The organism is Janibacter sp. CX7, from assembly GCF_024362365.1.
GTDB lineage: Bacteria > Actinomycetota > Actinomycetes > Actinomycetales > Dermatophilaceae > Janibacter.
Genome location: NZ_CP101464.1, coordinates 1015626 through 1070812, shown reverse-complemented (window position 1 = coordinate 1070812; position 55187 = coordinate 1015626). Strand labels below are relative to the sequence as shown.

Sequence of the window (55187 nt, the reverse complement as noted above, 5' to 3'; positions counted from 1 at the left end):
CGCACCGCGGTGCTGGACGGGCGTGACCACCCCAGCCCCAACGCGGGGCCGGTGGAAGCGGGCTTCGCCGCCGCCCTTGGCCTGCGCCTCGGCGGGCGCACCGTCTACGCGAGCGGCGCCGAGGATCGGGTCGTCATGGGCTCGGGCCCGGCGCCGGTCGTCGCCGACCTGCCGCGAGCCGTGCACTTGGCCCGCCGGGTGGGTGCCGTCACGCTGGTCGCGGCCGTCGGGGCCCGCCTGCTCGCCCGTCGCTGAGGCGGGTCAGTCGCCGACCTGGTCCTCGACCCACGCCGCTGCGGCCACCGCGTCGCTCGCCTCGGCGACGCCCTCGGCGCGCGCCGGACGCGACACGACGACGACCGGCACCCCGAGATGGCGGGCCGCGTCGAGCTTGGCCTCGGTGAACCGTCCTCCGGAGTCCTTGGTGAGCAGCACCCTCACGTCATGCTCGCGCATGATCGCCTCCTCGTCGGCGACGGCGAAGGGCCCCCGCGAGCGCAGCACCGTCCACGCGTCCGGCAGCGGCGCCTCCGGCGGCTCGACGAGCCGCACGAGCACCGGCCGCTCGGCCCAGGCCTCGACGTGGTGGTGCAGGGTCTGCCGGCCCGTCGTGACGAAGGGGGTTCCCCCCACCGCGTCGGCAGCCTCACGGGCAGCCACGTGGTCGCCCACCCAGGTCCACGACGCGGCATCCGGGTGCTGCGCCCAGCCGGGCCGGGCGAGCCGCAGCAGCGGCACCCCCAGCGACGAGCAGGCCTGTGCCGCATGGGCGCCCATCGTCGCGGCGAAGGGGTGCGTCGCGTCGACGACCGCACTCACCTCGTGCTCGCGCAGCCACCGGGAGAGCCCCTCGACCCCGCCGAAGCCCCCGATCCGCACCGGCCCGACCGGCAGCCGCGGCTGGGAGACCCGGCCCGCGAGCGAGGAGGTGAGGGGCACTCCCTTCGCCTCGAGGAGGGCAGCCAGATCCCGTGCCTCGGCGGTCCCACCGAGGATCAGCACGTGCGTCATGGGGCCACCCTCCCACGCACAGGTTGCGCCCCTAGCGTCTGACCCGTGCAGCACCCCTTCAACCGCCTCTCCCCCGCGACGGGCACACCCGACCTCGGCGGCTGGACCCTCGTCGTGGTCCTGGCCCTCGCGCTGCTCGCCGCCACGTGGTGGCCGGCGTGGCGGGTGCTGCGCCTGGGCGTGACCCTCGTCCACGAGCTCGGCCACGCGGTCGTCGGGATGGCGTGCGGGCGGCGGTTCACGGGCTTCGTCCTGCGCTCGGACATGTCCGGCCACGCGGTGACCGTCGGCCCGGCCCGAGGTGCGGGCGTGGTCGCGACGACCTGGGCCGGCTACCCCGCTCCCGGCCTCGTCGGCGCGGCGGTCGTGTGGCTCGCGACGGCCGGCTGGGCAGCCCCGACGCTCACCCTCCTGCTCGTCGGGCTGCTCGCCGCCCTGACCCGGGTGCGCTCCGCCCTCACCGGCCTCGTCGTCGTCGCGGTGCTCGCGGCGGGCGCTGCCCTGTGGTGGTGGCGCGACGACGCCCTGCAGCAGCAGGTGCTCGTCGGCCTGGGCGTGCTGCTCCTCGTCGGCGCCTGGCGTCACCTGGCGACGATGCTCGGTGGCATCGAGGCCCGCAGCGACCCGGGCTCGCTCGCCCGTGCCACGGGCGTGCCGGCGGTGCTGTGGGTCGGGAGCTTCGCACTCGTCCTCGCCGGCGCCACCTGGCTCGCCGCCAGCCGCCTCCTCGGCGTCGTGGGAGGCTGAGACATGACCTCACCCGTTCGCGCCGTCGGGCAGGTGCTGCTCGGCTCCGTCCTCGTCCTCGCGGGCGTGGCTCACCTGACCTATGCCCGCACGGAGTTCCAGGCACAGGTCCCGCCGTGGTTCCCCGCTGACGCCGACCTCGTCGTGCTCGTCTCGGGTGTCGTCGAGGTCCTCGTGGGCGCGGCTCTGCTCGTGACCTGGCGGCATCCCGCCCGAGCGGGGGTCGGGCTGGCGACGGCGGCGCTCTTCGTCGCGGTCTTCCCCGGCAACATCGCGCAGCTCACCGAGCACCGAGACGCCTTCGGGCTGACGAGCGACACGGCGCGGGCGATCCGGCTGCTCTTCCAGCCGGTCCTCGTCGTGTGGGCGGTGTGGAGCACCGGCGCCTGGCGCTGGTGGCGACAGCGTCGGGTGACTGCCGAGCGCCGTTCCTAGGCCGCGAGCCACCCGTCGACGATGGTGAGCACGTCGAGCAGCTCGTGCGCCACACCGTCGGGCTCGACGTCGACCGTCACCTGCTGGTCGGTGGGGATGTCGCTGTGCGGCACCCAGATCGCGCGCATGCCGACCTCCTGCGCACCGAGCACGTCCTCGAAGAGCCGGTCGCCCACGTAGACCGCGTGGGTCACCGGCACGCCGACGGCCGCTGCCGCCGCCTCGAAGGCCTCGCGGTGCGGCTTGACCACCTTGATCTCCGACGAGTAGACGTCGCCGTCGACGAGGTCGAGCACGCCGTCACGCTCGAAGATCTCGCGGTGGTAGTCCCCGCTCCAGATCGTGTTGGACAGCACGCCGACCTTGAGCCCACGCTCACGCAGCCCCTCCCACAGCGGCCGCACCTGCGGGTCGGTGTGGGTGTGGGGTTCCCAGAAGCGGCGATAGGCCGCGAGGGCCACGTGGTGCCGGTCGTGCTGGGGGTCGGCCCCGGCCTCGCGCAGGATGTCGTCGAGGTGGGCCCCGCGCTGGTCGTCGCGCACCTGCCGCCACGCATCGGCCTCGACGGCGTGGATCCGCTCGGCGAGCTCGTGCGCCCGGTCGAGGTCCTCCTGCGGCACCTCGTCGGACTCGATCGGGATGCCGTGCACCTCGCGGGCGAAGACCCGCCACTGCTGGCCCAGGTCGATCGTGTGCCACGGGGTGAGGGTGCCGCCCCAGTCGAAGATCACTGCCTCGACGGGCCCGGCCTCGGGCCGCTCACGCACGGTCAGCGGGTGGCGCATCTCGTCGACGCTCACGCCCCGTCACGCACCTCGGCGAGCAGGGCCTCGACGGCCTCGCCCACCGGCACCTCGCGGCGGTCACCGCTGCGGCGGTCCTTGATCTCGACGACCCCGTCGGCCAGGCCCTTGCCGACGACGAGGATCGTCGGCACGCCGATGAGCTCGGCGTCCTTGAACTTCACGCCCGGGCTCACCTTGCCGGCGCGGTCGTCGTAGAGGACGGAGACCCCCTTCGCCTCGAGCTGCGCGGAGAGGTCACCGGCGGCGGTGAAGATCTCGTCGGTCTTGCCCGCCGCGACGACGTGCACGTCGAAGGGGGCGAGCTCACGTGGCCACACCAGGCCGAGGTCGTCGTGGTTGTCCTCCGCGACGACACCGACCGCGCGGGTGACGCCGACGCCGTAGGAGCCCATGGTCACGGTGACGAGCTTGCCGTTCTCGTCGAGGACCTTCAGGCCCAGCGCCTCGGCGTACTTGGTGCCGAGCTGGAAGATGTGGCCCATCTCGACACCGCGGGCGAGGGTCAGCGTGCCGGAGCCGGTCGGGCTCGGGTCGCCCTCGCGGATCTCCGCCGCCTGGATCGTGCCGTCGGCGGTGAAGTCGCGACCGTGGACGAGGTCGATGACGTGCTTGCCGTGCTCGTCGGCACCGGTGACCCAGGCGGAGCCCTCGGCGATGCTCGGGTCGAGCAGGTAACGAATGCCGGAGGAGCGCTCGGAGCCGAGGACGCCGGGACCGATGTAGCCCTTGGCGAGCATCGGGTGGGCGGCGAAGTCGGCCTCGCCGAACTCCTCGACCTCGGCCGGCGCCACCTGGGCCTCGAGGCGCTTCGCGTCGACCTCGCGGTCGCCGGGCACGCCGATGGCCAGCGGCTCGCGCCACGGCTCGTCGTGCTCCTCGTCGGCAGGGTGGACGAGGGTGACGAGGACGTTCTTGAGCGTGTCGGCACCGGTCCACTCGCGGCCGTCGGTGCGCGGGTGGCTGGCGTTGAGGGCGGCGACGAGGGTGTCGATCGTCGGGGTGTCGGGGGTGTCCTCGACGTGGGCGGGGCCGGCGGTCACCTCGACCGGCGGGGCCTGCGGCACGACGACGGCCTCGACATTGGCCGCGTAGCCGGAGGCGTCGCGCACGAAGGTGTCCTCGCCGTTGGGGCTGACCGCGAGGAACTCCTCGCTCGCGCTGCCACCCATGGCACCGGAGTCGGCGTGGACGATGACGTACTCGAAGCCGAGCCGGTCGAAGATCTTGATGTAGGCGTCGCGGTGCGCGTCGTAGGCCTTCTGCAGGCCGGCGGAGTCGATGTCGAAGGAGTAGGAGTCCTTCATGATGAACTCGCGGCCGCGCAGCACGCCGGCGCGCGGGCGGGCCTCGTCGCGGTACTTCGTCTGGATCTGGAAGAGCGCGAGCGGCAGGTCCTTGTAGGAGGTGTACATGTCCTTGACCGCGAGGCAGAACATCTCCTCGTGCGTCGGCCCGAGGAGCATGTCGGCGTCCTTGCGGTCGACGAGCCGGAAGAGGTTGTCGCCGTACTCGGTCCACCGGTTGGTCGCCTCGTAGGGCTCCTTGGGCAGCAGCGCGGGGAAGGACAGCTCCTGGGAGCCGATCGCCTCCATCTCCTCGCGCACGATCGCCTCGACCTTGCGCAGGACCTTCAGCCCCAGCGGCAGCCAGGTGTAGATGCCCGGCGCGGCGCGGCGGATGTAGCCGGCCCGCACGAGGAGCTTGTGGCCCGGCTGCTCCGCGTCAGCGGGGTCCTCCCGGAGGGTGCGGAGGAAGAGGGAGGACATGCGGGTGACCACGGACGGGACTCCAAGCGTGACGAAGGGGGTGGACCGCGTCAGGATATCCGCTCACCCATGAGCGCCGCCCCCGCAATACCGAGCTGTCGGGTCACCAGGCGCACCGCGGCCCGCTCCGCGCGGTCGGGCCGCGAGAGGGCGACGATCCACCGGGCGGAGGGCACGCCGACGAGCGGCACGAGGGCGAACTCGTCGGCCGTGCGGGTCGTGTAGCGCGGCAGCAGGGCCAGGCCCTCGCCGGCCGCGACGAGCGCGGCGACGAGGTGGTTGTCCCGCAGCCGCAGCCGCCGGTGCAGGCCCCGGCCGCAGGCAGCCTCGACCCGCTGCAGCACGGTGTCGAAGGGGTAGTGCTCGGGCACCGCGAGCCAGGTCTCGTCGACGACGTCCTGGGGTCGCAGCGTCGCCCGGCGGGCGAGCCGGTGGTCGGGCGGGACCGCGACGTCGAGCGGCTCTCGGGTGAGCACGGTGGCGACGAGGCCCTCGCTCCCCACCGGCACCTCGCTCGTCAGCGAGTGCGCGACGACGATGTCCGCGTCGGCCGCGGCCCGCGCGTAGTCGTGCTCGGCCAGGTCGAGGTCGTCGATGCTCAGCTCGACGTCGCTGTCGGCGAGCAGGACGAGCGCGCCGGGCAGCAGGGCGGTCAGCCCGCTCGGCAGGCCGGCGACGCTCACCCGACCGGTCGGGCGGCCCCGGTGCTCCGACAGCCGCGAGTCCACCCGCGCGATCGCGGCGGCCACCTCGTCCGCACCGTCGGCGAGCAGCTCGCCCGCCTCGGTGAGCCGCAGCCCCCGCCCGTGGGGTTCGACGAGCGGGGTGCCGGCGGCCCGCTGGGCCGTGCGCAGCTGCTGCGACAGGGCCGAGGGGGTGCGGTGGGTCGCCGCGGCGACCGCGGCGAGACTCCCCCGCTCCCGCAGGTCGCGCAGCAGCTCGAGGTGCCTGATGTCCATGCAGGAATCCTAAAGGGATCGGTCATGAAGATTCGCTTGTCCTGCACAGTCGGGTGAACGACGATCGACGGGTGCCGATCCGCCACCGCCTGCTCGCCGTCGTCGTCGCCGTCCTCTGGGGCGCCAACTTCATCGCCATCCACGCCTCGCTCGAGGTCTTCCCGCCCTTCCTGTGCTCGGCGCTGCGCTTCACCCTCATGGCGATCCCGACGATCTTCTTCGTCCCGCGCCCGCAGGTGCCCACGCGCTGGCTCGTCGGCTACGGCATCGGCTTCGGCATCCTCCAGTTCGCCTTCCTCTACCTCGCGATGGACGCCGGCATGCCGACCGGCCTGGCCTCGCTCGTCCTGCAGAGCTCGGCCCCCTTCACCGTCGTCCTCGGCGCGGTCCTGCTCGGCGAGCGACTGAGTGGTCGCGCCGCGACCGGCGTCGCGGTCGCCGCCCTCGGCATGGCCGTCGTCGGCTCCCAGCGACTCGACGCCGAGGCGGGGCTCCTCCCCTTCGTCCTGACGCTCATGGCCGGCCTCGGGTGGGCCTTCGGCAACCTCGCCTCCCGCCTGGCCGCGGCGCCCAGGCCGCTCCACCTGACGATGTGGATGACGGTGGTCCCGCCGGTCCCGATGCTCGTCCTGTCGCTGCTCGTCGAGGGGCCCGAGCGCATCGGCACGGCCCTCGCCGACTCCCTGACCACCGCGGCGGTCCCCGCCTGGCTGGGCCTCGCCTACACGACCCTCCTGGCCACCGTCGTCGGCTCGGGCATCTGGACCTGGCTCATGGCCCGGCACCCGTCGGGGACGGTCGCTCCCTTTTCCATGCTCGTGCCGGTGACCGGTCTGGCCCTGGCCTGGCTGCTCCTCGACGAGGTGCCCGCCCCGCTCGAGCTCGTCGGTGGCGCCCTCGTCGTCGGTGGGGTGCTGTGGGCCTCGCGCCCCCGCCGGCCCGAGGCCCTGCCCGAGCCCACACCGGAGCCGGCGGTCAGCGCAGGGCGCTGACCATCGTCGGCAGGATCTCGGCCGCTTTGCCGCGCACGAGGTGGTGGCACATGTCGGAGATCTCGGTGTCGACGGGGTTGACCTCGACGACCGTCGCCCCCTCGGCGCGGGCCATCGCCGGGTAGCCGGCGGCCGGGTAGACGACACCCGAGGTGCCGATGACGAGGACGACGTCGCCCGGTTCGAGGGCCTCGATGGCCGCCTCGGTCGCCGCGACGTCCGCTTCCGGGAGGACCTCGCCGAACCACACGACACCGGGGCGCACGTCCCCTTCGCACTCGGGGCAGGTGGGCGGGTCGATCCGCTCCGTCGGCTCCGCCGGCAGCTCGACCTCGCCCTCCCACGGCGTCTCGCAGTCGCTGCACCGCAGCGCGAAGATCGACCCGTGCAGGTGCGCGGCGACGGCCGAGCCGGCCCGCTCGTGCAGGTCGTCGACGTTCTGCGTCGAGATCGTCACCTCGCGCAGCCCGGCGAGCTCGGCGAGCGCCCGGTGCCCGGGGTTGGGCTCGACGTCGCGGACCAGCCGCATCCGCCAGGCGTACCAGGCCCAGACGAAGGGAGGATCCAGCCGGAAGGCCTCGGCCGTCGCCAGCTGGCTCGGGTCGAACTCCTCCCACAGCCCGGTCTGCGCATCGCGGAAGGTCGGCACGCCGGACTCCGCGCTCATCCCGGCGCCGGAGAGGACGAGGACCCGGCGGGCGGCGCGCACGGCGTCCACCACCTCGTCGGGCACGACGACGTCGGTCTCGGTGGTCTCGGTCACGGATGCTCCTGCGGGGGTGCGGGGTGGGCGTGCCGCCACATCATCGCAAGGGGCGGCGCGGACTGCGGCACGAGGAAGTGCACCTGCCCGCCGCGGAGGGTCTCGCTGACGAGCACGTGGCCGGGTCGGGTCGGGACGTCCGCCGGCACGACGAGCCGGCCCCCGGGGTCGCCGAGCAGGGCGGCGGCCCGAGAGTGCACGACGACTCCTTCGGCGGAGGTCACCGGGGCGGCCGGCTGCAGCGGGCCGAGGACGGTCGTGCCGACGGCACCGGTGGGCGACCGCAGGATCACCTGCGAGGCTTCCGGGTTGGTCGGCAGCACCATCGGCACCGGCGTCCCCGGCGGTCCCGGCGTCCGGTGCGCACGGGCATCCCGGGGGCCGTCCCGGATCTCGGTGCGCAACCAGAGCGCCCACAACACGCCGCCGACGCAGAGGCCAAGACCCACGAGGCCAGCCCCGAGGTCGACGTCGCCGCCGACGGCGAGTCCCAGCACCGCGACGGTGAGCAGCGCGAGCCCGCCGAGGACGGCTCCGGCGGCCCCCAGCACATAGGTCCCGAGGAGGAGCAGCCGCACCCCCGGACCGGGGCGCAGCATGTGGAAGAAGATCGAGCACCAGTAGAGGCCGAGGGCGGCGGCGAAGCCGAGGGTCCCGAGACGGTCCCATGCCGACCCGACCGGCAGGGCCGCGATCACGAGCAGGAGGGGCACCCCGATGGGCGCGACGAAGAAGACGCCGAGACGGTTCCACCCCATGGGCCAGTCGCCCCACATCTCGCTGAGGTCGTAGCGCATCCGGCGCCCGAAGGAGACCTGGCTGCGCCAGGGGGCCTCGTGGGTCTCGAGCATCGTGGTCAGTCCCGCGTCGTGGGGGCCGGCTGCTCGTAGAGGGCTCGGGTGCCGTGGCCCCGGAAGCCGAGGCGCTCGTAGAGCGACCGGGCGGGGTTGTCGCACCCCACGGCCAGCCAGACCTCGTCGGCGCCGGCCCGCTGGAGGGCCGTCAGGGAGCGGGCGACGAGGTGGGCACCGAGCCGGTGGCCGCGCCACTCCGGGACGACGCCGACCTCCTCGATCCAGCCGTCGGAGAGGGTGACGAAGCCGGCGACGTGGCCGCTGCGGTCCATGGCGACCCGGGAGTCCTCCGGCTGGAAGCCACGCTGCTCGCGCAGCCACCGACCCCAGGCCCGGGAGCTGCCGGCGCTGTATCCGGGCTGATCACCGAAGGACGCTGCGTAGGCGTGGCGGAAGGCCTCGGAGGTGTCGTCGGTGAAGGGCAGCGTCACGATGTCGTCGGGCCGACCGACGAAGGGGATGGAGCGCAGGCTGTGCCGCATGATCGACTCCGCGAAGCCGCGGTGCAGACCGAGCTCGGCGAAGAGGGTCTCCCCCTCGGGGCTCACCGAGTCCAGGACGAAGCGCACCGGCCCGACGCTGTGGCCGATGACCCACTCGGCGACCTCCTGCCCGATCCCCTGCCCCATCGCGGCGGGGTCGATCAGGCCGGTCGCCGTGCGGGTGCCGTCGGAGCTGACTCCGATGGCGGCCGCCGCCACGATGTCGCCGAGCTCGTCCCGACCGCAGATCGACAGGTCGGTCAGATAGCTGTCACGCAGGTGCTGCGGGTCGGCGAGGTCGGGCAGCCCGCCGTCGCGCTCGAGACAGGCCCTCCCGAGGCGGACGAGCGAGTCGATGTCGTCCGCGGTCGTGGGCGACCACTCCAGCACGCTCACGGGTCAGCCGCCGCGGGCCGCGCGCAGGGCGGTGCGCACGAGCGGCCACTGGAGCGGCAGCCGGGCGAGGGTCCCCGCGAAGAAGGCCGTGGCCTGCGGCGTGCCCTTGCGCTGGGCCCGTCGGCCGTGGTCGACGCTCATCTGCACGTTGGCCGGCAGCACACCGAGGAGCAGTGCGGCGCTCGCCCAGCCCGCGGCCGGGCGCGTGGCCGGCACGAGCAGCCCTGCGCCGCAGGCGATCTCGGCGACGCCCGAGACGAGCACGAGCTCGCGGGCGCGTCCCCTCAGGGGCGCGGGGATGATCGGCTCGTAGACCTCGGGGCGCACGAGGTGCAGCACCCCGCCGCCGACGAGAAGGGCAGCCAGGCCGGCCGTGGGCAGGTCGGGTCGGGTCATCGGGTCTCCTCCTAGAAGATCTGGCGCAGGTTGACCCGCGACAGGTCGAGCAGCTCGTCGCCGCGGCCGGACATCACGGTGCGCAGGGCATAGAGCGTGAAGCCCTTGACCTGCTCGGCGGAGATCGCCGGCGGGATCGTCAGCTCCTGCCGCTCGGTGACGACGTCGACGAGGGCCGGTCCGTCGTGGGCGAAGGCCTCCCGCAGGCTGCCCTCGAGGTCCTCGGCCTCCGTGACCCGCCAGCCCTTGATGCCGCAGGCCTCGGCGACCTGCGAGAAGTCGGGGTTGTCGAGGTCGGTGCCGAAGCCCGGCAGACCGGCGGCCTTCATCTCCAGCTCGACGAAGTTGAGCGACGAGTTGTTGAGCACGACGATCTTGATCGGCAGGTCGTGCTGGCGCACCGTGAGCAGCTCGCCCATGAGCATCGCCAGGCCGCCGTCGCCGCTCAGCGTGACGACCTGGCGCTCCGGCTGGGCGAGCTGGGCGCCGACGGCCTGCGGCACGGCATTGGCCATCGACCCGTGGATGAAGGAACCGATGAGCCGGCGGTCTCCCCGGCACTCGAGGTAGCGGGCGGCGTAGACGACCGGCGAGCCGACGTCGGGGATGAAGACCGCGTCGTCGGAGGCGATCTCGTCGACGAGCCGGGCGAGGTACTGCGGGTGGATCGCCTGGTGCTTGCGGCCCCCGAGCAGCCCCTTCTTCGGCGGCTCGGCCAGCTCGTCGAGCTTGTCGCGCGTCTTGCGGTAGTGCTTGACCGAGTCCTCGAGGTGCTTGCGGTCGCTCGCCGGCTGCAGCAGCGGCAGCAGCGCCCGCACCGTGTCGCCGACGTCGCCGACGAGCCCGAGGTCGAGCGGCACGCGCCGCCCGAGGTGCTCGCCGCGCAGGTCGACCTGGATGTAGGTCGCGTCCTGCGGGTAGAACTGCCGGTACGGGAAGTCGGTGCCGAGCATGAGCACGGTGTCGGCCTCGTCCATCGCGCGGTAGCCCGAGGCGAAGCCGAGCAGCCCGGTGAGCCCGACGTCGAAGGGGTTGTCCCCCTCGATCTCCTGCTTGGAGCGAAGGGTGTGCACCACCGGTGCCGCGAGCACGTCCGCGAGGGCGAGGACGTCGGCCTTCGCACCGGCGGCGCCGGCGCCGACGAGCAGGGTGGTCCGGCGCGAGGCGCCGAGCAGCTGCGCGGCCCGCTCGAGCTGGTCGGCGGCGGGCACGACCCGGGCGCGGGCCCGCTCGACGACGGTGACCCGCTCGTCGGTGGCCTCGGTCTGGGCGACGTCCCCGGGCACGACGAGCACGGCGACACCGCGCTCCTGGATCGCCGCGCGCATGGCCGTCTCGAGCATCCGCGGCATCTGCGAGGCGTCGGTGACCATCTCGGCCCACACGCTGCACTCGCGGAAGATCTCCTGCGGGTGCGTCTCCTGGAAGTAGCCGCTGCCGATCTCGGCACTGGGGATCTGCGCGGCGATCGCCAGGACCGGCACCCGGCTGCGCTGGGCGTCGAAGAGACCGTTGATGAGGTGCAGGTTGCCGGGGCCGCACGAGCCGAGGACGACCGCGAGCTCACCGGTCAGCTCGGCGTCGGCGGCCGCGGCGAAGGCGGCCGACTCCTCGTGCCGCACGAGCCGCCAGGTGATGCCGCCGTCACGCCGCATGGCCTCGGTGAATCCGTTGAGCGAGTCCCCCGGCACGCCGTAGGCACGGGTGACCCCGTTGGCCTTCAGGGTCGCGATGACGTTGTCGGCGATGGTGCCCATGCGCAGCTCCTTGCTCGGGAACAGTCGGTGATGCCCACGCTAGTGCCCGGTGGCAGAGTGGGGCGCATCGTCCCCGATCGAAGGGAGCGCACCGATGCGCGCCGTGTACGCCGAGAGCATCAACAGCAAGGACCCGCTCGCCGGGCTCGTCGTCGGCGAGCGACCCGAGCCACAGGCGCCGGAGGGGTGGGCGCGGGTCACCGTCAAGGCCGCCGCCCTCAACCACCACGACGTGTGGTCGCTGCGGGGTCAGGGGCTCTCGGCCGACGCCCTGCCGATGATCCTCGGCTGCGACGCCGCGGGCATCGACGAGGAGGGCAACGAGGTCGTCGTCCACGCGGTCATCAACGACCCGGGGTTCACGGGCGCCGACGAGACGACCGACCCGCGCCGCTCGCTGCTGTCCGAGCGCTACCAGGGCACCTTCGCCGACACCGTCGTCGTGCCGCGCCGCAACCTCGTGCCCAAGCCCGACGGGCTGAGCCTGGTCGAGGCGGCGTGCCTGCCGACGGCGTGGCTCACCGCCTATCGCATGCTCTTCGTCCGCGGCGGCCTGCGGCCCGGCGAGTCCGTCCTCGTCCAGGGCGTCGGGGGCGGGGTCTCGACGGCCCTGATCATCCTCGCCCGGGCGGCCGGCCTGCGGGTCTACGCGACCTCGCGCAGCGCCGACAAGCGGGCCCGGGCCCTGGAGATGGGGGCGCACGAGGTCGTCGAGTCCGGCGAGCGCCTGCCGGTCAAGGTCGACGCCGTCATGGAGACCGTCGGCCGCGCGACCTGGCAGCACTCGATCCGCTCCCTTCGCCCCGGTGGTCGGATCGTCATCGCCGGCACGACGAGCGGACCGCAGGTCGACGACGCGATGCTCACCCACACCTTCTTCCTCCAGCTGAGCGTCATCGGCTCGACGATGGGCACCCGCGACGAGCTCGGCCAGCTCGTCCAGATGCTCCGGTCGACCGGCACCCGACCGCTCGTGCACGCGACGATGCCGATCGAGCAGGCCCGCGACGGCTTCGCGCAGATGATCGACGGCGAGCAGGTCGGCAAGATCGTCTTCACCCTCTGACCGCGGGCGGAGGTCTCAGAAGAGGATCGTCGAGAAGGTGCCGAGACGCTCCATGCCGATGCGGCGATAGGTCGCCAGCGCCGGCGCGTTGAAGTCGTTGACGTAGAGCGTGGCGAAGGGGGCGTGGTCGCTCATCGCCTGCTCGAGGGCCGCGGCCATGAGGCCGGCCGCGAGGCCCTGCCCGCGCAGCTCCGGGGTGACCCAGACGCCCTGGATCTGCATGGTGCCCAGACCGATCGACCCGACATCGGCCTTGAAGATCACCCGGCCGTTCTCGACGACGACATAGGTGCGCCCGCCGCGGATGAGCCGCCAGATCGAGTCGCGGTAGAAGGCCGGGTTGCCGGTGTAGGGCCGGTAGCCGATCTCCTGGGTGAACATGTGCTCGGCGGCCGGCAGCACGATGTCGACCTCGTCGACGGTCGCCGGCCGCACCCTCGGGTCGAGCGTGATGCCCAGCTGCGAGGGGGGCGTGCGCGTGCCCATGAGCGGCTGCGCCGCGCGCACCGCCCGCGGCTGCGGGAAGTCGAGCCGCGTGTGTCCCCACAGGCCGGCCACCTGGTCGCGGGGACCGAGGAAGGACGCGCACCGTCGACGGACCTTGCGCACCTGGGCCGCGAGCGGCCCCCAGCTCGCCGCGGAGGTGCCGACCGGCACGACATTGGCCACCGTCCACACGAAGGACTCGAGTCGCCCGTCGTCGAACCACCCGTAGGCGGCCGTCGACCCGGCGCCCAGCCCCCCGTCAAGGATCCGGCTGGCGACGAAGACATTGGCCGCGGGGTCCTGCGCACACAGGTCCAGCGCGGCGTCGACGTCGTCGACCCCGAGCAGACGGGTGGGGTTGCGGGTCCGCAGCACCCCGTCAGCCTAGACGCCGAGCACCCCTCTCCGGTCCCTGAGGAGGCCGCCCGCGGCCGTCTCGAAGGATCAGCCCACCGTGACGGTGGCGCCGGACTCCTCGCCGTCGATCGACTCGCCCATCTCCTCGGCGATGCGCATGGCCTCCTCGATGAGCGTCTCGACGATCTGGCTCTCGGGGACGGTCTTGATGACCTCGCCCTTGACGAAGATCTGACCCTTGCCGTTGCCCGAGGCGACGCCCAAGTCGGCCTCGCGGGCCTCACCGGGGCCGTTGACGACGCAGCCCATGACGGCGACGCGAAGGGGGACGGTCATGCCCTCGAGCCCGGCCGTCACCTCGTCGGCGAGCTTGTAGACGTCAACCTGCGCACGGCCGCAGCTCGGGCAGGAGACGATCTCGAGCTTGCGCGGGCGCAGCCCGAGCGACTGCAGGATCTGCTGGCCGACCTTGATCTCCTCGACCGGCGGGGCCGAGAGGGAGACGCGGATGGTGTCGCCGATCCCCTTCGACAGCAGGGCGCCGAAGGCCGTCGCCGACTTGATCGTGCCCTGGAAGGCGGGGCCGGCCTCGGTGACACCGAGGTGCAGCGGCCAGTCGCCGGCCTCGGCGAGCAGCTCGTAGGCCCGGACCATGGTCACGGGGTCGTTGTGCTTGACCGAGATCTTGAAGTCGTGGAAGTCGTGCTCCTCGAAGAGGCTGGCCTCCCACACGGCCGACTCGACGAGGGCCTCGGGGGTGGCCTTGCCGTACTTCTCGAGCAGTCGCTTGTCGAGGCTGCCGGCGTTGACGCCGATGCGGATCGAGGTGCCGTGGTCCTTGGCCGCCTTGGCGATCTCCTTGACCTGGTCGTCGAACTTGCGGATGTTGCCGGGGTTGACGCGCACCGCGGCGCAGCCGGCCTCGATCGCCTGGAAGACGTACTTCGGCTGGAAGTGGATGTCGGCGATGACCGGGATCTGGCTGTGCTGGGCGATCTCGGCGAGAGCGTCGGCGTCGTCCTGGCTCGGGCAGGCCACGCGCACGATGTCGCAGCCGGCGGCGGTGAGCTCGGCGATCTGCTGCAGCGTGGTGTTGACGTCGGAGGTCAGCGTCGTCGTCATCGACTGCACCGAGATCGGCGACTCGCTGCCGACGCCGACCGATCCCACCTTGATCTGCCGGGTCTGGCGACGGGGCGCGAGCACGGGGGCCGGGGCCTTGGGCATACCGAGGGAGACGCTCATGCCTCCATTATGCGACCTCGACGCTGGATGTCCGCTGTGGCCTCGGCTTCGAGGCTCCTCGCTGCGCTCGTCGCACCTCAGCCACCGGTGGCGGTGCGAAGTCTGTCCACGGCTGACGCCTCGACACCACGCACTGGGCCGGAGAACTCGGACGATGCGCGCAGGGCTCGGCAGCGTCGCTGTCACCTGTCAGCATTGGCGCCACCCGGTTGCCCGGAGAAGGGCGACCAGGTGGCATCAACGCCGCCAGGCTGACCGAGGACCCCTCCGGGTCCCGCCACTGGCGCGTCAGGTCAGCTTCACCGGCTTGACGATGTCGGCGTAGACGAGCAGCAGGGTCATGCCGAGGAAGGCGATGGCGACGACATAGGCCAGCGGCAGCGCCTTGGCGACGTCGACGGGTCCGGGGTCGGGCAGGCCGCGCAGCCTGGCCCAGCCCTTCTTGACCGCCTCCCACAGCGCGCCGGCGACGTGGCCGCCGTCGAGCGGCAGCAGCGGCACGGTGTTGAAGGCGAAGAGCACGAGGTTGAGCCCGCCGAGGAGGCTGAGCAGGAGGATCGCCTTGTCCTTGGTGTCGCCGAAGACGTCGGAGCTGGCGACCTCACCGGCGACCCGTCCGACCCCGACGACCGACATCGGGCCGTTGGGGTCGCGCTCGCTGCTGCCGAAGGCCGCCTGCGCGACGCCGACGAGCTTCTGCGGGATGCGCACGAGCAGCCCGTAGGTGTCGCCGAGCTGGTCCCCGAAGAGCCCGGGCACGGCGGTGATCGACTGCTTCTGCATCTCCTGGGTCGGGCTCGCGCCGAGGAAGCCGGCGCGCTCGGTGCGCACCGTGCCCGAGGCATCGGTCTGCGGTGCGCCGTTGTCGTCGTAGACGGGCATGTCGAGGACGATCGGGTCGGCCTCGAGCTCCTTGGCCGCCCCGTCACGCTCGACCGTCATCGTCAGCGGCTTGTCCAGGTTGGCCCGGATCGCGCCGCGGACGTCGGCCCACGTCGAGACGGGCCGGCCGTTGATCTCGGTGATCCGGTCACCCGGCTTGAGCCCGGCCTCGTTGGCCGGCGCGACGGGCATGTCGGAGGTGCACTCGTCGGCCGCCTGCTGCCCCATCTGCTTGATGTCGACGCACTCGTTGACCGACGCCACGGTCGTCGTCGTCACGGCGATGCCGCTCATCGTCCAGATGCCGCCGAGGACGACGAGCGCGATGAGCAGGTTCATCACCGGACCGCCCATCATGATGACGACCCGCTTCCAGATCGGCAGCTGGTAGAACATCCGGCCCTCGTCCTCGGGGCGGACCTCCTCGAAGCTCTGCTGCCGAGCCTCGTCGACGAGCTGGCTCATCCGCCCGGTGCTCGTGGTGCGCACCCGCCCGTCCTGGGCCGGCGGGAACATGCCGATCATCCGGATGTAGCCGCCCAGCGGGATCGCCTTGACGCCGTACTCCGTCTCGCCGCGGCGACGCGACCAGACCGTCGGGCCGAAGCCGACCATGTACTGCGGCACCCGCAGGCCGAACTTCTTCGCCGGGACGAGGTGGCCGATCTCGTGCAGGGCGATCGACAGGGCGATGCCCACGACGGCAAGCAGGACCCCCAGCACGTAGAGCAGCATGGTCTGATCGTCTCACGCGGTCCTGAGGACCGACCGGGCCTCGTCCCGCGCCCAGGCGTCCGCCGCGAGCACGCCCTCGACGGTGTGCGCGTCGAAGCGCGCGTCGTCGTGCCGCTGCAGCACCCGCTCGATCGTGTCGACGATGTCGGTGAAGCGGCACTCGCCGTCGTGGAAGGCGTCGACCCCGACCTCGTTGGCCGCGTTGTAGACGGCCGGGTGGGTGCCACCGGCGGCACCGACCTGCTGGGCGAGCCGCACGGCGGGGAAGGCCTCGTCGTCGAGCGGCTCGAAGCGCCAGTCCTGCGCCTGCGTCCAGTCGACAGGGGTCTCGACGTCGGTGAGCCGCTCCGGCCACGACAGGCCGAGCGCGATCGGCGCGAGCATCGTCGGCAGCCCGAGCTGGGCGATGACCGCACCGTCGTGGAACTCGACCATCGAGTGGATGATCTGCTGCGGGTGGACGACGGCCTCGATGCGGTCCATCGGCACGTCGAAGAGCAGGTGCGCCTCGATGAGCTCGAGCCCCTTGTTGACGAGCGTCGCGCTGTTGGTCGTGATGACCCGCCCCATCGCGAAGTTCGGGTGCTTGAGCGCCGCCTCCGGCGTCACCTCGCGCAGCGCGTCGCGGTCCATGCCGCGGAAGGGCCCGCCGCTCGCGGTGACGACGAGCTTGCGCACCTCCTCGGCGCGGCCGGAGCGCAGCGCTTGGGCGATCGCGGAGTGCTCGGAGTCGACCGGCACGATCTGCTCGGGCGCGGCGACGTCCTTGACGATCGGGCCGCCGATGATCAGCGACTCCTTGTTGGCCAGGGCCAGCCGGGCCCCGGAGCGCAGTGCCGCGAGCGTGGGCCGCAGCCCGATGGCGCCGGTGATGCCATTGAGCACGACGTCGGTCGGCGCGCCGGCCGCGATCGTCGCGGCCTCCTCCCCCACGACGACCTCGGGCGCGTAGCCGGGGACCCCGGCGTCGTCCGCGGCCGCTGCGATCGCCGCGGTCAGCTCCTCGCGGGTGCCGCCGGCCGCCGCCACGAGCGAAGGGCGAAAACGTGCGGCCTGGGCGGCGATCAGCCGCGTGTTGGCACCACCGGCGAGCACCTCCACCTCGAAGCGCTCGGGGTGGGCAGCGATGACCTGCAGGCCCTGCGTGCCGATGGACCCGGTGGAGCCGAGCAGGGTGACGCGCGTGCTCACGCGCTCTCCTCCCGACGGCTGGACTCGATGGCCTCGCGGCGGGCGAGCCGGTTGGCCCGGCGGATCTCCGCCTCGCGGAACCGCCGCTGCTCCTCGGGCGTCTCGATGCTCAGCTCGGGGACGTGACGGGTCCCCCCTTCGGCATCGACGGCGACGAAGACGAGGTAGGCGCTCGCGACGTGGACGCGGTCGGTGACGGCGTCCCAGCGGTCGACCTCGGCCCGCACGCCGACCTCCATCGACGAGGTGCCGGCCCAGTTGACCTGTGCGCTCACGTGAAGCACGTCGCCGACGCGCACGGGGTTGAGGAAGGCCATCTCGTCCATCGCCGCCGTGACGGCCGGCCCCTGCGCGAAGCGGTTGGCCGAGACGCCGGCGGTGTCGTCGACCATCTTCATGATGTTGCCGCCGTGCACATTGCCCAGGAGGTTGGCTTCGGCCTGGGACATGACGCGGGAGAGGGTGATGCGGGTGTCGGTGGGAGTCGTCACCGCGCCATCATGACAGTGACCCGCGCCGCCACCACGACCGAAGGGAGGGCGCCGTGACCGCCGCACTGCTGTGGGGAGCGCTCGCAGGCTCGTCGCTGCTCGTCGGCGCCCTGCTCGGCGTCGCCCGCACCTGGCCGCGACGCCTCGTCGGTCTCGTCCTGGCCTTCGGTGCCGGCGCCCTCATCGCGTCCGTGGCCTTCGAGCTCGCCGAGGAAGGCGTGCGCACAGGCGGCCCTGTCCCGGTGGCGGTGGGGATCGCCCTGGGCGCTCTCGCCTTCACCGGCGGCAACCATGCGATCCAGGCCATGGGCGCCCGCCGGCACCGCGGCCATCCCGATCGGGAGGTCGACGACGCGGACGGATCGGGGGCGGGGCTCGCCCTCGGCGCCTTCCTCGACGGCATCCCGGAGCAGGCCGTCCTCGGCATCGGCCTGGCCTCCGGTGGCGGAGTGAGCGTCGCGCTCCTCGTCGCGGTATGGGTCTCCAACCTGCCCGAGGGCATCGGCTCGGCCGCCGACATGCGCCGCACGGTCCCGCGCCGCTCCATCCTGCTGCTGTGGCTCGGCGTGACTGTCGTGTGCGCCCTCGCCACGCTCGGCGGCTATGCGCTGGCCGACATCTCTGGCGAGGGCGGCGCCGCCCTCATCAGCGGCTTCGCCGCCGGCGCGCTTCTCGTCATGCTCGTCGACGAGATGATCCCCGAGGCCCGGTCGGCTGCGGGTCCGATGGCGGGCCTGGTGACGGTCGTCGGCTTCGCGCTCGCGGCCGGCCTGTCCACGCTGTCCTGACCCGCCCCTCAGCGATCCGCCACCACGATGCTCAGGTCCGGGTACTCGTCGTCGAGGTCACCGAGCACGTCGAGCACGCCCGGGTCGGCGCCGCCGTGGCCCGGGCGCCACACGAGCGTCCACGGCCCCTCGTGCCGGTCGGCGACGTCGCGCAGGCAGTCCATGAGGGCGTCGAGGTTGCGCCCGAAGTGCTCGGGCAGCACGAGCGCCTCGGCGAAGCGGTCGTAGGTCTCCTCCCGCCCGGACCCGCCGTCGACGAGGTGGACGTGGTCGGTGCTGGTGACCGCGCGGGCGAGCAGCCCGTCGACCCCGGCGGCCTCGATGTGGATCACTGCCCCTCCTCGATCTGGGCGAAGCTCGCGTAGTGGTCGTCCGTGTAGTAGCGGTCGCCGTCCTGCCCGCCGACGATCCGGCGCGCGCCGCGGTCGTCCTCGCCGGGCGTCGGCACGGTGTACTCGCGGTAGTAGCCCTGCGACTGGTCGGGCAGGATCCCCTCGCGGTTGCCGAAGGTGATGCCGTCGCGGTCGTAGGGGAAGGGTCCGTCGGAGCGGATCAGCTCGAGCGTCTCGCGGCCCTCCGGCGGCAGCTGCGACTCGGCGATCGTGTCCAGCCCGGAGTCGGGAGTGGAGCCGGACTCCCCTGTGCCCGAAGGGGGTCCCCCCGCCTCGGTCTGCGAGGTCGCCGAGGTCGCGGCGGAGGTGGTCGACCCGCCGGGCGAGGAGTCGCCCCCGGTGCCGCCGGTGCCGCCGGTGATGACGATCCAGGCGGCGAGCAGGATCAGCAGGACTCCCCCGGCCAGCTGCAGCCGGGTGCGCCAGGTCTTCGACACGGTCAGAGCGCCAGGCCGACGTACTTGGTCTCGAGGTACTCCTCGATGCCCTCGAATCCCCCTTCGCGGCCGAAGCCGGAGTGCTTGACCCCGCCGAAGGGGGCCGAGGGGTTGGAGACGATGCCCTGGTTGATCCCGACCATGCCGAACTCGAGCGCCTCGGCGACGCGGATGGTCCGGGAGGTGTTCTCGGTGAAGACGTAGGCGACGAGGCCGTACTCGGTGGAGTTGGCCAGGCGCACGGCCTCCTCCTCGGTGCTGAAGGTCGTGATCGGCGCGACCGGGCCGAAGATCTCCTCGGTGAGCACGCGGGCGCTCGCCGGGACGTCGGTGAGGACGGTCGGCGGGTAGAACCAGCCCTTGCCCGAGGGCACCTCGCCACCGACGAGGGCGCGGGCGCCCTGCGAGAGCGCGTCGTCGACGAGCTCGGCGACGCCGGTGCGCGCCTTCTCGGTGATGAGCGGGCCGACGTCGACCCCCTTCGTCGTGCCCTTGCCCATGGTCAGGGCGCCCATGCGGTCGGCCAGGGCCGCGGCGAAGTCGTCGGCGACCGACTCGTGGACGATGAAGCGGTTGGCGGCGGTGCAGGCCTCGCCGATGTTGCGCATCTTGGCGAGCATCGCGCCCTCGACGGCGCGCTCGAGGTCGGCGTCCTCGAAGACGACGAAGGGGGCATTGCCCCCGAGCTCCATCGAGGTGCGCAGCAGCTGCTCGGAGGACTGCTCGACGAGCTTCTTGCCGACCGGCGTGGAGCCGGTGAAGGTCAGCTTGCGCAGGCGCGGGTCGCGGATGATCGGCTCGCTCACCTCGCCGGAGGAGGTCGTCGGCACGACGTTGAGCACGCCGGCGGGCAGGCCGACCTCCTCGAGCAGGCGGGCCAGGGCGAGCATCGTCAGCGGTGTCTCGTGGGCCGGCTTGACGACGGTGGTGCAGCCGGCGGCGATCGCGGGGCCGATCTTGCGGGTGCCCATGGCGAGCGGGAAGTTCCACGGAGTGATGGCGAAGACCGGCCCGACGGGCTGCTTCATCGTCATCAGGCGGGTCCCACCGCTGGGGGCGACGGCGTAGCGGCCGTGGATGCGCACGGCCTCCTCGGCGAACCAGCGGAAGAACTCACCGCCGTAGGTCACCTCGCCGCGCGCCTCGGCCAGGGGCTTGCCCATCTCGAGGGTCATGAGCATGGCGAAGGTGTCGGCCCGCTCGGTGATGAGCTCGAAGGCCGAGCGCAGGATCTCCGAGCGCACCCGCGGGTCGGTCGCGGCCCACTCGGCCTGCGCGGCGACGGCCGCGTCGAGCGCCGCCTTGCCGTCGGCGACGGTTGCGTCGGCGACCTCGACGAGGGTCTTGCCGGTGGCCGGGTCGCTCACGGCGAAGGTGGCGCCGTCACCGGCATCGCGCCACTGCCCTCCGATGTAGAGCTGAGTGGGGGCGTACTCGAGGGCTGACTTCTGCGTCACGGCTGCCATGGGGGCAACGTTACGGCCTGCCCTGAGCATGCAGTGCCCTCCGTGAAGCGGGTCAGTGACTGTAGGGCAACTCCAGGTGGACCTCACGCATCATCTCTTCGTAGGCGGCGAGCCACGACTTCGCCGTCTGCAACGCGTACGAGTCGGGCGCCTCCTCCTCAAGATCCTCGATCAAGCCGGCCAACGTGTCGCCCTGGATCAGCAGCCCCGGGAACCGCCGCTCATCATCATGAGCGAGTTGGACGTTCCCTCTTCGTCCCAAAGAGCGCAGTCCCATGTCAGCCGCCCCTCGGGAAGAAGGCGACCACCACAACCACAGCCACCAACCAACGCCGCACCACCACACGCCTCCCCAGCACTCGCCGTCGAACCCCAACAGGCCCACACACCGGCAACACCCGCAGTCTCACCCACCACAACCCCACCCACCCACCGACCCGCCGACCCCAACCTGAACAATCGGCACCACTCACGCACCACCCGCATGCAGGTTCACCCCACCCTGCGTCGGACTGGCGTAAATCCTCCGGTTTTGTCACGCTATGAGCGTTGAACTTCCAGATTTCGCCGCCGGAGGCCGCAATGACTGTCACGACCCCCTTCGCCCGGGTGCTCCTCGACCAGGCGCACAGCAGCGCGTGGTCCATCGACCCCGAGCTCGCCGAGCGGATGAACCCCGCCAACCCCGGCGACGCGAGCCTCGCCCGGGCCGCCGCGGTCCTGCGCGAGCGCGGCACCGAGGTCCTGGCCCACACCGACGGTGAGCTGACGCCGGAGGCGCTGGCCGGCACCGACGTCCTCGTCATAGCCCACCCCGCAGCCGCCTCCAGCGAGCGCGTCGCCGGCGACCTGCCGCCGGTCCTCTCCCCCGCCGAGATCACCGCCGTCACCGACCACGTGGCGAAGGGGGGCGGTCTCGTCGTCCTCGGCGAGTGCGACCACGACGCCCACGGCAACAACCTCAACGAGCTGCTGGCTCCCTTCGGCCTGAAGATCGTCTCCACGCTCGTCCACGAGCGCGCCGACGGCGGCCGCCGCCACCAGGGCAATGCGACCTGGGTCCTCGGCGAGACGAGCACCGGCCCCGGGCAGGGCGTCATGGCCGGCATCGACGAGCTGTGCTTCTACCGCGCCGGGACCATCGACGCCTCCGGCGCCCCGGGTGCCCGCGTCCTCGCCCGCACCTCCGCCACCGCCCACCCCGCGGCCCAGCCGCTCGCCGTCACCGTGCAGCACGGCGCCGGCCGCGTCGTCGTGCTCGCGGACTCCGACCTCGTCGGGGACGACTCGATCGGTGAGCTCGACCACGAGGAGTTCTGGGTGAACCTCGTGACGTGGGCGGGGAATGGGGATGCGTCCCTTCGAGACGCTCGCCCGCAGAGCGGACTCGCTCCTCAGGGACCGGAGGTGGGGGGCAGCGACGCGTGGGTCGCGCTCAAGGCGGCCGTGGAGGAGCTGCGGCTCATGCAGACCAAGGACGGGTCGCTCGCCGACGACGCCGACCGCGAGCGGGCGACCGCGCTCGTGGCCGTCATGGCCGAGCGGATCACCGAGCTCGCGCCGCGCTTCCCGCACGACGCCGACTACCTGGCGGCGCTGCCGGTCGACCTGCAGCGCTGGGTCGACGGCGGCTTCGGGGTGCCCGACTTCCTCGACTCGCTCATGGCCTTCCGCCCCGACCGGCACCGCGTCGACGGCACGCAGCACCTCGCCGTCTTCCCGATGTACACGCAGAACGGCAACCTCGACCGGGTCTTCGAGGCCGTGCTCTTCGACGTCATGTGGCCCCAGTGGCTCGCCGACGTCGAGGCGACCTACGACAACCCGATGTTCCTGCCGGTCCGCTTCATCGACTTCACCCCCGGCTACGACACCAACTCGGCCGTCCTCTTCCCCGAGACCGTCGCCGTGCGCGAGGTGCCGAAGTTCAGCTGGGGCGCGATCTTCTGCGACCGCGAGGCCGCCCGCTTCCGTCGCGTGACCTCCGCCTCCGCGGAGGTGCTCGGCCTCGACCTGCCGCCCGAGGGCGAGCGGCTCGTCGCCTCGCAGGAGGTCGCCCAGGCGACCTTCGCGATGTGGGACCTCATCCACGACCGCACGCACAGCCACGGGGACCTCCCCTTCGACCCCTTCATGATCAAGCAGCGCATGCCCTTTTGGATGTACGCCCTCGAGGAACTGCGCTGCGACCTCAACACCTTCCGGCAGAGCGTGACGCTGGCGGAGGCGGGCCACCCCTATGCCCGCGCCGTGCAGCTGGCGATCCTCTTCGACCGGCTCTTCCGCTTCCCCGTCACCGGCGACCGGGTGCGCAACTACGACGGCCTCGGCGGGCAGCTGCTCTTCGCGTGGCTGCACAAGCGCGGGGCGATGCGCTGGACCGACAACACGCTGACCTTCGACTGGGCGCAGGTCCCGGCCGCGGTCGTCGCCCTGTCCGACGAGGTCGAGACCCTCTACCGCGAGGGCATCGACCGCTCCCGGGTCGGGCACTGGATGGCCGCGCACCAGTTCATCGCCGGCTACGTCGCGCCGCACCCAGCGTCGGCCTGGGCGAAGGGGGCCGAGCACCTGCCGCTCGACGGCCCGCCGAAGGGTCTGACCGACCTCGTGCAGCCCGACGAGTTCCCGCTCAACGTCTTCTACGAGGCGCTGCGCAAGAAGCTCGCGCCCGTCATCGAGGCCACCCGCGGCATCACCGGCACCCTCGACCCGCGCGCTGCCGAGGCCGCCGCGGCTGAGAGGATCCCCGCGTGACCGACACGACCACCCAGGCAACCCCCTTCGCCCCGATCCACGACCCGTCGAGCCGCGGCTTCGCCAGCGACAACTACGCCGGCGTGCACCCCGAGGTGCTCGCGGCGATCGTCGCGGCCAACGGCGGCCACCAGGTCGCCTACGGCGAGGACGTCTACACCGCGCGTCTGACCGAGGTGCTCTCCGAGGTCTTCGGCACGGCGGCGCAGGTCTACCCGGTCTTCAACGGCACGGGGGCCAATGTCCTTGCGCTGCAGGCGTGCACGCCGCGCTGGGGGTCGGTGCTCACGACGAGCAGCGCCCACATCCACGTCGACGAGGCCGCCGCGCCCGAGCGGGTCGGCGGGCTCAAGGTCAACGTCATCGACACCCCCGACGGCAAGCTGACGCCCGAGCTCATCCGCGCCTACCCGGCCCGGGTCGGCGACGAGCACTTCGCCCAGGTCGGCGTCGTCTCGATCACCAACTCCACCGAGGTCGGCACCGTCTACACGCCGGCCGAGATCCGCGCGATCGCCGACCTCGTCCACGAGATGGGGTGGGTGCTGCACCTCGACGGCTCGCGCCTGTCCAATGCGGCGGCCGCCCTGGGGGTCGAGCTGCGTGAGCTGACGACTGACGCCGGCGTCGACATCCTGTCGCTCGGCGGGACCAAGATCGGCGCGATGCTCGCCGAGGCGGTCGTCGTCCTCTCCCCCGACCGGGTGACCGGCGCGACCTTCCTGCGCAAGCAGTCGATGCAGCTGGCGAGCAAGATGCGCTTCGTCTCGGCGCAGCTGCTCGCGATCTTCGAGGGCGACCTGTGGCGGCGCAATGCCGAGCACGCCAACGCAATGGCCCGGCGCCTCGCCGACGGCGTCGCCGACATCGAGGGCATCACCCTGCCCACCGAGGTCGAGGCCAATGCCGTCTTCCCGATCCTCGCCCGGGAGTCGAGCGAGCGGCTCATGGAGTCCTTCCGCTTCTACTTCTGGGACGAGACGACCGGTCAGGTGCGCTGGATGTGCGCCTGGGACACGACCGAGAGCGACGTCGATACCTTCGTCGACGCGGTGCGCGCCGAGCTGTCCTGAGGCGCACCCGACCCCGGACGCGGGTTCCGGGTGGACCTGTGCAATTGCTCACAGATGGCGTGTTCTTCAGGTTCCGTTCAGACTCGTCCACTATCCCTAGAGGGTGGCCCGCCTCCCTCGACTGACCAGCGCACCGGTCCTCGCCGGTGCGCTCGTCGTGTTCACGCTGCTGGCAGCGGGCCCACTCCAGCCCTATGACGAGCGCTTCCAGGGCTACTGGGCCAAGCGCTACACGCCCAACTGGTGGCAGTTCCTCGACTCGGTGCCCAATGCCGTCGCCGGTCAGGCGGTCTGCCTGCCGGTCCTGCTCGCGGTCGCCCTCGTGCTCGCCTGGCGCCACCGCACCTGGCACCCGCTGGCGATCGTCGCCGCGGCCGAGGTCGGCTTCTACGTCGGCATCGGCGGGATGAAGGTCCTGCTCGGTCGCTCGGCACCCATCCACGGCACCGGTGGTGGCTTCTGGGACGGCGGCCCGATTGCCCACGGCTTGTACGGCATCGCCTACCCCTCCGGCCACGCCGCCGAGGCGGTCCTCATCTACGGCGCCGCGGCCTACCTGATCCTCGCCTACGCCGGCCCCGACACCCGGCTGCGTCGGCGCCTGACCTGGCTCGTCACGCTCATCGCGCTGCAGGCGATCGTCGTCGCCTTCTACCTCGGCTTCCACTGGCCCACCGACCTCGTCGCCGGGCTGCTGGCCGGTGGACTCGTGCTGCGCCTCATCGTCAACGGCGACCGTGCACTCACCCGGCAGGGCCTCCCCTTCGGCTGGAGCTACGACCTGCCGGGCCGCCGTGGCCGCGACAGCGAGCCCGAGTCCGCCCCGGCGCCGACCCCGCGCCCCCAGCCGGTCCCGGTGCCGGCGGCGGTGTGGCTGCGCACGCACCCCTTCGACCTGGCGAAGCCCACCGTGCACAGCCTGCGCCCGCTCACCGCGCAGTGGTCGGTGCGCACCCCCGGCACGCCCACTCACCGGCGCCCCGAGCGCGAGCTCCAGCTCCACTGAATCTTCGCCGCGACCCACATGGTTGTGTGTTGAACCGGTAGGTCCGGAAGCCGACAGGTAGCTGGTGGGGGCTGCCGGCTCCCCCGGCTACCACTTCACGACACAACCATCGATGAGGTCAGTCGGGGCTGCGGTTGGGGGCGGCCGGGTCGCGCTCCTCGATCCCCCACGGCGAGCCGTATCCCTGCGGGGCGGGAGCAGCGAGCAGCTCGAGGAAGGGCCGCGCGTCGAAGGCCTCCGGCCCCCTGGCACCCGAGCCCGACCAGACGCCCGTCGCGAGCAGCTCGAGCGCGACGACGGGGTTGATCGCCGTCTGCCACACGACCGCCTGGGCGTCGTAGTCGCGCATCGAGACCTCGTTGTCGGCCACGTGGTAGAGGTAGACCGCCCGCGGAGCGCCGTCCTTGGTCCCCGTGACGAGCAGCCCGGCACAGGTCTTGCCGGTCATCCGCGGACCGATCGTCGCCGGGTCGGGCAGCACGGCCGCGACGACGTCACGCGGGCTGACCTGCACCCCCTTGACATCGACCGGGTCGGTCGAGTCCAGGCCCAGCTCGTGGAGCATCTTGAGCATGGAGATCATCTGCTCGCCCAGGCCGTACTTGAAGGTCACCCGGCCGGCGTCGACCCAGCGCGGCATGAGCAGGACCTCCTCGTGCTCGACGTGCACGCACTCGACCGGGCCGATCCCCTCGGGGAAGTCGAAGACCTCCGGCTCGGCGAAGGGGGGCAGCGTCGCGAAGCCTGCTTCCACGTCACCGCCGGCCCGCTCGCGCTCCCACACCACGGGCGGGTTGAGGCACTCCTCGATGATCGTCCACATGGAGAAGCCGGGGGCGAAGACCTCGTTGCCGTCCTCGTCGTGGACGACGAGGTTGGCCCCGTCGCGGGTGCCGAGCTCGTCGATCTCGTCGAAGAGCCCGTCGGCCGCGTAGCGGGCGAAGACATCGGACAGCCCCGGCTCGACACCGATGCCGAGCAGCGCGAGCCGGCCCGCGGACTCCCACTCCCCCGACCGGGCCAGCTGCAGGTCACCGAGCTTGACCCCGGGCAGCTCGTGCGGCCGCTCCGGGTGTGGCGTGGACAGCGACATCGCCATGTCGAGGTAGTCGGCCCCGGCGGCGAGTGCCCCGTCGAAGATCGGCATGACGAAGCGCGGGTCGACGGCGTTGAAGACGTGCGTCGCGCCGTGCTCACGGGCCAGCGCCGTCACCGCCGCCGGGTCGGAGGCGTCGACCTGCGTCGCGACGAACGCTCCCTCCTTCCCCCTTCGTGCCGTCGCCGCGGCAACCGTCGCCTCGGCCCGCTCCAGCGAGTAGTCGGCCACCACCCACAGCTCGAAGAAGTCGCGCTCGGCGGCGATCTTGGCCGCCGCGTCACCGACCCCGCCGGCACCGATCATGAGCACACGCATGAGAGCCTCCCGACTCACTTCGAGGTCCGGCTGCTCGCCACGCGCTGGCCGACCACGACGAGCAGGACCGCGATGACGAAGAGCGAGAAGCCGATGACATTGGCCTGGGCGGGGATGCCGCGCAGGTAGCTGACGTAGACGAACTTCGGGAAGGTGCTCGTGTCACCCGAGACGAAGTTGGTGATGATGAAGTCGTCGAAGCTCAGGCTGAAGGCGAGCATCGCGGCGCCGACGATGCCCGGCAGCACGAGCGGCAGCGTCACCCGCCAGAAGGTCTCTCCCGGCCCGGCGTAGAGGTCCTGGGCGGCCTCCTCCATCCGCGGGTCGAGGCTCTGCAGCCGCGCTCGCACGGTGACGACGACGAAGCTCAGGCAGAACATGATGTGGGCGATGACGATCGTCCAGAAGCCCAGCCGCAGGCCCACCTGCGAGAAGCCCTGCACGAAGATCGTCAGCAGGCTCGCGCCGAGGACGATCTCGGGCGTGGCCATCGGCACGAAGACGAGCAGGTCGCTCGCCGCCTTGCCCCGGAAGCGGTGCCGCACCATCGCGAAGGCGATCATCGTGCCGAGCACGGTGGCGACGAAGGTCGCGAGCAGCCCCACCTGCAGCGAGGTGACGAGGGAGTCGCAGATGCCGGGAGCGCCGCACGGGTTCTCCCAGTGCTTGAGCGTCGGGCCGGCGTTGGAGTTCCACGTGATGTTGGACTTGCGGTAGTCGTTGAAGCTGAAGATGAAGGTGTAGAGGACCGGCAGGAAGAGGTAGAAGAGCACGAGGATCGCGGCGATCATCGCGAAGCGGTCGCCGATCCAGCGGGTCACGGTGCGCATCTCAGACCAGCTCCTCGGTGCCGAAGCGGCGGACGTAGAAGAAGACGAGGACGAGGATCATCGCCATGAGCGTGAAGCTCAGCGCCGCGGCCGTGTCGTAACCGCCGGGCACCTTGAAGAACTGGCTCTCGATGACGTTGCCGACCATCTTGGTGCTCCGGTCGGACCCGAGCAGCTCGGCGTTGACGTAGTCGCCGGAGGCGGGGATGAAGGTGAGCAGCGTCCCGGCGAGCACCCCCGGCATCGACATCGGCAGGGTGACCCGGGCGAAGGTCGTCATGCCGTTGGCATAGAGATCACCGCCGGCCTCGATGACCCGCGGGTCGGCGCGCTCGAGCGAGGCGTAGATCGGCAGCACCATGAAGGGCAGGAAGTTGTAGGTCAGCCCCGCGACGACCGCCACCCAGGTCTCGGTGATCCGCCCACCGGGGAGCAGGTGCAGCGAGGTGAGCACGCTGGCGACGACACCGTCGTCGGCGAGGATCTGCCGCCAGGCGATGGTCCGCAGGATGAAGGAGGTGAAGAAGGGCGCGATGACGCAGATGAGCATCACCGAGCGCCACCGCCCCGCCTTGAAGGCCATCGCGTAGGCGAGCGGGTAGGCCAGGACGAAGGCGAAGAAGGTCGCGAGGGCCCCGAAGAGCAGCGAGCGCAGCATGTGCGGCCAGAACTCCACGAGCGCGTCGACGTAGTTGGAGAAGTTGACGTCGCGGTAGTAGTAGCCGGGCGCCCCCGGGTAGTCGCTCTGCAGGCTGACGGTGAAGAGCTGGACGACCGGCACGACGAAGAAGACGACGAGCCACAGCACGCCCGGCAGAAGCAGCAGGTAGGCGATCCGGCGGGAGCGCCGGCCCTCGGCGACGTCGGGATCCGTTGCAGGCGAAGGGGGTCCGCCCGCCGTCGCGGTGGTCACGATGCCTCCCCCGCGGTGGCGATGAAGGCCTTGCCCTCCGCCCCTTCGGGCACGTCGTCGGCGGCCACGATGAAGGCGTGGGCGGGGTTCCACGACAGCCAGACCTCGTCGCCCGGCCGGGTCGACTGCGGCTCGACGTCGAGATTTTGCTCGTAGACCGACCACTGGCCGCCCGAGGGCACCGTGACGAGGTACTGGGTGGCGACGCCGGTGAAGGAGACGTCGGTGACCGTCGCCCGCACGTCGCTCCCTGCCGACTCGGGCCGAAGGGGGTGCAGCCGCACCTTTTCGGGACGGACGCCGAAGAGCACCTGTCCCTCGGTCACCGCGGCCCGCGAGCGCGGCACCCGCACGGTCGTGCCCGCCGCGTCGGCGACGAGGTGGTCACCGTCGCTGCCGGTGACCGTCGCGGGCACGAGGTTGGACTGCCCGACGAAGCCGGCGACGAAGGCGGTGCCCGGCAGGTCGTAGAGCTCCTCGGGGGCACCCATCTGCTCGATGCGCCCCTTGTTCATCACCGCGACCGTGTCGGCCATCGTCATGGCCTCCTCCTGGTCGTGGGTGACGTGGATGAAGGTCAGGCCGACCTCGGTCTGGATCCGCTTGAGCTCGACCTGCATCTGGCGCCGCAGCTTCAGGTCGAGGGCACCGAGCGGCTCGTCGAGCAGCAGCACCTCCGGGCGGTTGACGATCGCCCGGGCGAGGGCCACGCGCTGCTGCTGGCCGCCGGAGAGCTGCGCGGGGCGACGCCCGGCGAGGTGGGCCATCTGGACCAGCTCGAGCGCCTCGTCGGCGAGGCGGACTGCGTCACCCTCGCCGCGGCGCTTCGGCCCGAAGGCGACGTTGTCGCGGATCGACAGGTGCGGGAAGAGCGCATAGCTCTGGAAGACGGTGTTGACCGGACGCTCGTAGGGCCGCGACCCGGTGAGGTCGGTCTCGCCGATGAGGACCCTTCCGGCAGAGGGCTGCTCGAGACCGGCCACCATGCGCAGGGTGGTCGTCTTGCCGCAGCCGGAGGGCCCGAGGAGTGCGAAGAAGGAGCCCCGCGGCACGTGCAGGTCGAGGTCGTCGACGGCGGTGAAGTCCCCGAAGGTCTTCGTCACCGACTCCAGGACGAGATCTCCCTTCGCCTCGCGGACACCGTCGGAGGTGGAACGTCGCAGGAGGCCCATCAGTTGCCCACCGTCCTCGCCCACAGGGCGCTGTAGTCCGCGTCCTCCTGCGAGGACAGTGCCCGGAAGCCGACGATGTCGTGGTCGGCGATGTAGTCCTCGCTCGGGAAGATGAAGGGCGACTCCGCGAGCTCGGGGTCGATCTTCTCCATCTCCTCGCGGGCCCCCTCGACGGGGCAGATGTAGTTGACCCAGGCGGCGACCTCCGCGGCCACCTTGGGGTCGTAGTAGTAGTCCATGACCCGCTGGGCGTTGCGCCGGTGCTGGCTGGTGATCGGGACCATGAGGTTGTCGCTCCACAGCATCCCGCCGGACTCGGGGATGACGAACTCCCAGTCGTCGTCCTCGGTCTCGGCGCGCAGGATGAAGAGGTCACCGGACCAGACGATGCCGGCCACGGCATTGCCGCTCTTGAGGTCGTTGAGATAGCTGTTGCCCTTGATCCGGCGGATGTAGCCGTCGGTGAGCCGCTTGTCGATCTCGCCGGTCGCCGCCTCGAACTGCGCCTGGGTGAAGTCGCCGGACGGGTCGACGCCCTGCGCCTGCATGATCAGGCCGAGGGTGTCGCGGAACTCGCTGAGCACCGAGATGCGGCCCTTGAGGTCGTCGGCCCACAGGTCCTCGATCGCCTTGAGCTCCCGGCCGACCTTCTTCTTGTGGTAGCCGATGCCGGCGAAGCCGGACTGCCAGGTGAGCGAGTGCTGCCGCCCCGGGTCGAAGGAGACCTCCTGCAGCGGCGCGAGCAGGTTGCTCGCATTGGGCATCTGGAGCAGCTCCAGCGGCTGGCACAGCCCCTCGCGGATGATCCGGTTGGCCATCCAGTCGGTGAAGGTGAAGATGTCGCGGTTGATGTCCTGCTTCGCCCGCAGCTGTGGCGCGATCTTGTTGAAGTAGGTGTCGTTGTCGTCGATGTCCTCGGTGTAGGTGACCTTGATCCCGCTCTCCTTCTCGAAGGCGGTGAGCGTCGGATAGGTCTTGCCCGCGTCGTCCATGTCGAGATAGGCGGTCCAGTTGGCCCACCGGACGACCTTCTCCTGGTCCGAGAGGTCCATGGGCAGCTCGACCGCCGCCGCCCCTCCCCCGGCCGGCGGCTTCGGCGGCGCGCACGCCCCGAGGACGCTGGCACCGACACCGAGGCCGGCGAGGCCGAGCACGTCACGCCGGCTCGGGGAGAGCCGGCGCCGTGAGCGGGCGGAGGCCTGCGCGGCCCGGATCAGCTCGGCGGTTCTGGGGTCGGCGGGACGCCGAAAGCGGTCCATGTCGGACCTCGCTTCCGTGGGGAGGGACGAAGGGGAGGGTGGTGCGTCAGCTCTCGATGTTGGCCATGACGTGCTTGACCCGGGTGTAGTCCTCGAAGCCGTACATCGACAGGTCCTTGCCGTAGCCGGACTTCTTGAAGCCGCCGTGCGGCATCTCGGCGACGAGCGGGATGTGGGTGTTGATCCAGACGCAGCCGAAGTCGAGGCGCTTGCTCATGCGCATCGCGCGCCCGAAGTCCTTGGTCCACACCGACGACGCGAGGCCGTACTCGACGCCGTTGGCCCAGGCGACGGCCTGGTCCTCGTCGGTGAAGCGCTGGACGGTGATGACCGGGCCGAAGATCTCGTCCTGGATCGCCTCGTCGTCCTGCTGCAGGCCGGAGACGACCGTCGGCGCGTAGAAGAAGCCGTCGCCCATCGCGGTGAGCCGCTCGCCACCCTGCGCGAGGTTGGCGTGGTCGGGCAGCCGGTCGATGAATCCGGCGACCTTGGCCAGCTGGTTGCTGTTGTTGACCGGGCCGAGGAGCGCGTCCTCGTCGTCGGGCATGCCGACCTTGGCGTTGTCACGGGCGTACTCGGCCAGGGCGGCGACGAAGTCGTCGTGGATGCCCGGCGCGGCGAGCACACGGGTGGCGGCGGTGCAGTCCTGACCGGCATTGAAGTAGCCGGCCGTGGCGATGCCCTCGACCGCGGCCTCGATGTCGGCGTCGTCGAAGACGACGACCGGCGCCTTGCCGCCGAGCTCGAGGTGGGCGCGCTTGAGGTTGCGCGCCGCGGAGGCGGCGACCTCGACTCCCGCGCGCACCGAGCCGGTGATGGCGACGAGGCCGGGGGTGTCGTGCTCGACGACCATCCGACCGGTGTCGCGGTCACCGGTGATGACGTTGAAGGTGCCGGCGGGCAGGAACTCGCTGGCGACCTCGGCCATGAGCAGGGTGGTCTCGGGCGTGGTGTCGCTCGGCTTGAGGACGATCGAGTTGCCGGCGGCCAACGCCGGGCCGATCTTCCACGCGGCCATCATCATCGGGTAGTTCCACGGGGTCACCTGGCCGACGACGCCGATGGGCTCGCGGCGGATCCAGCTCGTGTGGCCCTTCATGTACTCGGCGGAGGCGCGGCCCTCGAGCACGCGGGCGGCACCGGCGAAGAAGCGCAGCTGGTCGCACATGACCGGCACCTCCTCGGTGGCGGTGAGGGCATGCGGCTTGCCGGTGTTCTCCCCTTCGAGCCGGATGAGGTCCTCGGCGCGGGACTCGAGGGCGTCGGCGAACTTGAGCAGGGCGCTCTGCCGCTCGCCCGGCGTCGCCTCGGACCACTCGGCGAAGCCGGCCTCGGCGCTCGCATAGGCCGCGTCGACGTCGGCCTGCGTGGAGACAGGAGCGTGGGCGACGACCTGCCCGGTCGCGGGGTTGACCAGATCGATGCTCGCGTCGCCGGTGGCGTCGACGTACTCGCCACCGATGAAGTTGCGCAGGGTCCGGGGCTGGGTCACGACTGGGGTCCTTCCGATCGGGAATGTGACCCAGACGATAGTGCGCCGTCGACGAAATCGACAGGCTCCGGCGGCCCTAACTGTGAAAACATCTGCGATCACGAGTGTTTCGTACGGATTTCGTCGCGCTCGGCTTGCCATGCGACCGACCTCACGCCACGATGGGCGCCATGACCACCCCTGCTCCGCTCGACGAGATGAGCAAGCAGATCATCGAGCACCTCCAGGAGGACGGTCGTCAGTCCTACGCGACGATCGGCCGGGCCGTCGGCCTCTCCGAGGCCGCCGTGCGCCAGCGCGTCGGTCGGCTCATCGACGGCGGTCTCATGCAGATCGTCGCGGTCACCGACCCGCTCCAGGTGGGCTTCCGTCGGCAGGCCATGATCGGCCTGACCGTCGACGGCGACATGGGACCGGTCGCCGATGCGCTCGCCGAGATGCCCGAGGTCGACTACGTCGTGACGACCGCCGGCAGCTTCGACCTGCTCGTCGAGGTCGTCTGCGAGGACGACGCCCACCTGCTCGACCTCCTCACCGCGCGCATCCGCACCCTGCCGGGCGTGCGCTCCACCGAGACCTTCGTCTATCTCAAGCTCAACAAGCAGCACTACAACTGGGGGACCAGATGACCCAAGAGCCCATGACCACCGCCCGCACTGCTCGGGGCACCGACCTGCAGCAGGCCGCCCGAGACCACCTGTGGATGCACTTCACCCGCCACTCCGTCTACGAGGAGGGCGGGCACATCCCGACGATCGTGCGCGGCGAGGGCCACAAGATCTGGGACGACACCGGGCGGGAGTACATCGACGGCCTCGCCGGCCTCTTCGTCGTCCAGGTCGGGCACGGTCGCCAGGAGCTCGCCGAGACGGCGCTCAAGCAGGCCGAGAAGCTCGCCTTCTTCCCCATCTGGTCCTACGCCCACCCGGCCGCCATCGAGCTCGCCGAGCGGCTCGCGGCCGGCGCCCCCGGCGACCTCAACCGCGTCTTCTTCACCACCGGTGGCGGCGAGGCCGTCGAGTCCGCGTGGAAGCTGGCCAAGCAGTACTTCAAGCTCACCGGCAAGCCGAAGAAGCACAAGGTCATCTCGCGCTCGATCGCCTACCACGGCACCCCGCACGGCGCCCTGTCGATCACCGGCCTGCCGCCGCTGAAGGAGGACTTCGAGCCGCTCGTGCCGGGCGCGCACAAGGTGCCCAACACCAACATCTACCGGGCCGCCGAGGACCTGCGCGACGACCCCAAGGCCTTCGGCCGCTGGGCCGCCGACCGGATCGCCGAGGCGATCGAGTTCGAGGGCCCCGACACCGTCGCCGCCGTCTTCCTCGAGCCGGTGCAGAATGCCGGCGGCTGCTTCCCGCCGCCGCCCGGGTACTTCGAGCGGGTGCGCGAGATCTGCGACGAGTACGACGTGCTGCTCGTCTCCGACGAGGTCATCTGCGCCTTCGGCCGGATCGGCTCGATGTTCGCCTGCGAGGACTTCGGCTACACGCCCGACATCATCACCTGCGCGAAGGGGATGACCTCCGGTTACTCCCCGATCGGCGCGATGATCGCGAGCGACCGGCTCTTCGAGCCCTACAAGAGCGGGGCCAACACCTTCACCCACGGCTACACCTTCGGTGGCCACCCGGTGAGCGCCGCGGTCGCCCTGGCCAACCTCGACATCTTCGAGCGCGAGGGCCTCAACGACCACGTGAAGGAAAATGCCCCGGCCTTCCGCCGCACCCTCGAGCGGCTGCTCGACCTGCCGATCGTCGGCGACGTGCGCGGCGAGGGCTACTTCTACGGGATCGAGCTGGTCAAGGACAAGGCGACCCGCGAGACCTTCAACGCCGCCGAGTCGGAGTCGATGCTGCGCGGCTACCTGTCCAAGGCGCTCTTCGACGCGGGCCTGTACTGCCGCGCGGACGACCGCGGCGACCCGGTCGTGCAGCTCGCTCCCCCGCTGACCATCGGCCAGGCGGAGTTCGACGACATCGAGCAGCGGCTGCGCACGGTCCTCACCGAGGCGCCCAACCACCTCTGACCCGAGTCTGCATTGCCCAACGGCAATGCAGACTCCTGACCCCCCGACCTTGCATTGCCCAACGGCAATGCAGACTCCGGACGAGCAGCGGGCCCGCCCCCTTCGTGACGAAGGGAGCGGGCCCGTCCTTCGAGACGGCCGCGGACGGCCTCCTCAGGAACCGTGCATCAGTGGCGTCAGCCGGCGGCCACCTGGAGCAGGCCGGTCGGGGTGCCGGACGGCGCGTCGGTGATCGCGTCGACAGACGCGTCCTGCAGCCCCTGGCTCACCGCGTCGGGGGTCGCCCCCGCGTTGGCCTCGAGGTACAGGGCGGCCGCACCGGCGACGTGCGGGCTGGCCATCGAGGTGCCGCTGTAGGTGTCGGTGCCACCGCCGGGCACGGTCGACTCGATGTCCTGGCCGGGGGCATAGCCCTCGACGAGCGAGCCGTAGTTGGAGAAGTCCGCGTTGCCGTCCTGGTCGGTCGAGGCCGCGGTCGTGAAGACGCCCTCGGCGCTCGCCGGGGAGACGTTGGCGGCGTCCTGGGACTCGTTGCCGGCCGCGACCGAGGTGAAGACCCCGTTGTCGACGAGGCCGGTGGCCGCGTTGTTCAGTGCCGGGTCCTTGGACCCGCCGAGCGACATGTTGGCGACCGAGGGGCCGTCGGCGTTCTGCGCCACCCAGTCCATCGCCTCGATGATGCCGGCGGAGCTGCCGCTGCCGCTGTCGTCGAGCACCTTGACGCCAACGAGCTTGACGCCCGGCGCGACGCCGTAGTCGGCGCTGCCGATCGTGCCGGCGACGTGCGTGCCGTGGCTCTGGCGGTCGAGGCCGTCACCGCCGGTGACGTCGAAGCCCACCGAGGCGCGGCCGCCGAACTGCGGGTGGTCCGGGTCGATGCCCGTGTCGAGGATGTAGGCGGTGACGCCGGCGCCGGTCTGGGCGGGCTCGTAGGTGCCGTCGAGGGGCAGTTGCGGGTCGTCGATCCGGTCCAGGCCCCACGGGGTCTCGCCAGCGGCGCTGCCCCGGGGCGTGTCGACCTGGATGCTCAGGTTCTCGGAGACGGCGGCGACGTCGGCGTCGGCCCGCACGTCGTGCAGCTGCTCCGGGGTCAGCTTCGCGGCGAAGCCGTCGATGACCTCGGTGTAGACGTGCGTCGGCGTCACGCCGAGGGAGCGCGCGACCTGCGCTCCGGACTCCCCCTCGTCGAGGGTGACCACATAGGTGGTCTCACCCTGCATCTGGACGGCGGCGTCGCCGTGGGTCGTGAGCGGTGCCAGCTCCTCGCCCTGCGCGGAGGCGAAGGGGGCCACTGCCAGCAGCAGCGCCGCAGAGGAAACAACAACTCCGGTGCTCTTCATCGAGTACGTCATGCGTTCCTTTCGTGGACCGCCGCCGGATCTCGGCGACGGCTTGCTGCCGGACCCTAGGAGCCCCGCCGACGACTGTCCACGGCGACAAATGGGCACCTCGAAGCGTCATCGGACGGTAAGAAGATCCGCCTGATCGCGCTTCTGACGATGATCTTGCGGGCGTCCCGGACGCTGCCCGGACGCCCTAGAGCGCCGCGCGACGCCTCATTCCTTGGCGAAATCCATACGGACCCCCAACGCCCCGGACACCTTGTCGGACCGGCTGGCTAGGTTGGCGGGATGACTCGCGAGACGCGCCGCCACCCCCTGCGTGACCGGCTCGGTCGCCGGTCCGACGACCCCGCCTATCGCGAGGTCCATGACGAAGGGGGTCTGCGTCGCCTCGCCGAGTCGGGCACCTCGCTGGCCGGCTGGCGGCTGCAGGGACTCGACCTCGCCCCGCACGCGGACCACCTCTCCCGCGCCGACGTGCGTGGCCTCGTGGTCCTCGGCGGTGAGGTGCCCGACGAGCTGGCCCGCGACCTCGTCGCCCGCGGCGCGGTCATCGTGCCGCCCGACCCGACCTGCCCGGTCCAGCCCTTCCGCTCGCAGCTGTACTCCCCCTTCGACCTCTACGGCGGACTCGAGACCGCCGGCTACCCGAGCACGGTGGATGCGCGGGCCTACGCCTGGAGCCGTAAGGCACGCACCCAGCACGATGCCTGGGCGACGCTGCTGCGGGCGGTCCACGACGACGCGGTGCAGGACGCGCTCGTCGAGGCGCTGCACGGGCTCGACGTCGTCGGCGTCATGGGCGGGCACGCGCTCGAGCGCGGCAGCAGCGACTACGCCGACGCCGCTCGCCTCGGGCACGCCCTCGCCGCCGGCGGCCACGCCGTGCTCACCGGCGGCGGTCCGGGTGCGATGGAGGCGGCCAACCTCGGGTCTCTCGCCCCGACCACCGATGCGGTCGACGTCGCACTGGATCGACTGGCCGCCGTGCCGAGCTTCCGACCGTCGGTCGAGGCATGGGCCGAGCTGGCCCTGCAGGTGCGCGCCGACCTGGGTGCGGCGGAGGGCGCGGCACGCAGCTACGGGATCCCGACGTGGTTCTACGGGCACGAACCGCCCAATGTCTTCTGCGACGGCATCGCGAAGTACTTCTCCAATGCCCTGCGCGAGGACGTGCTCCTCGCGCAGAGCACCGGTGGCCTCGTCGTCCTGCCGGGCGCGGCGGGCACGGTGCAGGAGATCTTCCAGGCGTGCACCCCGCTCTACTACGCCCCCGAGGGCGAGCCTCTGCCCCCGCTCGTGCTCGTCGGGCTCGAGCACTGGACCGAGACCGTGCCGGTGTGGCCGGCCTTGCGGGCGCTCGGCACCGGCCGGCCGCTCGGCGAGGTGCTGCACCTCGTCGAGACGCCCGAGGAGGCCGCCGCGCTCCTCACGCCGTGAGGATCAGGCGCGGCCGTGCGCGGCGCGGCTGCGACGGCTCAGCGAGTCGATGACCACGGCGAGCAGGAGCACCCCACCGGTGACCATGTAGCGCACCGACGAGTCGAGGTTGAGCAGGCTCAGCCCGGAGCTGATCGACTGGATGACGATGACGCCGAGCAGGGCCGAGTAGGCCGAGCCGCGCCCGCCGAAGAGGCTCGTGCCGCCGATGACCGCTGCGGCAATGGCGTTGAGGTTGGTGTCGGCGCCACCGCTGCTCTGGTTGGCCGCGGCCAGGCGGCACGCGGCGAAGATGCCGCCGAGCGCGGCGAAGGTCGCCGTGAGCGCGAAGACCGACAGGTAGACGCGCTTGACCCGGATGCCGGCGCGGCGCGCGGCCTCGACGTTGCCGCCGACGGCCATGACGGCGCGGCCCCACGAGGTGCGTCGCAGCGCGAGGTCCATGACGACGACGAGCGCGAGGAAGGTCAGGAACATCATCGGCACGCCGCGGTCCTGGTTGAGCACGAAGGCCGGGACCCCGAGGACGAGCGCCAGCAGCACGGCCCGCACCGCCGTCGCCGTCGTCGACGGCGCGGAGAGACCGGCAGCCTTGCGCTGCATGCCCGCCCGCACGCGGGTGACGACGTAGATCGCGACGACGGCCGCGATGAGGGCATAGGTCGCCGCGGGGACGAGGAAGGTCTTCTGGGCGAACTTCACCAGCCCGGAGTCGAAGGGGAGGTTGACCGTCCCCTCGTCGCCGAGCACGAGCAGCTGCAGCCCGAGGAAGCCGAGCAGGCCCGCCAGCGTGATGACGAAGCTCGGGACGCCGAAGGTCGTGAAGATCGCCCCGTAGAGCAGGCCGACGACGAGACCGGCGAGCAGCGCGGCGATGATCGCGACCGGCGCCGACCACCCGTGGTTGACGAAGCCGACGGCCAGGACCGCCGAGGACAGGCCGCTGATCGAGCCGACCGACAGGTCGATCTGCCCCAGCAGCAGCACGAGCACGACACCGATGGAGATCGTGCCGACGGCCGCCGACTGGAGCGTGAGGTTGACGAGGTTGCGGCTGGACAGGAAGTTGTCGTTGAGCGACTGGAAGACGACCCAGATGACGACGAGACCGATGACGACCGGCAGCGAGCCGAGGTCGCCGGTGCGGATCCGGCCCCAGGTCGCGGCGAGCCAACCGGAGAGCCCCTGCTCGGAGATCAGCCGCTCGTCCTGCAGGTCGGCGGGCAGCGTGGCGGCGTCAGACGTGGCGGGCGTGACCGGGGAGGTGCTCTCGACGTCGGGGGTGCGGGCGGTGCTCATCGGGCGGCCTCCTGGGTGGCCCGGCGCGCGGCGCGCTCCGAGACGGCATTGGTCGTCGCGCCGGTGATCGCGGCGATGATCTCCTGCGACGTGGTCTGGCTGACGTGGAAGGTGCCGTTGTTGCGGCCCAGCCGCAGCACGGTGACGCGGTCGGCGACCGCCATGACGTCGGACATGTTGTGGCTGATGAGGATGACGCCGAGGCCGTTCTCCCGCAGGCGCTCGACGAGGTTGAGCACCTCCGCGGTCTGGGCGACGCCGAGGGCCGCCGTCGGCTCGTCGAGCATGACGACCTTGGGGTTGCCGAGGAGGCTGCGGGCGATGGCGACGGTCTGCCGCTGGCCACCGGAGAGGCTCGCGACGGGGATGCGCACGGAGGGGATCTTCGCGCTCAGCTGGCGCAGCAGCCGCCAGCTCTCGCTCTCCATCGCGACCTCGTCGAGCATCCCGAGACGGCGACGTTCCTGCCCGAGGAAGAGGTTGCCGACGACGTCGAGGTTGTCGCACAGCGCGAGGTCCTGGTGGACCGTCGCGATGCCGAGCCGCTGCGACTCGGCCGGGCTGGAGATGCTGGCCCGGGCTCCGTCGACGGTGATCTCCCCTTCGTCCGGGACGTAGACGCCGGCAATCGCCTTGACGAGGGTGGACTTGCCGGCGCCGTTGTCGCCGACGAGGGCCACGACCTCCCCCGGGCGGACGTCGAAGTCGATGTCCTTGAGAGCCTGCACGGCGCCGAAGCGCTTCGACAGCCCGTGGATCGAGAGCACCGGCTGCCCGGTGGAGGTCGTGGTCATGTCAGTCCTTCGTCGTCGTCGGTCGGGTCACTTCAGGCCGGCGGAGGCACACGCCGTGGCGACCGAGCCCGCGCAGATGTCCTCGACCTTGTAGAAGCCGTCCTTGACGACGGTGTCCTTGATGTTGTCCTTGGACACGACGACCGGGTCGAGGAGGGTCGCGGGCACGCCCTCCTTCTCGTCCTCGGCCTCCGGCTTCTCGCCGTTGCCCAGGGCGATGGCGGCCTTGGCGGCGTCCTCGGCCTCCGGCTTGATCGCCTTGTAGATCGTCATCCGCTGGTCGCCGGTGACGACGCGCTGGATCGCGGCGAGCTCCGCGTCCTGGCCGGTAACCGGCGGAAGGGGGTCGACGCCGCCACCCTTGAGCGCGGCGATGGCGCCGCCGGCCGTGCCGTCGTTGGCCGCGTAGACCCCGACGAGGTCGCCCTTGACCTTCGACAGCTGGCCCTCCATCCACGACTGCGCCTTGTCCGGGCTCCAGTCGGGGGTGTCGTACTCGGCGGCGACGGTGTAGTCGCTCTTGTCGATGACCGAGTGCGCGCCCTTCTTGAAGTCGGCGGCGTTGGCGTCGGTCGGGGCGCCGTTGATCATGACGATGTCGCCGGAGGTCTTGCCGTCCTCCTTCATCGCGTCGAGGAGCGCCTGGCCCTGCAGCTCCCCGACCTTCTGGTTGTCGAAGGAGACGTAGTAGTCGGAGCCGGCGACGAAGCGGTCGTAGGCGATGACCGGGATGTCCTGGCCCTTGGCGCTGCTCACGAGCGAGGCGGCGGCCTTGCCGTCGACCGCGTCGAGGACGATGACGTCCGCACCCTCCGTGACGGCGGACTCGAACTGCTGCTGCTGCTTCGTCGCGTCCTGGTCGGCGTTGTTGTAGACGACCTCGCAGTCGGCGCACTCGGCCTTGACCGCAGCCTCGAAGAGGGGCCGGTCGAAGGACTCGTAGCGGGTCGTCTTCGACTCCGGCAGCAGGAGCGCGATCTTCAGCGCTCCACCCGAGTCGGCGTCACCCCCGGAGCCCGAGCCGGAGCCCTCCCCCGAGCTGCACGCGGTGAGGGCGCCCGCGCCGAGCGCCAGCGCGAGCGGAAGGGCCAGGGCACGAGACATGCGGTGCGCGGGAGTGGTCATGTCGATCTCCTCGTTGAGATGTGCCAGCCACCCCGTGTGGCTCGCTCAGGTCGGGACGCTAGAACTGTCGCTCCTTGACGTCAAGACTTGAACTCAACGTGTCGCCGAAGTGCGACCTCAGCCGACCCGCGCCGACCGGGCCGTGGCGGCGCGCAGCAGCGCCCCGCGCACGTCGGCCTCGTCCCCGAGCGCCCCGAGCACGAGCACGACGCTCGCGGCCGCACTCGGGATCGCGCTGCGCTCGACGCCCTCACGCATCGCGTCGAGCAGCAGGTCACCGGTGCGGGCCAGCTGGCCGCCGACGGCGATGACCTCGGGGTTGAGCAGGTTGACCAGCCCCGCGACGGCGACGCCGAGGTGGCGGCCGGCGTCGACGATGACCCGACGACAGCCCGGGTCGCCCTGCTGGGCGCGAGCGACGATGTCGCGCAAGCCGATCGGTCCCTGGGACGGGGCGATGGCCGCGATGAGCGCCGGCGACCCGACATAGGTGTTGAGGCAGCCGCGGTTGCCGCACCGGCACACCGGGCCGGCCTCGTCGATCGTCACGTGGCCGATCTCCCCCGCGGTGCCGGCGCTGCCCCGGAAGACCCGCCCGCCGATGACCAGGCCAGCACCGACGCCGTGCGAGAGCTTGAGGTATGCGCCGGTGGAGACGCGGCTCAGGGCACCGGCCAGGAGCTCCCCCTCGGCCGCGAGGTTGGCGGTGTTGTCGAGGACGACGGGGGCTCGCAGGGCGGTCTCGAGCTCGGCCGCCGCCGGCACACCCCGCCAGCCGGGCATGATCAGCTCGGAGCCGACCGCCCCGGTCACCGAGTCGACGGGAGCCGGCAGCCCGAGCGCGACCTGGTCGAGGTCGGGCACCGATCGACCGTTGTCGACGAGCAGATCGTGCAGCAGCCGGGCTGCCCGGTCCAGCCCCTCGTCGGCGTGGTGGTCCTGCGGCAGCGGCATCCGCTGGCTGGCGATGACGTCGTTGGGTCCGGTGCCGATGGCCACGCGGATATCCCTGTCTCCGAAGGCCACTCCCGCGAGCAGGGGCCCTCCCTCGGCGAGCGCGACGAGCACGGCGCGGCGACCATTGCGCACGCTGTTGGACAGGGCGACCTCGCCGTCGGCGTCGAGATCGCGCACGAGGTTGGAGATCGTCGCCGGCGACAGTCCGGTCGCGCCGGAGATCTCGACCTGGGTGAGCGGGCCGTGCGCGGACAGCGTCTCGACCACCCGCTCTCGGTTGGCCCGGCGCAGCGAGGACTGCGACCCCGGAGCCGACCCGCCTGTCTTCATGATCAAAACCTAAGGGAGAGCCTGCCCTCGTGGCGAGACCCGCCCTCTCCCCTTCGCACGTATCTGAGGCGTGCGGGCCGGGTTCGCATTTCCTCAAGGAAATGCGAAGGGGGTCAGTCGAAGACGATCGTGCGCCGGCCACGCAGGACGACCCGGCGCTCGACGTGCCAGCGCAGCGCCCGGGCGAAGGCCATCGCCTCGAGCTCGGCGCCGGTAGCGGCGAGCTGTGCCGGGCTCATCCGGTGGTCGACCCGGCGGAAGTCCTGCTCGATGATCGGGCCCTCGTCGAGGTCGGAGGTCACGTAGTGGGCCGTGGCCCCGATGACCTTGACCCCGCGCTCGTGCGCCTGCGAGTAGGGGCGCGCCCCCTTGAAGGACGGCAGCAGCGAGTGGTGGATGTTGATGACCCGGCCGGGCAGGTCGGCGCACAGGTCCTCGGAGAGCACCTGCATGTAGCGCGCGAGCGCCACCGTCTCGACCTGCTCGGCCGCGATGATCTCGCGCAGCCGCGCCTCGGCCTGCGGCTTGGTCTCCCGGGTGACCGGCACGTGGTGGAAGGGGATGCCGTGCCACTCGACCTCGGCGCGGAAGTCCTCGTGGTTGGACACGACGGCCGGCACGACGACGTTGAGCTGGCCGGTGCGCACCCGGAAGAGCAGGTCGTTGAGCACGTGCCCCTGACGGCTCACCATGACGAGCAGCCGGTGCGGCTCGCTCGGGTCGTGGACGTCGACGTCGGCGCCGAGCTCGTCGGCCAGTCGGGCGCGCTGCGCCTCGAGCCGCTCGGCGTCGATCGCCCCCTCCCCCTGCAGGTGCATCCGCAGGTGGAACTCGCCGGTCGACGGGTCGCCGAACTGCTGGCTGTCGAGGATGTTGAGGTCGAGCCCGGCCATCGCCCCGGTGACGGCGTGGACGATGCCACGGCGGTCCGGTCCGCTCAGGGTGAGGACGATCTCGTGGGCCCCGGTGACGGGCGCGCTCATGCGGTCGCCGCCGCGAGCTGCCCGCAGGCGCCGTCGATGTCGCTGCCGCGCGTGTCCCGCACCGTCGTCGGGATGCCGTGGGCGCGCAGCCGCTCGACGAACTGCTGCTCGACGCCCCGCCGCGAGGCGGTCCACTTCGAGCCCGGCGTGGGGTTGAGCGGGATCGGGTTGACGTGCACCCAGCCCTTGCCGCGCTCGGTGAGCTTCTTGCCGAGCAGGTCGGCACGCCAGGCCTGGTCGTTGATGTCGCGGATCAGGGCGTACTCGATGCTCACCCGGCGCCCGGTGCGCAGGTAGTAGCGGTGCGCGGCGTCGATCGCCTCGTCGACCTTGAAGCGCGTGTTGATCGGCACGAGCTCGTCGCGCAGCTCGTCGTCGGGCGCGTGCAGCGACAGCGCGAGCGTCACCGGGATGCCCTCCTCGGTGAGCCGGTCGATGCCGGTGACCAGACCGACGGACGACATCGTGATGCCGCGGGCGCTCATGCCCAGGCCCTCCGGCGACGGGTCCACCATGCGGCGGATGGCGCCGATCGCGGCCTTGTAGTTGGCCAGCGCCTCACCCATGCCCATGAAGACGACGTTGGTGACCCGGCGGCCCGAGGACGAAGGGAGGGACTCCCCTTCGTCATCGGCCTCGGCACCGAGCGCGGCGCCGGCGTCGTCACCCAGCGGCAGGTCACCGGCCTCCGCGAGCAGACGGTTGGCCTCGACGACCTGGCCGACGATCTCGGCCGTCGACATGTTGCGCGTCAGGCCCTCCTGGCCGGTGGCGCAGAAGGGGCAGTTCATCCCGCAGCCGGCCTGGCTGGAGATGCAGATCGTCGCCCGGCGCGGGTAGCGCATGAGCACCGACTCGACGAGGGCACCGTCGTGCAGGCGCCAGACCGACTTCAGGGTCGCTCCGCGGTCGGCGGTGATCGTGCGCACCGGCGTGAGCAGGCGCGGGAGCATCGCGGCGGCAAGCTCCTCGCGGGCGGCCTTGGGCAGGTCACTCATCTGCTCGGGGTCGTCGGTGTGGTGGGTGAAGTAGTGCGTCGACAGCTGCTTCGCGCGGAAGCCGGGCAGACCCAACTCCTTGGCCCACTCGACCCGGCCGGCGAGGTCGAGGTCGGCGAGATGGCGCGGCGGCTTGCCGCGGCGGGGCGCGGTCATCGTCAGCTGGCCGGGCGCCGGGCGGGCGGTCGAGGGCGTGGGCAGGTCGGTCATCCCGCCCATCATCTCAGGTCAGGAGCGTGCCCCACCAAAGCTGCCCGCAGCCGGGTCGGCGGCGTCGCGCCCCTGCCCCTCGCCGTGGGCCGCCTCGTCGGGAGTCGATGACTGCTCCGGGCCGGAGAGCACGCCGACGAGGGCCTCGTGGACCGCCTCGGCGCTGCCGATGGTCGGCTCCTCGGTGAGGTGGTACCACTCGTCCGCCCCCTCGTAGCGCACCCGGGAGGAGACCTGCCCGTCACGCTCGCTCGTCTCGAGCTCGATGCGGCCGGTGATGGTGCCGACCTCACGGGTGGCCACGCCACCGGGTCGGGCGGTGAAGGTGCTCGTGCGGCTCATCGTCGGCCTCAGCAGCTCGCGAGCCGGTCGGACAGCGCGGTCTTCTCCGCGGACTGCAGGGCCAGCCCCCAGCGATACTTCGTCGCCACCCACATCTTGGCGTAGGTGCACCGGTAGGTCGTGCGGGTCGGCCACCACGTCGAGGGGTCCTGGTCCCCCTTCGACCGGTTGGAGGAGGCCGAGACGGCGATGAGTTGGGGGCCCTCGAGGTCGTTGGCGAAGTCCTCGCGCTCCTGGTCCGACCACGAGTCCGCGCCGGAGCGCCACGCCTCGGCGAGCGGGACGACGTGGTCGATGTCGAGGTCGCTGCCGTCGGTGAAGGAGGCGCCGTCGTACTCGCTGAACCAGTCCCCCGACGTGGGCCGGCAGTCCGAGCCGACCTCGACGTCGTCGCCGTCCCGGGCGAGGACGGTCTCGCGGGTGTCGCACCCGTCGACGGTGATCCAGTGGTTGAACTCGTCGCGGTCGTAGCCGGTCATCGACCCCTCCGTCTCGACGGGCAGGGCGTCGAGCTGGCTGATGGCGGTGGCCGTCGACGGGATGCCCGGGGGCGATGCGGTGGCCGTCGCGGCCGGCGCCAGGGCGATCGAGGTCGCCGCGGTGGCAGCGAGGACGGAGCAGGTGGCGCGCAGGCGCATGGCGGGTCCTTGACGGTCGGGTGCCGGGGCACGAGCGACGCTAGGGCCGGACCTGGGACCGCGGGTGAACACGTGGTCAGGGGCGGCCGGGGACCCCGTCAGGGATGCGTCAGGGAGGTCAGTGCGGGGCGATGATCCGCAGCGCCACCCACATGAGCGGGATGACGAGGACGAGCGAGTCGAGCCGGTCCATGAGGCCACCGTGGGCCGGCAGGATGTTGGACATGTCCTTGATCCCGAGGTTGCGCTTGAGGCTGGACTCGATGAGATCACCGATCGTCGCCACCGGGGCGGTGAGCGCCCCGAGGATCGCGCCCTGCCACCACGCCCCGTCGAGGGTGAGCGGGATGGCGATCGCGCCGACCGCGGCGCACGAGATGACCGAGCCGGCGAAGCCCTCCCAGGACTTCTTCGGGGACAGCTTCGGCGCCATCGGGTGCTTGCCGAAGAGCACACCGAAGGCATAGCCCCCGATGTCGGAGAAGATGGTGATGAGGATGAAGACGAAGATGCGCCACTGGCCCTGGGGCTCCGCGAGCATCATCGCGGCGAAGCCCGCGAGCAGGCAGGGGTAGAGCAGGATCAGCGCACCGGCACCGACATCACGCAGCGCCCCCGCGAGCCCGTCGGCGACCCGCCAGACGAGCGTGGCGACGAGGGTCAGCGCGGCCGCGAAGACGAGCGCCTCGGCCCCGCGGACGTAGGCGGCGACCGTCATGCTCACGGCGCCGATGGCGACCGGGGCGAAGGGGGCGTAGAGCCCCCCTTCGCTCAGGGCCTGGCGCATCTCCCACACCGCCACGACCATGGCGACGCAGACGACGACGAGGAAGGCGACGGGGTGCAGCGCCAGCGAACCGGCGGCCACGCCGCCCAGGGCGACGCCGGTCGCGATGGCGACGGGCAGGTTGCGCCCGGCACGACTCGTCGGAGCGGCCGGGGCGGGCGCGGCCGCCCGGACGGAGCGACGGGTCGCGGACTCGGGCTCGGTCACATCAGACCTCGGAGAGCTCGGCTTCCTTGGACTTGAGCAGGGTGTCGACGGTCTCGACGTACTTCTTCGTCAGCGCGTCGAGCTCCTTCTCGCCCCGGGTGCCGTCGTCCTCGCCGACCTCGCCGTCCTTGACGAGCTTGTCGATGGTGTCCTTGGCGGCACGTCGGACGTGGCGGATCGAGATCTTGGCGTCCTCGCCCTGCGAGTGCGCCAGCTTGATGTACTCCTTGCGCCGCTCGGCGGTCAGCTCGGGCATGGTCACGCGGATGACCGTGCCGTCGTTGCTCGGGTTGGCGCCGAGGTCGGAGTCACGCAGCGCGCTCTCGATCGCGCCCATCGACGACTTGTCGAAGGGGGTGATGAGCAGGGTGCGGGCCTCGGGCGTGGCGAAGGAGGCGAGCTGCTGCAGCGGCGTCGGCGACCCGTAGTAGTCGACGAGGACCCCGCTGAAGAGGCCCGGGTTGACGCGACCGGTGCGGATCCCGGCGAAGTTGTCCTTGGCCACCTCGACGGCCTTGTCCATCTTGTCCTGGGCCTCGAGCAGTGCGTCCTCGATCATTGGGGCTCTCCTTGTCCGGCCGTGGCGGCCGTGGCGGGCGGGCGGCGGGTGCCGCGGTGGTCTGGGGTCAGTCTCTCACTCAGGCGTGGACGAGGGTGCCGATGGACTCGCCGAGCAGGGCACGGGTCACATTGCCCTCGCCCTCCATGCCGAAGACGAGCATCGGCAGCTTGTTCTCCCGGCAGAGGCTGAAGGCCGCGGCGTCGACGACCCTGAGGTCCTGCTGGAGCGCCTCCTCGTAGGTGACGCTCTCGAGCTTGCGGGCGTCGGGGTTCTTGCGCGGGTCGGAGTCGTAGACTCCGTCGACGCCGTTCTTGGACATCAGCACCGCGTCGCACTTGATCTCCAGGGCGCGCTGGGCGCTCACCGTGTCGGTCGAGAAGAAGGGCATGCCGGCGCCGGCGCCGAAGATGACGACGCGGCCCTTCTCGAGGTGGCGGATCGCGCGGCGCGGGATGTAGGGCTCGGCGACCTGGCCCATCGTGATGGCGGTCTGGACGCGGGTGTCGACACCGGCGTCCTCGAGGAAGTCCTGCAGCGCAAGGCAGTTCATCACGGTGCCGAGCATGCCCATGTAGTCGGCTCGGGTGCGGTCCATGCCCTGCTCCTGCAGCTGGGCGCCACGGAAGAAGTTGCCGCCGCCGACGACGATCGCGACCTGGACTCCCTTCGCCACGGCCTCGGCGATCTGGTCCGCCACACCGCGCACGACGTCGGGGGCCACCCCGACCTTGCCGCCGCCGAAGACCTCGCCGGACAGCTTGAGGAGGACGCGTCGGTAGGGGGTGGTGGTCTCGTCGGACACGGGTGTGCTCCCTGTGGTCGAGGGCGAAGGGGGATCGCCCCGATCCTTCCACAGGTGCGGCCCGACAGAGGACTCCTCGGCAAGGACCGGCGACGACCCGGCGGCGAAGGGAGATCACCGGGACCCTGCTTGACATTTTGTGACCAGTTGTCAAGTTACCCGATCGTCAGTACCGTCACCGCAGCAGGACCACTCGACGACGAGGAGCTGTGGCATGGCGACGATGGTGTCGGCAGACGGACAGGTGACGTGGCGCGATCGCAAGCGCCATCTGTGGCTCATCGGGCTGGTCGTGCCCTCGCTGGCCTTCGTGGCCTACCTCGGCTACGCGACGACCGGCTGGCACTGGTGGTTGTGGCTCGGCCCGATCATCATCCTCGGTGTCATCCCGGCGATCGACCTGCTCGTGGGACGTGACGCGCACAACCCGCCCGAGGAGCTCGTCAAGGCGCTCGAGGCCGACCGCTACTACGCGTGGATCATCTACGCCTACGTCCCGATCCAGTACCTCGGCTTCGCCGCGGCGATGTACCTCATCGCCCGGGGCAACCCCACGCCCGACGTGCTCGGTGCCCTCGGTCTGGGCGACCTGGCGGCCGACCTGCCGGAGCGACTGGGCACTCCCTTCGAGCTGACGACGATCGACAAGATCGGGGCGGCGGTCTCGATCGGCTGCGTCGGGGGCATCGCCATCAACACCGCCCACGAGCTGGGCCACAAGCGGCCGCAGCACGAGCGCTGGCTGTCCAAGGTGGCGCTCGCGCAGAGCGGCTACGGGCACTTCTTCATCGAGCACAACCGCGGCCACCACGTCCGGGTCGCGACGCCCGAGGACCCGGCGAGCTCGCGGCTGGGCGAGAGCTTCTACGCCTTCTGGCCTCGCACCGTGATCGGCTCGCTGCGCAGCGCGTGGCGCCTCGAGGCCCGCCGGCTGGCCCGCCGCGGAAAGCACCCGTGGCGCCTCGACAACGACGTGCTCAATGCCTGGCTCATGACGCTCGTGCTCTGGGCCGCGCTCGTGCTGTGGCTCGGGCCGGGGCTGCTCCCCTACCTCCTGCTCCAGGGCTTCATCGGGCTCAGCCTGCTCGAGGTCGTCAACTACCTCGAGCACTACGGGATGCTGCGGACCAAGGTCCACCACGGGGACGTCGAGCGCTACGAGCGCGTCCTGCAGAGCCACTCGTGGAACTCCGACAACATCGCGACCAATGTCTTCCTCTACCACCTGCAGCGGCACAGCGACCACCACGCCAACCCGACGCGGCGCTACCAGGCCCTGCGCACCTTCGACGAGGCCCCGGTGCTGCCGACCGGCTATGCGGGCATGATCGTCCTCGCCCTCGTGCCCCCGCTGTGGCAGCGGGTCATGGACCCCCGGGTCGCGGCCCACTTCGACGGCGACCTGACCCGGGCCAACATCGACCCACGCAAGCGGGAGCGGATCCTCGCCGCGCACTCGGCCCGGCAGGACCGCGCGTCGGGCGGGGCCACGGCGATCGCCGTGCTCGAGGCGCCCGCGCTGCCCGAGGCGCCAGACGACGTCACGGCCGCGCGCTGCCCGGGCTGCGGCTACCGCTACGTCGTCGCCGCCGGTGACGAGCACGAGGGTTTCGCGGCGGGCACGGCCTGGGCCGAGGTGCCGAGCGACTGGACCTGCCCCGACTGCGGGGTGCGCGACAAGCTCGACTTCGTCGTCGAGGCCGGCGCGGCGTGACCGACTCCCCGCTGCGCGCACGGATCCTCGACGCCACCGCCGGTCTGACGATCGGCGGTGGCTGGGCCGCGGTGTCGATGGGCAAGATCGCCTCCGCGGTCGGCGTCAGCCGCCAGACCGTGCACACCGAGGTCGGGACCAAGGCCGAGCTCGCCGAGGCCCTCGTCATCCGTGAGGTCGAGGGCTTCCTCGGGGAGGTCATCGCCGGCTTCGACGGGGCGCCCGACGTGCCCACCGCCATCGAGGCGTCGATCACCCGCGTGCTGCAGCGGGCCGAGGACAGCGCCCTCGTGCGCGGCGTCGTGTCCGCCGCCCACGGCGCCGACACCGAGCTGCTCCCGCTCCTGACGACCCGACCCGAGCACCTGCTCGAGCTGGCGACCGCGACCGTCCAGGGGCTCGTCGCCCCCTTCGCCCTGCCGCTGCCGCAGGCCCGGATCGACGCGACGATCGAGGTCATCGTCCGGGTGGCGCTGTCGCAGGTGATGCACCCGACGGGCACGCCCGAGCAGGTCGGCGAGCACCTCGCCTGGATGGTGCGGGTCGTCCTCGACGCGATCCCGGACGGGTCCTGACGGCTTATCCTTGCCGGTCGTGAGCACCGCACCCGCCGACCGGTCGGCCCCCGTCACCGTCTCGATCACCCGCACCGTCCGCCCCGAGGACGAAGCCCTCATGCAGGTGTGGGCCGACGCGGGGACGACCCTCGCCCGGCGCTTCCCCGGCTTCCTCGGCTCGGGGTGGGTGCGCCCGTCGCTCGGCTCCGACCAGTGGCACATGCTCTACCGCTTCGCCGACGCCGCCGCGCTCGAGCGCTGGCAGGAGTCGCACGAGCGGGCCCGGTGGCTCGGAGCCGCCGCGCGCCTCGTCGAGGCGACCCGCATGGAGTCACGCACCGGCATCGAGGGTTGGTTCGACGAGCCGCACGAGGTGACCGGCGGAGACATCGCTCCTCCCGCTCCCCCGCGGTGGAAGCAGATGGTCGTCATCTTCTGCGCCTTCTTCCCCACGAGCCTGGTGCTCACCTATGTGCTCGCGATGGTCACCGAGGGCTGGCCGGCGTGGGGCCGCGTGCTGCTCACCTGCGCCATCGCCATCCCGTGGATGACGTACGTCTTCCTCCCCTTCGTCACGCGGCTCTTCCTGCCGTGGACCCAGCCGCGGCGCTCCCCGTGACCTGCCGCCGAGCATGACGAAGGGCGCCGCACCCCGGCTGGGGTGCGGCGCCCTTCGGCGGTGCGGGGTTCGTCAGGAACCGACGCGGAAGCGGGCGAACTGCGTCGCGCTCGCGCCGGCCTCCTCGAGGACCTTGCCAACGGACTTCTTGGAGTCCTTGGCGAAGGGCTGGTCGAGCAGGACGTTCTCCTTGAAGAAGCCGTTGACCCGGCCCTCGACGATCTTGGGGAGCGCAGCCTCGGGCTTGCCCTCCTCCTTGGCCGTCTCCTCGGCGATCCGGCGCTCGTTGGCGACGACGTCGGCGTCGATCTCGTCGCGGGTGAGCACGTTGGGGCTGAAGGCCGCGATGTGCATCGCGACGTCACGAGCCACCTGGGCGTCGCCACCCTCGGTGCCCAGCAGGACACCGATCTGGGCGGGCAGGTCGGGGCTGGTCTTGTGCAGGTAGGCCGAGACCTGGGGGGCCTCGACGCGGGCAACCCGCTTGACCTCGATCTTCTCGCCGATCGTCGCGTTGGCGTCGTCGAGGAGCTCCTTGACCGTCTTGTCGCCGGCCGGGGCCGCGAGCAGGCTCTCGGCGTCGGTGGCCTTGGACGCGACCGCAGCAGCGAGGACCTCGTCGGCGAGGGCGCCGAACTTCTCGCCCTTCGCGACGAAGTCGGTCTCGCAGAGGACCTCGACGAGCGTGCCGACGCCGGCCTCGGCCTGGGCCACGACGAGCCCGTTGGAGGTCGTGCGGCCCTCACGCTTGGTGACGCCCTTGAGGCCCTTGATGCGCAGCAGCTCCTGGGCCTTGGACTTGTCGCCCTCGGCCTCGTCGAGCGCCTTCTTCACGTCGAGCATGCCGGCGCCGGTGCGCTCGCGCAGCTCCTTGATGTCAGCGGCGGTGTAGTTCGCCATGTGTGTCCCGTTCTCCTTGCTCAGAGTGTGACGGTGGTCGGTGAGGTGGTGCTCAGGCCTCGGGGGTGGCCTCGGCGGCCGGAGCCTCCGGGGCAGCCTCGGCGGCGGGGGCCTCGGTGGCAGCAGCCTCCGGGGCGGCCTCGGCAGCGGGAGCCTCGGCGGCGGGAGCCGCAGCCTCGGTGCCCTCACCGGCGAGGAGCTCGCGCTCCCACTCGGCCATCGGCTCGGCCTCGACGGACCCAGCACCCTCGGTGGCGTTGCCGCCACCACGGGCCATCAGGCCGTCGGCAACCGCGTCGGCGACGACGCGGGTGAGCAGGGTGACGGAGCGGATCGCGTCGTCGTTGCCCGGGATCTTGTAGTCGACCTCGTCGGGGTCGCAGTTGGTGTCGAGGATGGCGATGACCGGGAGGCCGAGCTTGCGGGCCTCGTCGACGGCCAGGTGCTCCTTCTTGGTGTCGACGATCCACACGGCCGAGGGGACCTTGGCCATGTTGCGGATACCGCCGAGGGTCTTCTCCAGCTTGTCCTTCTCACGGCGAAGGATGAGGAGCTCCTTCTTCGTGTAGCCGGAGCCGGCGACGGTGTCGAAGTCGATCTCCTCGAGCTCCTTCAGGCGCGTGAGGCGCTTGGAGATCGTCTGGAAGTTCGTGAGCATGCCACCGAGCCAGCGGTGGTTGACGTAGGGCATCCCGACGCGCGTCGCCTGCTCGGCGATGGGCTCCTGGGCCTGCTTCTTCGTGCCGACGAAGAGGATCGTGCCGCCGTGGGACACGGTCTGCTTGACGAACTCGTAGGCGTCGTTGATGTAGGTCAGCGACTGCTGCAGGTCGATGATGTAGATGCCGTTGCGCTCGGTCATGATGAAGCGCTTCATCTTGGGGTTCCACCGGCGGGTCTGGTGCCCGAAGTGGACGCCGCTCTCCAGGAGCTGGCGCATGGTGACGACGGCCATGCCGAAGTCCTCTCTCGTTGATTGTCAGTTGTCTCCTGGTGCTCCGACCCACCCCGCCCGACCGAGATCGGGACTGCCGTGGTGTGGCCCCGGATTCACAGTGATCTGATCACCCGGCGAGGAACACGCGAATTCATCCAGACAGACTGGATGTGCCCCCCATCCTACGGCGGCGGGGCGAAGGGGGGAAATCGTCGCCCCGCGTAGCCTGCGGGCATGAGCTCACCCCTCGTCGACCGCATGGAGCCGCACGCCGAGACGATCTTCGCGACCATGTCGGCGCTCGCCCTCGAGCACGACGCGGTCAACCTCGGGCAGGGCTTCCCCGACACCGACGGACCCGCGGAGGTCCTCGAGGCGGCACGGGCGGCGGTCGCGGCCGGCCACAACCAGTACCCGCCATCGATCGGCATCCCGGCCCTGCGCGAGGCGGTCGCCGCGCACCAGGCGAGCTTCCACTCCCTTCGTCATGATCCGGCGACGGAGGTGCTCATCACCTCCGGGGCGACCGAGGCGATCGCGGCGAGCCTGCTCGGGCTGGTCTCCCCCGGCGACGAGGTCGTCACCTTCGAGCCCTACTACGACAGCTACGCGGCGGGTATCGACCTGGCGGGCGGGGTCCGTCGGACCGTCCCGCTGTCATACCCGGACCTGAGCTTCGACCCCGAGCAGCTCGCCGCGGCCTTCTCCGAGCGCACGCGCGTGGTCCTGCTCAACACCCCGCACAACCCCCTCGGCAAGGTCTTCACCCGCGCCGAGCTCGAGGTCGTCGCCGACCTCGCCCGCCGGCACGACGCGTGGGTCATCAGCGACGAGGTCTACGAGCACCTGACCTTCGGCGTGCCGCACGTGCCGATCGCGACCCTGCCCGGGATGGCCGAGCGGACCCTGACGATCGGCTCGGCCGGCAAGTTCTTCTCCGTCACGGGGTGGAAGGTCGGCTGGGTCACCGGCCCCGCTCCCCTCGTGCGGGCCGCCCGCGTCGTCAAGCAGTACCTGACCTTCACGACCGCCTCTCCCCTGCAGCACGCCGTCGCCCACGCACTGGGTCTGGGACCGCAGGTGCTCACCGACCTCACCGACTCCCTCCGCGAGCGACGCGACCTGCTCGTCAGCGGGCTCGAGGCCGCCGGGCTCGACGTGCGCCCGTCGGACGGGACCTACTTCGTCGTCGCCGATGCCGCACCCCTCGGCGTCACCGACGCCCTCCAGTGGTGCCTCGACCTGCCCGCTGCCGCCGGCGTGGCCGCCGTGCCGGTGTCGGTCTTCTGCGACGAGCCGGAGCGGATGTCCTCGCTCGTGCGCTTCGCCTTCTGCAAGCAGGTGCCCGTCCTCGACGAGGCCTGCCGGCGGCTCGCCGCCTTCACCGGCTGACCCGGACTCAGCGGACGGGCAGCAGGATCACCCGCCGGGCACCGAAGAAGGTCATCGGGTCGAGGTATGTCGGGCCGCGCCGTGCGCCGAGGTGCAGGCAGGTGGCGGGGGCGCAGTGGCCGGCCTCCGGACCGACGGTGCCGATCTGCTGCCCCCGCCTGACGCGGTCACCGGTCGTGACACTCGCGTCGACCGGCTCGTAGGTGCTGCGGACCCCGCTGGCGTGCGTGACGCTCACCGTGCCGCGGCCGGCGATCCGCCCGCGGTGCGTGACGACGCCGTCGGCGACCGCGGTGGTCGGCGCGCCCACGAAGGTCGCGAGGTCGATGCCGCGGTGCCCGGCGCCCCACTGCTCCTGCGGTGCGTCGAAGGGGGCGACGACCGCAGGAGGTGCACCGCCGCCCACCGGCCACGACCAGCGGTCGGCGGCCGGCGGGGGCGGAGGGCCGGTGAGCGCCCCGGCGAGGGCGAGGGCGACGAAGGGGACGGTGCTCATGGATCGAGCGTGGTCGCCCTGCGTCGCCGGTGGGACGGTGCCGGCGCGGCTGTGGACGGCGGAGCCAACGGCCGCGAGGGTGTGGACGACGCCGGTCAGGCGCGGGGGTGGGCCTGCTCGTAGCTGCGGCGCAGACGGTCGAGCGAGACGTGGGTGTAGATCTGCGTCGTCGCGAGCGAGGAGTGGCCGAGCAGCTCCTGGACCATGCGCAGGTCGGCGCCGCCCTCGAGCAGGTGGGTCGCCGCGGAGTGACGTAACCCGTGCGGGCCGACATCAGGGGCATCAGGGACATGGGCGAGCAGTGCGTGCACGACCTCTCGCACCTGACGGGGATCGACGCGGCGACCGCGCCTGCCGAGGAAGAGCGCCGGGCCCGAGCCGTCGACGGCCACCCGAGGTCGGCCGCGCTCGAGCCACTCGCCGAGGGCCTCGTCGGCCGGCCCGCCGTAGGGCACGACCCGCTCCTTGCGGCCCTTGCCGAGCACGCGCACGACGCGACGGCCCCGGTCGACGTCGTCGACGTCGAGGCCGGTGAGCTCGCTGACTCGGATCCCGCTGGCGTAGAGCAGCTCGAGGACGGCCCGGTTGCGCAGGTGGATCGGGTCCTCGTCGTCCGCGGCGACGGCGGCCACGTCGAGGACGGCGGTCATCCCCTCGCGGGAGACGACGTCGGGCAGGGTGCGCTGCCGCTTGGGTGACGCCAGCCGCAGCGCGGGGTCCGTGGCCGTCCGGCCGGTGCGCGTCGTCCAGGCGAAGAAGGTGCGCACCGCCGCCGAGCGTCGGGAGAGCGTCGACCGGGCCGCACCGCTCGCGGCGAGCGTGCCGAGCCAAGCGCGCAGCTGGGCGAGCGTGACCTCGGCAACGCCGTCGCTGCCCTCGGCGGCGCACCACGCCAGGCATGCCCTGGTGT

Annotated in this window: 56 protein-coding genes and 1 pseudogene (2 of these 57 cut by a window edge); 17 read left to right on the top strand and 40 right to left on the bottom strand. The window is 71.6% G+C overall.

Translation table 11 applies throughout. The annotated features are described in order from the left end of the window. On the top strand, positions 1 to 255 hold the final stretch of the coding sequence (locus tag NMQ01_RS05295; protein WP_255185821.1) for a CobD/CbiB family cobalamin biosynthesis protein. 687 nt of this gene lie to the left of the window's left edge; 255 of the gene's 942 nt are visible here — the last part of the coding sequence; the start codon falls outside the window, past its left edge; it ends in the stop codon at positions 253 to 255. Between the two features lie 6 nt (positions 256 to 261). On the opposite strand, the gene NMQ01_RS05290 is transcribed toward NMQ01_RS05295, so the two are convergent. Next, complete coding sequence (locus NMQ01_RS05290; protein WP_255185820.1) at positions 262 to 1011, bottom strand: cobalt-precorrin-6A reductase; 750 nt, start codon at positions 1009 to 1011, stop codon at positions 262 to 264. 45 nt (positions 1012 to 1056) lie between these two features. Here NMQ01_RS05290 and NMQ01_RS05285 point away from each other — a divergent pair, with 45 nt between their 5' ends. Together NMQ01_RS05285 and NMQ01_RS05280 are read left to right on the top strand one after the other, a co-directional pair. Beyond that, complete coding sequence (locus tag NMQ01_RS05285) at positions 1057 to 1758, top strand: M50 family metallopeptidase (protein ID WP_255185819.1); 702 nt, start codon at positions 1057 to 1059, stop codon at positions 1756 to 1758. A gap of 3 nt (positions 1759 to 1761) precedes the next feature. Then, a complete protein-coding gene (locus NMQ01_RS05280; protein WP_255185818.1) occupies positions 1762 to 2193 on the top strand; it encodes a hypothetical protein in 432 nt (143 codons plus the stop codon). On the opposite strand, the gene NMQ01_RS05275 is transcribed toward NMQ01_RS05280, so the two are convergent. The 3 genes from NMQ01_RS05275 to NMQ01_RS05265 are packed head-to-tail and all read right to left on the bottom strand — an operon-like array spanning position 2190 to position 5724. Further along, positions 2190 to 2993, bottom strand: coding sequence for an HAD family hydrolase (locus NMQ01_RS05275; RefSeq protein ID WP_255185817.1), 804 nt, complete (start codon positions 2991 to 2993; stop codon positions 2190 to 2192). The two genes, NMQ01_RS05280 and NMQ01_RS05275, sit on opposite strands and share 4 nt — an antisense overlap. After that, positions 2990 to 4765 carry a proline--tRNA ligase gene (locus NMQ01_RS05270; RefSeq protein ID WP_255185816.1) on the bottom strand — a complete coding sequence of 592 codons (1776 nt, stop codon included), beginning with the start codon at positions 4763 to 4765 and terminating at the stop codon, positions 2990 to 2992. Before NMQ01_RS05270 ends, NMQ01_RS05275 begins: the two co-directional genes overlap by 4 nt. A gap of 50 nt (positions 4766 to 4815) precedes the next feature. Further along, a complete protein-coding gene (locus NMQ01_RS05265; protein WP_255185815.1) occupies positions 4816 to 5724 on the bottom strand; it encodes a LysR family transcriptional regulator in 909 nt (302 codons plus the stop codon). Between the two features lie 71 nt (positions 5725 to 5795). Between NMQ01_RS05265 and NMQ01_RS05260 the strand changes: the two genes are divergently transcribed. Then, positions 5796 to 6716, top strand: coding sequence for an EamA family transporter (locus NMQ01_RS05260; protein ID WP_255185814.1), 921 nt, complete (start codon positions 5796 to 5798; stop codon positions 6714 to 6716). Here NMQ01_RS05260 and NMQ01_RS05255 read toward each other — a convergent pair. From NMQ01_RS05255 to poxB, 5 genes are read right to left on the bottom strand one after another with little or no spacing between them, the layout of a single operon-like run. Further along, positions 6700 to 7479: an NAD-dependent deacylase gene (locus tag NMQ01_RS05255; RefSeq protein ID WP_303708247.1), complete on the bottom strand. Its 780-nt coding sequence runs from the start codon at positions 7477 to 7479 to the stop codon at positions 6700 to 6702. The genes NMQ01_RS05260 and NMQ01_RS05255 overlap by 17 nt on opposite strands. Next, complete coding sequence (locus tag NMQ01_RS05250) at positions 7476 to 8330, bottom strand: hypothetical protein (RefSeq protein WP_255185813.1); 855 nt, start codon at positions 8328 to 8330, stop codon at positions 7476 to 7478. Before NMQ01_RS05250 ends, NMQ01_RS05255 begins: the two co-directional genes overlap by 4 nt. A 5-nt stretch (positions 8331 to 8335) precedes the next feature. Then, the gene (locus tag NMQ01_RS05245; protein ID WP_255185812.1) at positions 8336 to 9211 is read right to left on the bottom strand and encodes a GNAT family N-acetyltransferase; all 876 of its coding nucleotides are present in this window, start codon (positions 9209 to 9211) and stop codon (positions 8336 to 8338) included. Between the two features lie 3 nt (positions 9212 to 9214). Next, positions 9215 to 9607 carry a DoxX family protein gene (locus NMQ01_RS05240; RefSeq protein WP_255185811.1) on the bottom strand — a complete coding sequence of 131 codons (393 nt, stop codon included), beginning with the start codon at positions 9605 to 9607 and terminating at the stop codon, positions 9215 to 9217. Between the two features lie 11 nt (positions 9608 to 9618). Beyond that, on the bottom strand, positions 9619 to 11364 hold the full coding sequence (gene poxB / locus NMQ01_RS05235; protein ID WP_255185810.1) for a ubiquinone-dependent pyruvate dehydrogenase: 1746 nt from the start codon (positions 11362 to 11364) through the stop codon (positions 9619 to 9621). A 94-nt stretch (positions 11365 to 11458) separates the two neighbouring features. Here poxB and NMQ01_RS05230 point away from each other — a divergent pair, with 94 nt between their 5' ends. Next, positions 11459 to 12430 (top strand): zinc-binding dehydrogenase, encoded by a 972-nt coding sequence (locus NMQ01_RS05230; protein WP_255185809.1) that lies wholly within the window; start codon positions 11459 to 11461, stop codon positions 12428 to 12430. 15 nt (positions 12431 to 12445) lie between these two features. On the opposite strand, the gene NMQ01_RS05225 is transcribed toward NMQ01_RS05230, so the two are convergent. The 5 genes from NMQ01_RS05225 to NMQ01_RS05205 all read right to left on the bottom strand — a co-directional run bounded on the left by NMQ01_RS05225 (position 12446) and on the right by NMQ01_RS05205 (position 17817). After that, the gene (locus NMQ01_RS05225) at positions 12446 to 13291 is read right to left on the bottom strand and encodes a GNAT family N-acetyltransferase (protein ID WP_255185808.1); all 846 of its coding nucleotides are present in this window, start codon (positions 13289 to 13291) and stop codon (positions 12446 to 12448) included. Between the two features lie 69 nt (positions 13292 to 13360). Then, the gene (ispG, locus tag NMQ01_RS05220; RefSeq protein WP_255185807.1) at positions 13361 to 14518 is read right to left on the bottom strand and encodes a flavodoxin-dependent (E)-4-hydroxy-3-methylbut-2-enyl-diphosphate synthase; all 1158 of its coding nucleotides are present in this window, start codon (positions 14516 to 14518) and stop codon (positions 13361 to 13363) included. A 288-nt stretch (positions 14519 to 14806) separates the two neighbouring features. After that, a complete protein-coding gene (locus NMQ01_RS05215; protein ID WP_369694851.1) occupies positions 14807 to 16135 on the bottom strand; it encodes an RIP metalloprotease in 1329 nt (442 codons plus the stop codon). Positions 16136 to 16147: 12 nt separating this feature from the next. Continuing rightward, positions 16148 to 17326 (bottom strand): 1-deoxy-D-xylulose-5-phosphate reductoisomerase, encoded by a 1179-nt coding sequence (gene dxr, locus NMQ01_RS05210; RefSeq protein WP_255185806.1) that lies wholly within the window; start codon positions 17324 to 17326, stop codon positions 16148 to 16150. Next, positions 17323 to 17817 carry an acyl-CoA thioesterase gene (locus NMQ01_RS05205; RefSeq protein ID WP_255185805.1) on the bottom strand — a complete coding sequence of 165 codons (495 nt, stop codon included), beginning with the start codon at positions 17815 to 17817 and terminating at the stop codon, positions 17323 to 17325. The genes dxr and NMQ01_RS05205 overlap by 4 nt, the downstream gene beginning before the upstream one ends. Positions 17818 to 17870: 53 nt before the next feature. Here NMQ01_RS05205 and NMQ01_RS05200 point away from each other — a divergent pair, with 53 nt between their 5' ends. Continuing rightward, on the top strand, positions 17871 to 18605 hold the full coding sequence (locus NMQ01_RS05200) for a ZIP family metal transporter (protein ID WP_255185804.1): 735 nt from the start codon (positions 17871 to 17873) through the stop codon (positions 18603 to 18605). Between the two features lie 8 nt (positions 18606 to 18613). Here the strand turns inward: NMQ01_RS05200 and NMQ01_RS05195 are convergent, their stop codons facing one another. Genes NMQ01_RS05195 through NMQ01_RS05180 form a run of 4 tightly spaced genes read right to left on the bottom strand, consistent with a single transcriptional unit; the run spans position 18614 to position 21177 of the window. Next, positions 18614 to 18937 carry a barstar family protein gene (locus NMQ01_RS05195; protein ID WP_255185803.1) on the bottom strand — a complete coding sequence of 108 codons (324 nt, stop codon included), beginning with the start codon at positions 18935 to 18937 and terminating at the stop codon, positions 18614 to 18616. After that, on the bottom strand, positions 18934 to 19434 hold the full coding sequence (locus tag NMQ01_RS05190) for a ribonuclease domain-containing protein (RefSeq protein WP_255185802.1): 501 nt from the start codon (positions 19432 to 19434) through the stop codon (positions 18934 to 18936). Before NMQ01_RS05190 ends, NMQ01_RS05195 begins: the two co-directional genes overlap by 4 nt. Positions 19435 to 19436: 2 nt before the next feature. Next, a complete protein-coding gene (locus tag NMQ01_RS05185) occupies positions 19437 to 20900 on the bottom strand; it encodes an NAD-dependent succinate-semialdehyde dehydrogenase (protein ID WP_255185801.1) in 1464 nt (487 codons plus the stop codon). A 52-nt stretch (positions 20901 to 20952) separates the two neighbouring features. Further along, a complete protein-coding gene (locus NMQ01_RS05180) occupies positions 20953 to 21177 on the bottom strand; it encodes a hypothetical protein (protein WP_255185800.1) in 225 nt (74 codons plus the stop codon). Positions 21178 to 21482: 305 nt separating this feature from the next. Here NMQ01_RS05180 and NMQ01_RS05175 point away from each other — a divergent pair, with 305 nt between their 5' ends. From NMQ01_RS05175 to NMQ01_RS05165, 3 genes are all read left to right on the top strand, one after another. Continuing rightward, on the top strand, positions 21483 to 23657 hold the full coding sequence (locus NMQ01_RS05175) for a DUF6421 family protein (RefSeq protein ID WP_255185799.1): 2175 nt from the start codon (positions 21483 to 21485) through the stop codon (positions 23655 to 23657). Beyond that, positions 23654 to 24730, top strand: coding sequence for a low specificity L-threonine aldolase (locus NMQ01_RS05170; protein ID WP_255185798.1), 1077 nt, complete (start codon positions 23654 to 23656; stop codon positions 24728 to 24730). The genes NMQ01_RS05175 and NMQ01_RS05170 overlap by 4 nt, the downstream gene beginning before the upstream one ends. 103 nt (positions 24731 to 24833) lie before the next feature. Further along, positions 24834 to 25736, top strand: coding sequence for a phosphatase PAP2 family protein (locus tag NMQ01_RS05165; protein WP_255185797.1), 903 nt, complete (start codon positions 24834 to 24836; stop codon positions 25734 to 25736). Positions 25737 to 25854: 118 nt separating this feature from the next. On the opposite strand, the gene NMQ01_RS05160 is transcribed toward NMQ01_RS05165, so the two are convergent. From NMQ01_RS05160 to NMQ01_RS05135, 6 genes are read right to left on the bottom strand one after another with little or no spacing between them, the layout of a single operon-like run. Next, on the bottom strand, positions 25855 to 27150 hold the full coding sequence (locus NMQ01_RS05160) for a saccharopine dehydrogenase family protein (RefSeq protein ID WP_255185796.1): 1296 nt from the start codon (positions 27148 to 27150) through the stop codon (positions 25855 to 25857). Positions 27151 to 27164: 14 nt separating this feature from the next. Beyond that, entirely contained in the window at positions 27165 to 27980 is an 816-nt protein-coding gene (locus tag NMQ01_RS05155) for an ABC transporter permease (protein WP_255185795.1), read from the bottom strand. A 1-nt stretch (position 27981) separates the two neighbouring features. Further along, a complete protein-coding gene (locus tag NMQ01_RS05150) occupies positions 27982 to 28893 on the bottom strand; it encodes an ABC transporter permease (protein WP_255185794.1) in 912 nt (303 codons plus the stop codon). Then, positions 28890 to 30065: an ABC transporter ATP-binding protein gene (locus tag NMQ01_RS05145; protein ID WP_255185793.1), complete on the bottom strand. Its 1176-nt coding sequence runs from the start codon at positions 30063 to 30065 to the stop codon at positions 28890 to 28892. The genes NMQ01_RS05150 and NMQ01_RS05145 overlap by 4 nt, the downstream gene beginning before the upstream one ends. Then, positions 30065 to 31324, bottom strand: coding sequence for a PotD/PotF family extracellular solute-binding protein (locus NMQ01_RS05140; protein ID WP_255185792.1), 1260 nt, complete (start codon positions 31322 to 31324; stop codon positions 30065 to 30067). Before NMQ01_RS05140 ends, NMQ01_RS05145 begins: the two co-directional genes overlap by 1 nt. A gap of 46 nt (positions 31325 to 31370) precedes the next feature. Next, positions 31371 to 32816 (bottom strand): gamma-aminobutyraldehyde dehydrogenase, encoded by a 1446-nt coding sequence (locus NMQ01_RS05135; protein WP_255185791.1) that lies wholly within the window; start codon positions 32814 to 32816, stop codon positions 31371 to 31373. 170 nt (positions 32817 to 32986) lie between these two features. Between NMQ01_RS05135 and NMQ01_RS05130 the strand changes: the two genes are divergently transcribed. Then, the gene (locus NMQ01_RS05130; RefSeq protein ID WP_255185790.1) at positions 32987 to 33445 is read left to right on the top strand and encodes an Lrp/AsnC family transcriptional regulator; all 459 of its coding nucleotides are present in this window, start codon (positions 32987 to 32989) and stop codon (positions 33443 to 33445) included. Beyond that, positions 33442 to 34845 carry an aspartate aminotransferase family protein gene (locus tag NMQ01_RS05125; protein ID WP_255185789.1) on the top strand — a complete coding sequence of 468 codons (1404 nt, stop codon included), beginning with the start codon at positions 33442 to 33444 and terminating at the stop codon, positions 34843 to 34845. Before NMQ01_RS05130 ends, NMQ01_RS05125 begins: the two co-directional genes overlap by 4 nt. A gap of 176 nt (positions 34846 to 35021) precedes the next feature. Here NMQ01_RS05125 and NMQ01_RS05120 read toward each other — a convergent pair whose 3' ends face one another. Next, positions 35022 to 36197 (bottom strand): S8 family peptidase, encoded by a 1176-nt coding sequence (locus NMQ01_RS05120; RefSeq protein WP_255185788.1) that lies wholly within the window; start codon positions 36195 to 36197, stop codon positions 35022 to 35024. Positions 36198 to 36476: 279 nt separating this feature from the next. Between NMQ01_RS05120 and NMQ01_RS05115 the strand changes: the two genes are divergently transcribed. Then, positions 36477 to 37628, top strand: coding sequence for an LOG family protein (locus NMQ01_RS05115; RefSeq protein WP_255185787.1), 1152 nt, complete (start codon positions 36477 to 36479; stop codon positions 37626 to 37628). A gap of 3 nt (positions 37629 to 37631) precedes the next feature. On the opposite strand, the gene NMQ01_RS05110 is transcribed toward NMQ01_RS05115, so the two are convergent. The 11 genes from NMQ01_RS05110 to pyrH all read right to left on the bottom strand — a co-directional run bounded on the left by NMQ01_RS05110 (position 37632) and on the right by pyrH (position 47662). Then, complete coding sequence (locus tag NMQ01_RS05110; protein ID WP_255185786.1) at positions 37632 to 38927, bottom strand: sugar ABC transporter permease; 1296 nt, start codon at positions 38925 to 38927, stop codon at positions 37632 to 37634. Further along, positions 38924 to 39721: an ATP-binding cassette domain-containing protein gene (locus tag NMQ01_RS05105; RefSeq protein ID WP_255185785.1), complete on the bottom strand. Its 798-nt coding sequence runs from the start codon at positions 39719 to 39721 to the stop codon at positions 38924 to 38926. Before NMQ01_RS05105 ends, NMQ01_RS05110 begins: the two co-directional genes overlap by 4 nt. Positions 39722 to 39748: 27 nt before the next feature. Further along, positions 39749 to 40846, bottom strand: coding sequence for a sugar ABC transporter substrate-binding protein (locus tag NMQ01_RS05100; RefSeq protein ID WP_255185784.1), 1098 nt, complete (start codon positions 40844 to 40846; stop codon positions 39749 to 39751). 117 nt (positions 40847 to 40963) lie between these two features. Next, complete coding sequence (locus NMQ01_RS05095; protein WP_255185783.1) at positions 40964 to 42133, bottom strand: ROK family transcriptional regulator; 1170 nt, start codon at positions 42131 to 42133, stop codon at positions 40964 to 40966. Between the two features lie 113 nt (positions 42134 to 42246). After that, entirely contained in the window at positions 42247 to 43116 is an 870-nt protein-coding gene (gene purU, locus NMQ01_RS05090) for a formyltetrahydrofolate deformylase (RefSeq protein ID WP_255185782.1), read from the bottom strand. Continuing rightward, a complete protein-coding gene (gene rlmN, locus NMQ01_RS05085; RefSeq protein WP_255185781.1) occupies positions 43113 to 44324 on the bottom strand; it encodes a 23S rRNA (adenine(2503)-C(2))-methyltransferase RlmN in 1212 nt (403 codons plus the stop codon). Before rlmN ends, purU begins: the two co-directional genes overlap by 4 nt. Before the next feature lie 18 nt (positions 44325 to 44342). Continuing rightward, positions 44343 to 44666: a hypothetical protein gene (locus NMQ01_RS05080; protein ID WP_255185780.1), complete on the bottom strand. Its 324-nt coding sequence runs from the start codon at positions 44664 to 44666 to the stop codon at positions 44343 to 44345. 8 nt (positions 44667 to 44674) lie between these two features. Next, positions 44675 to 45304 (bottom strand): HNH endonuclease family protein, encoded by a 630-nt coding sequence (locus tag NMQ01_RS05075; protein WP_255185779.1) that lies wholly within the window; start codon positions 45302 to 45304, stop codon positions 44675 to 44677. Between the two features lie 118 nt (positions 45305 to 45422). Next, positions 45423 to 46298: a phosphatidate cytidylyltransferase gene (locus tag NMQ01_RS05070; protein WP_255185778.1), complete on the bottom strand. Its 876-nt coding sequence runs from the start codon at positions 46296 to 46298 to the stop codon at positions 45423 to 45425. A 1-nt stretch (position 46299) separates the two neighbouring features. Then, a complete protein-coding gene (frr, locus tag NMQ01_RS05065) occupies positions 46300 to 46857 on the bottom strand; it encodes a ribosome recycling factor (RefSeq protein WP_255185777.1) in 558 nt (185 codons plus the stop codon). A gap of 79 nt (positions 46858 to 46936) precedes the next feature. Then, complete coding sequence (gene pyrH / locus NMQ01_RS05060) at positions 46937 to 47662, bottom strand: UMP kinase (protein WP_255185776.1); 726 nt, start codon at positions 47660 to 47662, stop codon at positions 46937 to 46939. Positions 47663 to 47876: 214 nt separating this feature from the next. Between pyrH and NMQ01_RS15900 the strand changes: the two are divergent. The 4 genes and pseudogenes from NMQ01_RS15900 to NMQ01_RS05040 form a co-directional block, all read left to right on the top strand. Beyond that, positions 47877 to 48977: pseudogene (locus NMQ01_RS15900) on the top strand (alkane 1-monooxygenase); the annotation flags it as partial. A gap of 204 nt (positions 48978 to 49181) precedes the next feature. Next, positions 49182 to 49376, top strand: coding sequence for a rubredoxin (locus NMQ01_RS15950; RefSeq protein ID WP_255186323.1), 195 nt, complete (start codon positions 49182 to 49184; stop codon positions 49374 to 49376). After that, positions 49373 to 49951 (top strand): TetR family transcriptional regulator, encoded by a 579-nt coding sequence (locus NMQ01_RS05045; protein ID WP_255185775.1) that lies wholly within the window; start codon positions 49373 to 49375, stop codon positions 49949 to 49951. The genes NMQ01_RS15950 and NMQ01_RS05045 overlap by 4 nt, the downstream gene beginning before the upstream one ends. 19 nt (positions 49952 to 49970) lie before the next feature. Beyond that, a complete protein-coding gene (locus tag NMQ01_RS05040) occupies positions 49971 to 50552 on the top strand; it encodes an antibiotic biosynthesis monooxygenase (protein WP_369694849.1) in 582 nt (193 codons plus the stop codon). A 72-nt stretch (positions 50553 to 50624) separates the two neighbouring features. Here the strand turns inward: NMQ01_RS05040 and tsf are convergent, their stop codons facing one another. Both tsf and rpsB read right to left on the bottom strand, forming a co-directional pair. Further along, a complete protein-coding gene (gene tsf / locus NMQ01_RS05035) occupies positions 50625 to 51452 on the bottom strand; it encodes a translation elongation factor Ts (protein ID WP_255185773.1) in 828 nt (275 codons plus the stop codon). A gap of 52 nt (positions 51453 to 51504) precedes the next feature. After that, the gene (rpsB, locus tag NMQ01_RS05030; RefSeq protein WP_255185772.1) at positions 51505 to 52407 is read right to left on the bottom strand and encodes a 30S ribosomal protein S2; all 903 of its coding nucleotides are present in this window, start codon (positions 52405 to 52407) and stop codon (positions 51505 to 51507) included. 216 nt (positions 52408 to 52623) lie between these two features. Here rpsB and NMQ01_RS05025 point away from each other — a divergent pair, with 216 nt between their 5' ends. Beyond that, positions 52624 to 53781 carry a pyridoxal phosphate-dependent aminotransferase gene (locus NMQ01_RS05025; protein ID WP_255185771.1) on the top strand — a complete coding sequence of 386 codons (1158 nt, stop codon included), beginning with the start codon at positions 52624 to 52626 and terminating at the stop codon, positions 53779 to 53781. 7 nt (positions 53782 to 53788) lie between these two features. Here the strand turns inward: NMQ01_RS05025 and NMQ01_RS05020 are convergent, their stop codons facing one another. Together NMQ01_RS05020 and NMQ01_RS05015 are read right to left on the bottom strand one after the other, a co-directional pair. Further along, positions 53789 to 54277, bottom strand: coding sequence for a murein hydrolase activator EnvC (locus NMQ01_RS05020; protein WP_255185770.1), 489 nt, complete (start codon positions 54275 to 54277; stop codon positions 53789 to 53791). A gap of 95 nt (positions 54278 to 54372) precedes the next feature. Beyond that, positions 54373 to 55187, bottom strand: partial view of a tyrosine recombinase XerC gene (locus NMQ01_RS05015; protein ID WP_255185769.1) — the 3' portion only. 130 nt of this gene lie beyond the right edge of the window; the window shows 815 of its 945 coding nt (coding positions 131-945); its start codon lies beyond the right edge, outside the window; the stop codon is at positions 54373 to 54375.

What these genes read in the sequence shown, in the direction of transcription:
- NMQ01_RS05230 (WP_255185809.1), top strand. Translation starts at nt 11,459, where the DNA reads ATGCGCGCCGTGTACGCCGAGAGCATCAACAGCAAGGACCCGCTCGCC.
- NMQ01_RS05095 (WP_255185783.1), bottom strand. Translation starts at nt 42,133, where the DNA reads ATGAAGACAGGCGGGTCGGCTCCGGGGTCGCAGTCCTCGCTGCGCCGG.
- purU (WP_255185782.1), bottom strand. Translation starts at nt 43,116, where the DNA reads ATGAGCGCGCCCGTCACCGGGGCCCACGAGATCGTCCTCACCCTGAGC.
- rlmN (WP_255185781.1), bottom strand. Translation starts at nt 44,324, where the DNA reads ATGACCGACCTGCCCACGCCCTCGACCGCCCGCCCGGCGCCCGGCCAG.
- NMQ01_RS05290 (WP_255185820.1), bottom strand. Translation starts at nt 1,011, where the DNA reads ATGACGCACGTGCTGATCCTCGGTGGGACCGCCGAGGCACGGGATCTG.
- NMQ01_RS05175 (WP_255185799.1), top strand. Translation starts at nt 21,483, where the DNA reads ATGACTGTCACGACCCCCTTCGCCCGGGTGCTCCTCGACCAGGCGCAC.
- NMQ01_RS05025 (WP_255185771.1), top strand. Translation starts at nt 52,624, where the DNA reads ATGAGCTCACCCCTCGTCGACCGCATGGAGCCGCACGCCGAGACGATC.
- NMQ01_RS05280 (WP_255185818.1), top strand. Translation starts at nt 1,762, where the DNA reads ATGACCTCACCCGTTCGCGCCGTCGGGCAGGTGCTGCTCGGCTCCGTC.
- NMQ01_RS05240 (WP_255185811.1), bottom strand. Translation starts at nt 9,607, where the DNA reads ATGACCCGACCCGACCTGCCCACGGCCGGCCTGGCTGCCCTTCTCGTC.
- NMQ01_RS05185 (WP_255185801.1), bottom strand. Translation starts at nt 20,900, where the DNA reads ATGGCAGCCGTGACGCAGAAGTCAGCCCTCGAGTACGCCCCCACTCAG.
- NMQ01_RS05125 (WP_255185789.1), top strand. Translation starts at nt 33,442, where the DNA reads ATGACCCAAGAGCCCATGACCACCGCCCGCACTGCTCGGGGCACCGAC.
- NMQ01_RS05180 (WP_255185800.1), bottom strand. Translation starts at nt 21,177, where the DNA reads ATGGGACTGCGCTCTTTGGGACGAAGAGGGAACGTCCAACTCGCTCAT.
- NMQ01_RS05130 (WP_255185790.1), top strand. Translation starts at nt 32,987, where the DNA reads ATGACCACCCCTGCTCCGCTCGACGAGATGAGCAAGCAGATCATCGAG.
- NMQ01_RS05155 (WP_255185795.1), bottom strand. Translation starts at nt 27,980, where the DNA reads ATGCGCACCGTGACCCGCTGGATCGGCGACCGCTTCGCGATGATCGCC.
- NMQ01_RS05270 (WP_255185816.1), bottom strand. Translation starts at nt 4,765, where the DNA reads ATGTCCTCCCTCTTCCTCCGCACCCTCCGGGAGGACCCCGCTGACGCG.
- NMQ01_RS05265 (WP_255185815.1), bottom strand. Translation starts at nt 5,724, where the DNA reads ATGGACATCAGGCACCTCGAGCTGCTGCGCGACCTGCGGGAGCGGGGG.
- NMQ01_RS05080 (WP_255185780.1), bottom strand. Translation starts at nt 44,666, where the DNA reads ATGAGCCGCACGAGCACCTTCACCGCCCGACCCGGTGGCGTGGCCACC.
- ispG (WP_255185807.1), bottom strand. Translation starts at nt 14,518, where the DNA reads ATGAGCGTCTCCCTCGGTATGCCCAAGGCCCCGGCCCCCGTGCTCGCG.
- frr (WP_255185777.1), bottom strand. Translation starts at nt 46,857, where the DNA reads ATGATCGAGGACGCACTGCTCGAGGCCCAGGACAAGATGGACAAGGCC.
- poxB (WP_255185810.1), bottom strand. Translation starts at nt 11,364, where the DNA reads ATGGGCACCATCGCCGACAACGTCATCGCGACCCTGAAGGCCAACGGG.
- tsf (WP_255185773.1), bottom strand. Translation starts at nt 51,452, where the DNA reads ATGGCGAACTACACCGCCGCTGACATCAAGGAGCTGCGCGAGCGCACC.
- NMQ01_RS05115 (WP_255185787.1), top strand. Translation starts at nt 36,477, where the DNA reads ATGACTCGCGAGACGCGCCGCCACCCCCTGCGTGACCGGCTCGGTCGC.
- NMQ01_RS05140 (WP_255185792.1), bottom strand. Translation starts at nt 31,324, where the DNA reads ATGGACCGCTTTCGGCGTCCCGCCGACCCCAGAACCGCCGAGCTGATC.
- NMQ01_RS05100 (WP_255185784.1), bottom strand. Translation starts at nt 40,846, where the DNA reads ATGACCACTCCCGCGCACCGCATGTCTCGTGCCCTGGCCCTTCCGCTC.
- NMQ01_RS05250 (WP_255185813.1), bottom strand. Translation starts at nt 8,330, where the DNA reads ATGCTCGAGACCCACGAGGCCCCCTGGCGCAGCCAGGTCTCCTTCGGG.
- NMQ01_RS05020 (WP_255185770.1), bottom strand. Translation starts at nt 54,277, where the DNA reads ATGAGCACCGTCCCCTTCGTCGCCCTCGCCCTCGCCGGGGCGCTCACC.
- NMQ01_RS05120 (WP_255185788.1), bottom strand. Translation starts at nt 36,197, where the DNA reads ATGACGTACTCGATGAAGAGCACCGGAGTTGTTGTTTCCTCTGCGGCG.
- NMQ01_RS05160 (WP_255185796.1), bottom strand. Translation starts at nt 27,150, where the DNA reads ATGCGTGTGCTCATGATCGGTGCCGGCGGGGTCGGTGACGCGGCGGCC.
- rpsB (WP_255185772.1), bottom strand. Translation starts at nt 52,407, where the DNA reads ATGGCCGTCGTCACCATGCGCCAGCTCCTGGAGAGCGGCGTCCACTTC.
- NMQ01_RS05075 (WP_255185779.1), bottom strand. Translation starts at nt 45,304, where the DNA reads ATGCGCCTGCGCGCCACCTGCTCCGTCCTCGCTGCCACCGCGGCGACC.
- NMQ01_RS05110 (WP_255185786.1), bottom strand. Translation starts at nt 38,927, where the DNA reads ATGAGCACCGCCCGCACCCCCGACGTCGAGAGCACCTCCCCGGTCACG.
- NMQ01_RS05105 (WP_255185785.1), bottom strand. Translation starts at nt 39,721, where the DNA reads ATGACCACGACCTCCACCGGGCAGCCGGTGCTCTCGATCCACGGGCTG.
- NMQ01_RS05215 (WP_369694851.1), bottom strand. Translation starts at nt 16,135, where the DNA reads ATGCTGCTCTACGTGCTGGGGGTCCTGCTTGCCGTCGTGGGCATCGCC.
- NMQ01_RS05145 (WP_255185793.1), bottom strand. Translation starts at nt 30,065, where the DNA reads ATGGGCCTCCTGCGACGTTCCACCTCCGACGGTGTCCGCGAGGCGAAG.